We start from the raw sequence: 56,209 nt of genomic DNA on the forward strand, positions 1-56,209 counted from the left end.
CGTCGCGTTCCTCGGTTACGAATCACGGTTTCCCCATCCTTGTCGTTCAGACGCTTGCTGACAGCGTCGGTCTGCCGCACGGGCGCCCACGGCCTCCGTGGTCGCGGGTTGTTCGTCGCGGGTCACTCTATGGATCGATCCCCCGATGTGTACAGACTGTTCTGCACGTCGCATTCGTGATCCACGACCCAGCGGAGTCTATTCAAGCTGTGATGTAACTGCCATCGCCTGGTGACAATATCTGTGACGTATGCGGAAAATGTGAACCTTGATGCAACTGTTACTGATGAGCAAGGTATTTTCGGCGCATCGGGCCGGGGCGTTAGGCTGACGCCACACCTGGTCCTTCCCGCTCCCGCGCCACACTGGGTGCGTCCTGCCAGCACACACGATCACGGGAGAGCGCCGCCAGTGTCCCAGCTTTCACGTGCCGATCGACGGCCGCGTACGGCCGCGGCCGCGCGCGGACTTCTCCGGTGGGCGCCGCTGCTACTCGCCCTCTCGGTGATCCTCCGACTGCTGTGGACCTACCTGACGCCGAACGGTGCGAACTTCGTCGACCTCCACGTCTACGTCGACGGTTCGGCCGCGCTGCTGCGTGGCGATCTGTACGCCTTCACGTACTCCGAGGAGACGCCCGACTTCCCGCTCCCGTTCACGTATCCGCCGTTCGCGGCGCTCGTGTTCCTGCCGCTGCACTACCTGCCGTTCGGGCTGGTCGGGCTTCTCTGGCAGCTCGCCACGGTCGCGGCGCTGTTCTGGGTGATCCGCATCAGTCTGGAACTGCTGCTCGGTGAGGTCGCCCGCGAACGGCACTGGCAGTACGTGGCCGCAGTGTGGACCGCGGTGGGAATCTGGACGGAACCGGTCCGGACCACCCTGGACTACGGGCAGGTCAACGTGTTCCTGGTGCTCGGTGCGATGATCGCCGTCCGCAGCGCCCGGTGGTGGCTGTCCGGTGGCATCGTCGGTGTCCTGGCCGGCATCAAACTGACGCCCGCGGTCACCGGGCTGTACTTCCTGGCGCAGCGTCGTTGGCGGGCCGCGATCTTCTCCGCCGTCGCCTTCTTCGGCACGGTCGCGGTGAGCTACCTCGTGATCGGCGCGCAGGCTCGTGACTACTTCACCTCGAAGTTCGGCGACGCCGACCGGATCGGGCCCGTCGGATCGGCCTGGAACCAGTCGCTGCGTGGCGCGCTGAGCCGCCTGGCCGGTCACGACGTCGAATCCGGGGCGGTGTGGATCGCGGCCGTCGTCGTCTCCGCCGGGCTCGCGTTCTTCGCGTGGCGTGCTCTGGGGCGGGACGACCGACTCGGCACGCTGGTGCTTGTCCAGCTCTTCGGGCTGCTGGTGTCGCCGATCTCCTGGGTCCACCACTGGGTGTGGGTGCTGCCGATGTTGATCTGGCTCGTGCACGGCCCGTACGGGCGGCTGCTCGGATCCCGGATCATCGCGGCCGGCTGGCTCGCCGTGACCGTCGTCGGTGTGCCGTGGCTGCTCAAGCAGATCGAGGACGAGCCCATCTCGCGCCCAGGCGTGCTCGCGTGGGCCGCGACGGTCAACGTCGTCGGGGCGCTGGTGCTGTTCGCATGGGTGGCCTACGCGGGCCGGCGGCACCCCGTCACGCCGACGCCGCCAGATCGTCGATCTGCCGCGCCAACTCCAGATCCGATCCGGTGATCCCGCCCGCGGAGTGGGTGGAGAGCGAGTACGTGACCGTGCGCCATCGGATGTCGATGTCCGGGTGGTGGTTCATCGACTCCGCGGTTTCGGCGACGCGGTCCACCAACGTGATGGCGGCGGGAAAGCTCGCCGACTCGATGGTTCGGGTGAGCGCCGCGCCGTCGCGGCGCCAGTGCGGCAGATTCGTGAGGGCGGCATCGATCTCGTTGTCGGACAGCAGCTCGGCCATACCTCATGATGGTGCGATGGCGAGGGGACCGCAATGAGCGCTGGACGCGAGGTCGTCGCAGCCGCGCTGATCCGGGACGGACGCCTGCTGCTCGCACAGCGCACCCGACCGCCGGAGTTGGCCGGTCTGTGGGAACTGCCCGGAGGGAAGGTCGAACCCGGCGAGGCGCCGAGCGACGCGGTGCGCCGCGAACTGCGCGAGGAACTGGGCGTCGAGGCGACGGCAGGGGAGCGGATCGGCGCCGACGTCCAGCTCCGCGGAGGACTGGTGCTGCGCGCCTACCGGGCCGAACTGGTCAGCGGGACGCCGCAGGCCCTCGAGCATGCGGCACTGCGCTGGGTGGATGCACTCGAACTGCGCGAGATCGCCCTCGTCGGCAACGACCGTGGCTGGCTGCCCGAGTTGGTGGCACTGCTGGGCGAGTGACATCGCCACTCACGCGGCGCGCGCCTTCTTCAGGCCCTTCTTGAGTTCCTTCTTGGTCGCGCCCTCGTTCTCGAGCTTCTTCATCCGCATGATCACCACCGGACACTTGAGGCAGCGCGTCTTCTTCCGGCAGCACTTCTTCTTGGGCTTGAGGCCAGAGACCTTGCTGGCCTTCACCTTTCCCTTGCCCATGTGCGAACCCGGCCTTCCTCCCGAGTGCGGTGCCCGGAGCATTCCCGCACGAGAGTAAACCTACCCTTATCCGGGACCGCGGCAACGACGACCCGACGCCGGACGCAGCGCCGCGGGAGAGTTCGCAGGACCCCGGACCGTAGTGGTGCAGATCACTATCGCCTGGTCAGGGCCGTCGTAGGAGGGGCGCGGTGCGGAGGGCGGCCGCTCGGGCGGGTAGGGTATTCGCTGGCCGCAGTCCCCCGTCGGTGCACACGTCGCGATTCCTCGTGAGACGTCCGGTGCGTTCCGATACTCGGGGGATCGCGAATGGGAATCACGCATGCGCGTAGCGGCAGCCAGAAGCCGTACGACAGCAACTTCGTGTGGCCCCGTCAGCAGCCAGGAGAACGCCCCGCGTGAGCACCACCAATTTCCGTAACGTCGCCATCGTCGCGCACGTCGACCATGGCAAGACCACCCTCGTCGACGCCATGCTGCGCCAGTCCGGCGCCTTCGCCGAGCGCGCCGAGCTGGTCGACCGCGTCATGGACTCCGGTGACCTCGAACGCGAGAAGGGCATCACCATCCTCGCGAAGAACACCGCCGTCCACCGCCACAACCCGGACGGCACCGTCACCGTCATCAACGTCATCGACACCCCGGGCCACGCCGACTTCGGTGGCGAGGTCGAGCGCGGTCTGTCGATGGTCGACGGCGTCGTGCTGCTCGTCGACGCGTCCGAGGGTCCGCTGCCGCAGACCCGCTTCGTGCTGCGCAAGGCGCTCGCCGCGTCGCTGCCGGTCATCATCGTCGTGAACAAGACGGACCGACCCGACGCGCGCATCGAAGAGGTCGTCACCGAGGCCCAGGACCTGCTCCTGGACCTGGCGTCCGATCTCGACGACGAGGCCGCCGCCGCCGCGGAGGCGCTGCTGGACCTGCCGGTCCTGTACGCGTCGGGCCGCGAGGGCAAGGCGTCGATGAACCGTCCCGAGGACGGACAGGCGCCCGACACCGAGAACCTCGACGTGCTGTTCGACGTCCTCATGGAGCACGTGCCGGCGCCCAAGGGTGATTCCGCCGCGCCGCTGCAGGCCCACGTCACCAACCTCGACGCCTCCGACTTCCTCGGTCGCCTCGCGCTGGTCCGCATCCACAACGGCGAGCTCCGCAAGGGGCAGAACGTCGCGTGGATGCACGCCGACGGCGTCAAGAACGTCAAGATCACCGAGTTGCTGAAGACCGTCGGCGTCAACCGTGAGCCCGGCGAGGTCGCCGTGGCGGGTGACATCGTCGCCGTCGCGGGTATCCCCGAGATCATGATCGGCGACACCCTCGCCGACATCGAGAACCCGGTGGCTCTGCCGACGATCACCGTCGACGAGCCGGCCATCTCCGTGGTCATCGGTACCAACACGTCGCCGCTGGTGGGTCGCGTCAAGGGCCACAAGCTGACCGCCCGCATGGTCAAGTCCCGTCTGGACTCCGAGCTGATCGGCAACGTGTCGCTGCGCGTGCTCGACATCGGACGCCCCGACGCGTGGGAGGTCCAGGGCCGTGGCGAGCTGGCACTGGCCATCCTCGTCGAGCAGATGCGCCGCGAGGGCTTCGAGCTCACGGTCGGCAAGCCGCAGGTCGTCACCAAGCATGTCGACGGCAAGCTGCACGAGCCCTTCGAGGAGCTCACGATCGACACCCCCGAGGAGCACCTGGGCGCGATCACCCAGCTGCTGGCCAACCGCAAGGGCAAGATGGTCCAGATGACGAACCACGGCACCGGCTGGGTTCGGATGGAGTTCATCGTTCCGTCGCGTGGCCTCATCGGTTTCCGCACCGACTTCCTCACCGAGACCCGCGGCACCGGCATCGCCAACGCCGTCTCGCACGGCTACGCCCCGTGGGCCGGCGAGATCCGCGCCCGCCACACCGGCTCGCTGGTCTCGGACCGCACCGGCTCGGTGACCCCGTTCGCGATGATCCAGCTGGCCGACCGCGGCACCTTCTTCGTCGAGCCCGGCTCGGACACGTACGAGGGCATGGTCGTGGGTATCAACCCGCGCGCCGAGGACCTCGACATCAATGTCACCAAGGAGAAGAAGCTCACCAACATGCGCTCGGCGACGGCCGACGCGACGGAGACGCTCGCGAAGCCGATCGAGCTGACCCTCGAGGCGGCGATGGAGTTCTGTGCCGCCGACGAGTGTGTCGAGGTCACTCCCGAGGTCGTGCGCGTGCGCAAGCTGCATCTGTCGCAGACCGATCGCGCTCGCGAGCGTTCGCGCGCGAAGTCGCGTGACAAGGCCGCGCTGTAAGTGTGTGACGCGTTCCGTGCGCGTTGTGCGAGGCTGAGTGCTCGCGCAACGCGCACGGGCGGGTGTGCCGCTCGCGGACGGGAGGGCCGGTAGTGGCGCACGTACGGCACGGGATGTTCCGTGCATTGGTTCCGCGGACCCTGGCTGCGGTGTCGCTGCTGGCGCTGGCGGCCTGTACCGCCAACCCGCCGCCGCCGGTCGAGAGCACCGACAGCCCCAAGCCGACGACTGCGGTTCCCACCAAGAACACCGTTGCCGTCGCGATCGACGACGTGGGCATCGGATTCAATCCGCATCTCCTCGCGGACCAGTCACCCGTCAACTCGGCGGTGAGCGCGCTGGTGCTGCCCAGTCCGTTCCGTCCCGCGCTCGATCCGGCGCGTCCCGGCGTGACGCTGTGGGTGCCCGATCCGTCCGTGCTGGTGTCGGCGACCGCGGTGCCGCCGGAGGCTCCGACGACCATCACCTACCAGTTGCGGAACGAGGCCCAGTGGTCGGACGGTGCTCCGATCGCGGCCGAGGACTTCCGCTACCTGTGGCAGCAGATGATCACCCAGCCGGGCGTCGTGGATCCCGCGGGCTACGGTCTGATCGACGACGTCGAGTCGTCCGGGGGCGGCAAGACCGTCACCGTGACTCTCACCGCCCCGTATCCGGCGTGGCGCGAGCTCTTCACCGACCTGCTGCCGTCGCATCTGGTCAAGGACACGCCGGGCGGCTTCGCCCGCGGGCTCGGTGACAGCATTCCGGTCTCGGGGGCGCAGTTCCACATCAAGTCGGTCGATCGCGGCCGCGACGAGATCGTGCTCGAGCGTAACGACCGGTTCTGGGGCACCCCCGCCAAGGCGGATCAGATCCTGATGCGCCGCGGTGGCTCCCCGGCCCAGCTCGCGGACTCGATCCGGTCGGGCGACGCCCAGGTGGCCCGCGTGCACGGCGGTGCCGCCACACTGGGGCAGCTGTCGGTCATTCCCAGCGTGCGCACCGGCACCGAACTGCAGCCGCGGGTGCTGTCGGTGACTCTCAACGGCCGGGTGTCCACGCTGGCCGAGCCCACGGTCCGCAAGGGACTGTTCGGACTTCTCGATCCCAACCTGCTGGCCACGGTGGGGGCGGGCAGCGAATCGTCCGCCACCCCCGCGCGCGCACAGGTGCTGGCTCCGTCCGACCCGGGGTATGCGCCGACGGCGCCACCGCCGCCGACGCGGGAGCAGGCCTTCGGGGCGCTCGCCGGTGCCGGCTTCCAGGTCGTCCCGACGCTCGCCGAGGGCAACGACCCGGAGACCGTCACCGTCGGACGTCTGGTGCGGGACAACGAGCAGTTGACCCTCGTACTGGGTGCGCCGGAGAACGACGACATCGCGATCGCCGTCGCCAACACTGTCGCCGACCAGTGGCGGGGGGCGGGTATCGCGGCCTCGGTGCGTGCGCTCAAGGCCGAGGACCTGTACGGCGAGGCACTCACGTCGGGCACGGTCGACGCCGTCGTCGGTTGGGAACGCGCCGGGTCGGACCCGGCGACGTCGCTGGCGTCCCGCTTCGGCTGCCTGCCGCTGGACACGTCGGAGTCGGCACCGGACACGACGCCGCAGACGACGTCTCCGGCACCCACGTCCGCGGCCACGCCGGCGCCGTCGGTGCGCTCGCCCAGCAACCTGTCCGGTCTGTGCGATACCGGCTTGCAGCCCGGGATCGACGCGGCCCTGCGTGGCCTCGACGACCCGGCGCGCGTCATCGCCGACGCCGAGCCCCGGCTGTGGGAGTTGGCGGCCGTCCTGCCGGTCCTCCAGGACAACGCGATCGTGGTCGCCGGTCCGGGTGTGGAGGGCGTGTCGCTGGCGGGTCCGATCCCGGTGGGCATCTTCGGCGACGCCGGAGTGTGGACCCGCACGACGAAGTGAGTGAGATGAACGCCCGACGCATCCTGTTCGTGCACGCCCATCCCGACGACGAGACGCTCACGACGGGTGGCACCATCGCCCGGTACGCCTCCGACGGCGCCGACGTGACGGTGCTGACCTGCACTCTCGGCGAGGAGGGCGAGGTCATCGGGGACCGGTGGGCCGGCCTGGTCGCGGGCGCGGCGGATCAGCTGGGCGGCTACCGGATCATGGAGCTGACCGGCGCGCTGCAGGCGCTGGGCGTGTCCCGGCCGCGCTTCCTCGGCGGTGCGGGTCGCTGGCGGGATTCCGGGATGGTGGGCACGCCGTCGGCTCGTAATCCGCGCGCGTTCGTCAACGCCGACATCGACGAGGCGATCGCCGCGATCGTCGCGGTGATCCGGGAGCTACGCCCGCACGTGGTGGTCACCTACGATCCGGTCGGGGGCTACGGGCACCCCGATCACATTCAGGCGCACCGGCTCACGACGGCCGCCGTCGAGGCTGCCGGGACCGACGCCTTCCCGGACTGCGGGCAACCCTGGAATGTCGCGAAGTTCTACTGGACGGTCACCGAGCGGTCCACGCTCGAGGCGGGAGTGGCCGCGATCACCGACGTGCCGCACGGTTGGCGGATGCCGACGCCCGACGAACTCCCGACGGTGCCGGACGCGTCCGTGACCGCCGCCGTGGACGTCCGGCCAGTGCTGGACGCCAAACGCGCCGCGTTCCGGGCACACGCGACGCAGGTGACCGTCGCACCGTCGGGGACCGAGTTCGCGCTGTCGAACGACGTGATCCAGCCGATCCTCGCCGTCGAGCACTACACCCTGGTCCGGGGTGAGCCCGGGCCCGTCGAATCGGACGGACGGGAGAAGGATCTGTTCGGCGGGATCGGCTGACGATTCCCCGTAAGCTGTGACCCAGGCCACGTTCGTGGGGGTCCGTGCGTCGGCACCAGCCCCTGTCGAACGGGAGGTCGCTGCGGATGTACAACTGGGAACTCCAGAATGCGATCACGGCTTTCGTGGACAGCCTGCGGCCGATGGCGCCGTACTTCCACGACCTCTACATCGGCTCACTGCACGCGTTCGCACACCAGATGAGCGACCTACTGACGGCGATGGGCTATCCGCCGGTGCCGTGACCGGACCCCGCCGTCGCCGCGTCGGCGCCGATGACGGACCCTTGAAGTCATGACCGACCCGAGCATCGCCGTCGACCCGCCCGCGTCGCCCGCCGAGGCGCGCACGACACTCGCCCTGCTCACATTCGACGGCTTCCTCTGCGCGGTGCTGTCGGTGCTGTTCCTGCCGGCGTACATCGGGACGACGCCGTTCCCGATCACGGTGTTGATTTCCGCGGTGGTCAACCTGTTGCTGGTACTGGGCGCCCGCAAGTTCACCGATCGGGCTCTCGTGGCCGCGCTGCCGCTGTTCGGGTGGCTCTTCGGCTTCGGTCTGTGCGCGATCGGCGGTCCGGGCGGCGACGTGCTGGTCTTCGAGGACTGGCGCACCCTGCTGCTGTTCGTCGCGGCATTGCTTCCGGCGGGCCTGTACCTGTTCCAGGTCCGGCTCTCGTCGCTCGTGGCGGCGGCTCAGCGCTGAACGCGTAGCCAGATGCCGCCCGCGCCGGGCGTCACGGCGTCCACGAGCGCCCAGGCCTGCTCGGCCGGGAGGTCGTGCACGACGTAGCGGCCGGTGCCGGCCGGGGTCGCGGCGATCACGGTGGCGACTCCGGCGCGCCGCTGGAAGAACGTCTGCCGCACCGTCCAGCCGATGATGCCCTCTGCTGCCAGGCTGTCGCGTCGGCGGTCGAGAGAGCCGCTGCGGGTGACCAGCCAGCCGGGCAGGACGGCATGACCGAGCCCGCGGTAGCGGTCCCGGGCGAGGCCGGCACCGGCGACGGCGAGGACCACGACGCCGGCCCACACGGGCCACGGAACGTCGCGTCCGGCGACCGCGACGCCCGCCGCGGCGAGGGCGGCCACGACAGCGGGCCACAGCGCACGGGTGTAGCGCCGTCGCCGTGCGGCCGGGCCGTGCAATGCCAACGGTGTCTCGGCCTGGCGGTCGTCGCCGAGCACGGTCGCCATCACACGCATAGCCTCGGCGCGCGGACTCTGCGGCAGCAGCAGCGACGACTCGCGGTGCTCGGCGGAAACACCGGTCATGATCGCGTCGAGCGAGGCGCCGCCCGCCAGCCGCAGCAGCAGCGGCTCCTTGAGCGTCGTGCCGCGCAGGCGCTGCCGGTCGAGGGTGGTCTGCCGGGTCCGCAGCAGACCGTGGCTCACGTGCAGTGTGCGGCCGGTGTCGGTGACGGTCATGCGGCCGTAGACGACGAGGTAGCGGACGCACGCGAGAACGCTCGCGGCGAGGAACAGCCCGACGAAGGCGAGGAAGCCGAGGACTGCGAGGACGAGTGCGCCGGCCTGCTGCGCGGAGTCGACGCCCTCCTCGAATGCGGGCGACCGCGCGATGCTGTCCACCAGGCCGTACTGGAAGACGATGCCCACCAGCGCGCCGATCGCGACAAGTCCGGTGACGGAGAACGGGGCGTACCGCACCCAGGCCGGGGTCCAGTGGCCGATCTCGGCCCCCTCCCGGTCGGGGGCGCTGTCCGCGTCGGGTCGGCCGGGGTGCTGCCCGTGACCCGACAGCAACGCGGCTCGCAGATCCGGAACGAGTGAGACGTCGAGTGCGTCGAGTTCGAACTTCTCCTCGTCGCGTCCGCTGTGGCGTCCGGTGCCGATCCGCAGCACGGCCAGCCCGAGCAGTCGATGCAACACCCGGGCCTCGACGTCGACGGACCGGATCCGGTTGCGGGGGACCGACAGCACCTTCTTCTGGAAGACGCCGCGACGCAACTGCACGTGTACCGGGCCGATCCTGTAGGTGGTGGTGACCCAGCGCAGGACGCCGTACGCGACGAGCGCGGCGACCACGATCAGGCCCCAGTAGTGATTGCCGCTGCTGCTGCCGACGATCCACGAGACCGCGATCACCGGGAGCAGTTTCACGACCTCGTTGACGGGGTGGACGAGCAGCATCCGCTTGTCGAGGCGCAGCCACGGTTGCTCGTCCTCGGCGGCGAGGGCGGCCTCGCCGGTCCTCTCGGCCGGCACGCTCACGTCGCGTCCCCGGCATTGCGGGCGGTGATCGCGGTCAGTTGCTCGACGGTGCGGTCGGCGACGTCGAGGTCCAGAGCGGTGATCTTGACCGCCCCGGCGGACGACGCCGTGGTGACGGTGACGGTCGCGAGACCGAACAGACGGTCGAGTGGTCCCCGTTCGGTGTCGACGGTCTGGATGCGGGTGATCGGTGCGATGCGCCGTTCCTGATCGAACCAGCCGGTGCGGGTGTAGACCGCGTCGTCGCTGATCTCCCAGCGGTGTACCCGGTACCGCCACCGCGGCACGACCGCGATGTCCGCGACCGCGACTGCGAGCGTCACCGCGAACACCGTCACGTGCGGCCACGTCGTCCAGCGTCCGTCGAGCACCGCCCACACGACCTGCGCCGCGAAGACCGGGAGCCAGACGAGGGTCGCGGTGGTGGCCCACAGCGCGGGGGCCTTCGTGCTCGGCCGCCATGCCGGGTCGGCCATGGTCACCGTACGCGGGGAACGGGTCGGGTCGGAAGGAACGCTCACGACCTCATCCTGCCCGAGGCGGGACGAGGCGTCCTATGGTGGAGGTGGCCGCACAGGTCGTGCGGTGCCTGTCGAGACGGGAGGTGGTCGTGATGGTTCGGACCGACGCAGAGAACAACGACGCGGGGGCCGTGGACGTTCCGGAGGCCGATCTCGTCGAACAGTTGACTCCGGCCGAGTCGGACGACGAACACGAGGAGTCGACGCCGCCGCCGACACCCCTCGAAGTGAATCCGGCGGACGCCGCGGAACAGCGGCGGAGCGTTCCGTTGGACGAGGACTATCCCCGCGGTTAGACGGGTGGTGTGAGACCCACGGTGGCAGCGAGACCGGTCGGTGGCGCATGATCGTCGGGTGAGTCACTCGAGCGATGACACCGACCGGTCCACGATTCTGCCGATCCCGTCGGTTCCCACCGAGGGCCCGTCCGCGAGTGCGATGCGGCGAGTCCTGCGCCGGGCCCGGGACGGCGCGACGCTCAACGTCGACGAGGCCACCACGCTGCTGCACGCGCGTGGCGCCGACCTCGAGGATCTGTGCGCGTCTGCCGCGAAGGTGCGCGACGCGGGCCTGCACGCTGCGGGACGGCCGAATACGGTGTCGTACTCGCGCAAGGTGTTCGTCCCGATCACGCGCCTGTGCCGCGACAAGTGCCACTACTGCACGTTCGTGACGGTCCCCGGCAAGCTGCGGGCGGCCGGGCACGGCATGTACCTGGAGCCCGACGAGATTCTCGAGATCGCCCGCCAGGGCGCCGAATTGGGTTGCAAGGAGGCACTGTTCACCCTCGGCGACCGGCCGGAGGACCGCTGGCCGGAGGCGAAGCAGTGGCTCGACGAGCGTGGCTACGACTCCACTCTCGACTACGTGCGGGCCATGTCGATCCGGGTTCTCGAGGAAACCGGACTGCTGCCGCACCTCAACCCGGGCGTCATGAGCTGGGAGGAGATCTCGCGGCTCAAGCCGGTGGCGCCGTCGATGGGCATGATGCTCGAGACGACGTCGACCCGACTGTTCACGGACAAGGGCGAGTGCCATTACGGCAGCCCCGACAAGGATCCCGAGGTGCGGCTGCGCACGCTCACCGACGCGGGACGACTGTCGGTGCCGTTCACGACCGGCATCCTCGTCGGTATCGGCGAGACGCTCGCCGAGCGCGCCGAGTCGATCATGGCGATCCGCAAGCTGCACAAGGCCTTCGGGCACGTGCAGGAAGTGATCGTGCAGAACTTCCTGGCCAAGCCGGACACCGCTATGCGGGACGCCCCCGACGCGAACCTCGAGGAGTTCCTGGCCACCATCGCGGTCGCGCGCCTGCTGTTGGGGCCGGGGATGCGGATCCAGTCGCCCCCGAACCTGGTATCCGAGGCGGAATGCCTGGCGTTGATCGGCGCGGGTGTCGACGACTGGGGCGGGGTGTCGCCGCTCACCCCCGATCACGTGAATCCCGAACGGCCGTGGCCGAATCTGGACTCGCTCGCCGCGATCACCGCGCAGGCCGGGTACACGCTGGTCGAGCGGACCGCGGCGCAGCCGCAGTACGTGCTGGCCGGGCATCCGTGGATCGATCCACGGATCGGGGCGCACGTGCGCGCTGTGGCCGACCCGGTGACCGGCCTCGCCCGGGCCGACGTGAAGCCGGCGGGTTTGCCGTGGCAGGAACCGGACGAGGAGTGGGTGTCGTCCGGCCGCGTGGACCTCAACACCGAGATCGACACCGACGGCCGCAACACCGAGACCCGATCGGACCTCGGTAGCGCGTTCGGCGACTGGGAGACCGTGCGCGAGCAGGTTCTCGAACTGGGTCGCGCCGCGCCGGCCCGCGTGGACACCGACGTGCTGTCCGCGTTGCGCAGCGCCGAACGCGATCCGGCGACGCTGTCCGACGACGAGTACCTCGCGCTCGCGACGGCCGACGGGGACGGCCTCGAGGCCGTCGTCGCGCTCGCCGACGCGCTGCGCAAGGACGCCGTCGGCGACGACGTCACCTACGTCGTCAACCGGAACATCAACTTCACCAACATCTGCTACACCGGCTGCCGGTTCTGCGCGTTCGCGCAGCGCAAGGGGGACGCGGACGCGTTCACGTTGTCGGCCGAGGAAGTTGCGGACCGGGCGTGGGAGGCGCACGTCGCGGGCGCGACCGAGGTCTGCATGCAGGGCGGCATCGACCCCGAGCTGCCGGTCACCGGGTACGCGGACCTGGTGCGGGCGGTCAAGCGCCGGGTGCCGTCGATGCACGTGCACGCGTTCAGCCCGATGGAGATCGTCAACGGCGCCTCCCGCGGCGGTCAGAGCGTCCGCGACTGGCTCACCGAGCTGCGTGCGGCCGGCCTCGACACCATCCCGGGCACCGCCGCGGAGATCCTCGACGACGAGGTCCGCTGGGTCCTCACCAAGGGCAAGCTGCCCGCGTCGGCGTGGATCGACGTCGTCACCACCGCGCACGAGGTGGGACTGCGGTCGAGTTCGACGATGATGTACGGCCACGTGGACAGTCCCCGGCACTGGGTCGGGCATCTGAACGTCATCCGCGGAATCCAGGACCGCACGGGCGGATTCACCGAATTCGTGTTGCTGCCGTTCGTGCACCAGAGCGCACCGCTGTACCTGGCCGGCGCGTCCCGCCCGGGGCCGACGCAGCGCGACAACCGGGCGGCCCACGCGCTGGCGCGGATCATGCTGCACGGCCGGATCGCCAATATCCAGACCAGCTGGGTCAAGCTCGGCGTCGCGGGCACGCAGGCCATGCTCCAGGGCGGTGCCAACGACCTCGGCGGAACGTTGATGGAGGAGACCATCTCGCGGATGGCCGGATCGCAGCACGGTTCGGAGAAGACGGTCGAGGAGCTGCGGGCCATCGCCGAGGGCATCGGTCGTCCGGCGCACGAACGACTGACGAACTACAGCCGCCGGGAGGGTGCACCCATTCCGGTGCGGTGAGTTCGCTGTTTCGGAAGGTTCGCGCCGGGGCACCCGTGGTCGAGAGGCCGAAGGGAGCCCCAGGTGGACCTGACACTGACGTTCGTCGGCAACGCGACGGTGCTGCTGCGATACGGCGATCTGACGGTGCTGACCGATCCGAACTTCCTGCACCGCGGACAGCACGCGTATCTCGGGTACGGGCTCGTCTCGGCGCGCCGCCACGATCCGGCGATCGACGTGCGGGACCTGCCGCCGCTCGCCGCGATCGTGCTCTCTCACCTGCACGGTGACCACTGGGACCGGGTCGCGCAGCGGCACCTCGACCGGGATCTGCCGGTGCTGACGACGCCGCACGCCGCGAAGAGACTGCACCGCAGAGGATTCTCGCGGGCGACGGGGTTGCAGACCTGGCAGCGGCACACGCTCACGACGGGTGGCGCCCAGGTGGTGGTGACGGCGGCGCCGGGGGAGCACGCGCCGGTGGTGGCGCGCCGCCTACTGCCGCCGGTGATGGGCAGTATCCTCGAGTTCGGTCCGCTCGGCGGCCCGGTGGAGCGCCGGCTGTACATCTCGGGTGACACGCTGATCGTCGATGCGCTGCAGGAGATTCCGCGCCGGCACCCGGATCTGGATGTCGGCGTCGTGCATCTCGGTGGGACCCGGCTGCCGGCCGGTGACCGGCTGCCGTTCGGGCTGACCGTGACGATGGACGGCCGCCAGGGCGCCGACCTGGTGGAGTTGCTCTCCCTACCGAAGGCGGTGCCCGTGCACTTCGACGACTACACGGTCTTCGCCTCGCCGCTCTCGGACTTTCGCGACGAGTTGACGCGGCGCGGCCTCGGTGACCGCATCGTGTACGTCGATCGCGGGGAGACGGTGACGCTGTAGCGTCGGTGCCTCTCGACGTCGGCGCCTCCCGCCGCAGGAACGGTTCAGTCCTTGCGGTGTGGCAGGAACTCCTGGGCCTTCGTCTTGATGCCCGTCTTCACGAAGCCCCACGCGTTCTCGTCGCCGCCCAGGACGGCGGCGGTCGCGTCCTTGAACTGCTCCCACGTCGCGTGGGGCGGGATCGGCGGCATGTCAGGATCGGTGTGGACGTCGAGGACGGTGGGCCGGTCCGCGGACAGGGCGCGCTCCCACGCGCCGGCGAGGGCGTCGGGGTCGTCGACGGTGATGCCTTGCAGTCCCAGGCTGGCGGCGAAGGCGGCGTAGTCGACGTCCGGGAGGCTCTGCGACTCGGTGAACTTCGGTGCGCCACCCATGGCCCGCATCTCCCACGTCACCTGGTTGAGGTCGTTGTTGTGCAGGACGGCGACGATCAGGCGCGGGTCCGACCACTCCTGCCAGTACCGCTTGACCGTGATCAGCTCGGCCATACCGTTCATCTGCATGGCGCCGTCGCCGGCGAACACGATCGCCGGCCGGCCGGGGTGGGCGAATTTCGCGCCGATGCCGTACGGGACGCCGGGACCCATCGTCGCCAGCGTCCCCGACAGTGAACCCCGAATGTCGCCGCGGAAACGGAGTTGGCGCGCATACCAGTTGGCGGCCGATCCGGAATCGGCGGTGACGATCGCGTCGTCGGGCAGGATCGGGGAGAGCTCGGAGAACAAGCGCAGCGGATTGACCGGGTCGGCCGTTACCCGGGCCTGCATGTCCATCGTCTCCCACCAGCGGGCGACGTCGGCCTCGATGCCCTCGCGCCACGACCGGTCCTGTTTGCGCTCGAGGTGCGGGATCAGTGCTCGCAGCGCGGCCCGGGCGTCCGCCACCAGGTTGACCTCGTACGGGTACCGCATGCCGACGAACCGGGCGTCGATGTCGATCTGTACCCCGCGCGCCTGTCCGTAACCGGGCATGAACTGGCTGTACGGGAAGCTCGACCCCACGGTGAGCAGCGTGTCGCAGCCGGTCATCATCTCGTAGCTCGGCCGGGTGCCGAGCAGGCCGATGGATCCGGTGACCCAGGGCAGCTCGTCGGACAGCACGTCCTTGCCCAGCAGGGCCTTCGCGGCGCCCGCACCGAGCAGGTCGGCCACCTCGGCGAGTTCGGCGTGTGCCCCCCGGGCCCCGGTGCCGACCAGCATCGCGACCTTGGAGCCGGCGTTGAGGATGTCGGCGGCCCGCCGGACGGCGTCGTCGTCCGGGGCGATCTGCGGAAGGTCGAGACCGAGGCTGGACGGCACCATCTTGAAGGCGTGGGTAGGTGGCGAGTACGGCAACTCCTGCACGTCGGCGGGGATGATGAGGGCCGTCGGCGCACGCTGCGAGAGCGCGGTGCGGATCGCGCGGTCGAGGACGTTGGGCAGCTGCTCGGGCACGTTCACGGTCTGCACGTAGTCGGCGGCCACGTCCTTGTACAGGCTCGCCAGGTCCACCTCCTGCTGATAGGAGCCGCCCATCGCGCTCCGGTTGGTCTGCCCGACGATCGCTACCACGGGAACGTGGTCCAGCTTGGCGTCGTAGAGGCCGTTGAGCAGGTGGATCGCGCCCGGGCCGGACGTCGCCATGCACACCCCGACCCGGCCGGAGAACTTCGCGTATCCGACGGCCTCGAAGGCGCACATCTCCTCGTGCCTGGCCTGCACGAACCTGGGGTGGTTGTCGGCTCGACCCCACGCGGCGAGGATCCCGTTGATGCCGTCGCCCGCGTACGCGAACACGTGCTCGACGTTCCACGCCCGTAGGCGCTCGAGCAGATAGTCCGCGACGTTCCGGTCGGCCATGGCGCCTCCTCTGCAGTTGCATCCGGCTACCCGCGCCGCGGGGGAGGCAAACGAGCGGCGGGTTCGCAGCGGAGCCGCCGGGCTTCATAGGTCACCCTTACCTGACTGCGTCGGCGCGCGCGCTTCATACTGGACCTTCCGGAAGTTCGTCGGGCGCGAGCCCGGCATCCGGCTCACCGAGGCGCCCGAGCGCCCGTGTCAGAAAGGCAGGGAGAGCAGCAGTGACCTACACGATTGCCGAACCGTGCGTCGATGTGATGGACAAGGCATGTATCGAGGAGTGCCCGGTCGACTGCATCTACGAGGGTGGTCGCATGCTCTACATCCATCCGGACGAGTGCGTGGACTGCGGTGCGTGTGAGCCGGTCTGCCCCGTCGAGGCCATCTTCTACGAGGACGACGTTCCGGATCAGTGGAACGGCTACGTCGCCGCCAACGTCGACTTCTTCGACGATCTGGGTTCGCCGGGCGGTGCGGCGAAGCTCGGCAAGGTCGACTTCGACCCGCCGTTCATCAAGGCGCTGCCCCCCATGGGCGAAGAGTAGGTAGGGGTTCCGGCGTTGCCTCGCATTCCCGTGGCCCAGTCCCTGCCCGATTTTCCGTGGGACTCCCTCGCGTCCGCGAAGGAGAAGGCCCAGTCCCATCCCGACGGGATCGTCAACCTGTCGGTGGGAACTCCGGTCGATCCGGTTGCCCCGGGCATCCGGGACGCCTTGGCGTCGGCGTCGGCTGAGCCCGGCTATCCGACGACGCACGGGACCGACGCGCTGCGCGAGGCGACGTCGGCGTCCCTGGCCCGCCGCTACGGCATGACGGGCGTCGATCCCGCGGCGATCCTGCCGGTGATCGGCACCAAGGAGGTCATCGCGTGGCTGCCGAGCCTCCTCGGTCTCGGCGCAGACGACCTGGTCGTGATCCCCGAGGTTGCGTATCCCACGTACGAGGTGGGTGCGTTGCTCGCCGGTGCCCGGGTGCTGCGCGCCGACGGGACCGCGCAGTTGGGGCCGGAGAAGCCGGCATTGATCTTCGTGAACTCGCCGTCGAATCCCACCGGCAAGGTCCTCGGCGTGGAGCATTTGCGGAAGGTGGTCGACTTCGCGCGTGAGCGCGGCGCCATCGTCGCGTCCGACGAGTGCTACCTGGGGCTGACCTGGGAGGGTGAAGCCGTCTCGATCCTCGACCCGAGGGTGTGCGGCGGCGACCACACCGGGCTGATCGCGATCCATTCGCTGTCGAAGACGTCGAATCTGGCCAGCTACCGGGCCGGCTTCGTCGCGGGCGATCCGGCGCTCGTCGCCGAACTGCTCGAGGTGCGCAAGCACGCGGGCATGATGATGCCGACGCCGATCCAGGCGGCGATGGCGGCCGCGCTCACCGACGACGACCAGGAGAAGGAGCAGCGCGAGCGGTACCGCCGCCGCCGTGACGTCCTGCTGGCCGCCGTGCGCGGTGCCGGTTTCACCGTCGACGACTCGGAGGCCGGCCTGTACCTGTGGGCCACCCGCGGCGAGAACTGCCGCACCACGGTCGACTGGTTCGCCGAGCGCGGCATCCTGGTCGCGCCGGGCGACTTCTACGGACCGCGCGGCGCCGCGCACGTCCGGATCGCCCTGACGGCCACCGACGAGCGGATCGAGGCGGCCGCAGCGCGCCTGTCCTGATCTCATCTTCGGGTACCCGGGTTCCCGCGTTTTGCGCACTTGTCGCGCGCGTGGGGCCCGGGTTCTCGCGTTTTGCGCACTTATCGCGGGGAGAGGGCACTCGATCTGACGCTTCGCGCACTTGTTGCGGGGCGCGGGAGGCGGTGGCGGGCGTAGCCTGAGCTTGGTTGCAGTCACTTGGCTACTGGCTGAGGAGGGCAGCATGGATGCCGTCACGGACGTTCCGGCGCCGTACAACGAGCCGGTCCACTCCTACGCGCCGGGTAGTCCCGAGCGCGACCGACTGACGAGGGCGCTGGCGGAGCACACCTCGACCGTTGTCGAGATTCCGCACGTCATCGGCGGCGAGCACCGTCACGGCAGCGGTGAACCGAGGGAAGTGGTTCAACCGCATCGGCATTCCGCCGTCCTCGGCACCTACTCGAATGCGACGTACGACGACGCGTCCGCGGCCATCGAGGCGGCGACCGCGGCGGCGCCGGCGTGGCGCGAGCTCCCGTTCGACGAGCGGGCCGCGGTGCTGTTGCGGGCGGCGGATCTGCTGTCCGGGCCGTGGCGGGAGAAGATCGCGGCGGCGACGATGCTGGGGCAGTCCAAGTCCGTCCAGCAGGCCGAGATCGATGCGCCGTGCGAACTGGTCGACTTCTGGCGGTTCAACGTCCACTTCGCCCGTGGCATCCTGGCCGAGCAACCGACGTCCTCGCCCGGGGTGTGGAATCGGCTCGAGTACCGCCCGCTCGAGGGTTTCGTCTACGCCATCACGCCGTTCAATTTCACCGCGATCGCCGGGAACCTGCCGACCGCTCCCGCGCTGATGGGCAACACGGTGGTCTGGAAGCCGTCGCCCACCCAGACGCTCGCCGCGTACTGGACGTTGCGCCTGCTCGAGGCCGCCGGCCTGCCACCGGGCGTGATCAACCTGCTCACCGGCGACGGTCTCGCCGTTTCCGATGTGGCGCTGCGTGATCCACGGCTGGCCGGGATCCACTTCACCGGTTCCACCACGACGTTCCGCCACCTGTGGGGCGAGGTGGGCGCGAACATCGCGGACTATCGCAGCTATCCGCGTCTGGTGGGGGAGACGGGCGGCAAGGACTTCGTGGTGGCGCACCCGTCCGCCGATCCGGCGGTGTTGTCCACGGCACTGATCCGCGGGGCGTTCGAGTACCAGGGCCAGAAGTGCTCGGCGGCGTCGCGCGCCTACATTCCGCGATCGGTGTGGTCGCGGATGCAGGACCAGTTCCTCGCCGAGGTCGACGCACTCTCCTACGGCGACGTCACCGATCTGGAGAACTTCGGCGGTGCGCTGATCGACCGGCGCGCCTACGACAAGAGCGTCGCGGCGATCGAGCGGGCGCGCGGCGCCGACGGAGTGCGGATCGCCGTGGGCGGCAAGTACGACGACAGTGTGGGGTACTTCGTCCGGCCGACGGTCCTCACGGTGGACGATCCGCGCGACGAGGCGCTCGTGAAGGAGTACTTCGGTCCGATTCTGTCGATCCACGTCTACGACGACTCCGCCCCGCAGGCGTTCGACGACGTGCTCACCGCGGTGGACACGACAGCGGCGTACGCGTTGACCGGCGCCGTGGTGGCCACGGACCGCGCGGCGATCGAACGAGCCTCGGCGGCATTGCGGTACGCGGCGGGGAACTTCTACGTCAACGACAAACCGACCGGCGCGGTAGTGGGTCAGCAACCGTTCGGCGGGGCGCGGGCGTCGGGTACCAACGACAAGGCCGGCTCGCCGCTCAACCTGCTGCGGTGGGTATCGCCGCGCACGATCAAGGAGACCTTCGTCCCGCCCACCGATCATCGCTACCCGCACATGGGGTCGGGGCACGGCCGATGACGCCCGGCGTCCTGTCGAATCCGCTGCGGCCGGCGATCCTGGCCGCAGCGCGCTCGTCGAGGGTGAAGAGTGCGGTCACCCGGGCGCCGGTCACCAAGTCGATCGTGCGCCGTTTCGTGGCGGGGGAGTCGCTCGCCGACGCGATGGCCGCGACGTCGACGCTGCTGGTTGCGGGCCGATCGGTGAGCATCGACCACCTCGGTGAGGACACCCTCGACGTCGAGCAGGCCCGGAACACCGTCGTCGCGTATCTCGAACTGCTCGCCGAGCTCGCGCGCCTGCCCCAGGCCGCGGCGACCGGAGTGCGGACGCTCGAGGTGTCGATGAAGCTGTCCGCACTGGGCCAGGGGCTGCCGGGCGACGGCGACAAGATCGCGCTCGACCACGCGCGGACCATCTGCGCGGCCGCCCACGAGCACGGGGTGTGGGTGACCGTCGACGCCGAGGACCACACCCGCACCGACTCCACGCTGGCGATCGTGCGGGAACTGCGGGCCGACTTCCCGTGGCTCGGGACGGTGCTGCAGGCATATCTGCGGCGGACCGAGGGCGACTGCCGCGACCTTGCGGGCGCCGGATCGCGGATCCGGCTGTGCAAGGGCGCCTACCGCGAACCGGAGTCGGTGGCGTACCGGTCGCGGGCCGACGTCGACGCGTCGTACCGGCGGTGCCTTCGGGTCCTCATGGCAGGTGACGGCTACCCGATGGTGGCCACCCACGACCCGGCGATGATCGCCTCGGTGGATCGCCTGATCACCGAAACCGGGCGGGGAACAGACGATTTCGAACATCAGATGCTGTTCGGGATCCGCGACCTCGAGCAGGCCCGATTGGTGGACGCGGGGCGTCGGGTCCGGGTCTACGTGCCGTACGGCGCGCAGTGGTACGGGTACTTCATGCGGCGGTTGGCGGAGCGGCCGTCGAACCTTCGGTTCTTCCTGCGTTCGACGCTCTCCCGGGGCTGACGCGCGATGTGAGACAGTGAGCGTCGTGCTGCTCAGTTCGCTCAATCCCCTCGCCGTCGCGCGCGGCGACGACATGTCCGACGCCGTCCGAATCGGCGACACCGCACTCTCGCGCACCGACATCCTCGGGGCGGCCGGCGCGTTGGCCAAGCGCATCGCCGGCGCCCGGGTGGTGGCGGTGCTGGCCGAGCCCACGCCTGCGACGGTGATCGCCGTCGTCGGCTGCCTGCTCGCAGGGGTCACGGTGGTTCCGGTTCCGCCGGATTCGGGTCCGGCCGAGCTCGAACACATCCTTTCCGACTCCGGGGCGCAGGGGTGGCTGGGCCGGGCTCCGGAGGGATCCACGCTGCCGGTGGTGCCGGTGCGCGTGCACGCCCGCGACTGGCACAGCCATCCCGAACCGCACCCGTCGTCCACCGCGTTCGTGCTGTACACGTCGGGCACGACGGGTCCGCCGAAGGGCGTGCTGCTCAGCCGGCGCGCGATCGCCGCCGGGATCGACGCACTCGCCGAGGCGTGGGACTGGACGTCGAAGGATGTTCTGGTGCACGGCCTTCCGCTGTTCCACGTGCACGGGCTGATCCTCGGTGTCCTCGGCCCGCTGCGGGTGGGAAGCCGGCTGGTCCACACCGTCAAACCGACGCCGCAGGCGTATGCGGACGCCGCGCGGGCCAATGGATCGCTGTTCTTCGGGGTGCCCACCGTGTGGTCCCGAATCGTGGAGGACGAGGCGTCGGCCCGTGCCCTGAGCGGTGCGCGGCTGCTGGTGTCGGGCAGTGCGCCGCTGCCGGTCCCGGTGTTCGAGCGGTTGCGCGCGCTCACCGGGCTCACCCCGATCGAGCGCTACGGCATGAGCGAGACCATGCTGACGATCAGCACCCGCGTCGACGGTGAACGCCGACCCGGCTGGGTGGGCGTGCCGGTACGCGGCGTCGAGACCCGGCTGCGCGACGAGCACGGGGACCCGGTGCCGCACGACGGCGAGACCATCGGCGGCCTGCAGGTCCGCGGGGCGACGCTGTTCGACGGCTACCTGAACCGGCCGGACGCCACCGCCGAGTCGTGGACGGAGGACGGCTGGTTCAAGACCGGCGACGTCGCGGTCATCGACGCCGGCGGCTTCCACCGCATCGTCGGCCGTGAGTCCACCGACCTCATCAAGTCCGGCGGCTACCGCATCGGTGCCGGGGAGGTGGAGACTGCGCTGCTCGGGCACCCGGGCGTCAAGGAGGCCGCCGTCGTCGGACTGCCCGACGCCGACCTGGGCCAGCGCATCGTCGCGTTCGTCGTCGGCGACGGACTCGACGAGCAGGCGCTGATCGACCACGTCGCGTCGCAGCTCTCGGTGCACAAGCGCCCGCGCGAGGTCCGCCTGGTCGAGTCGCTGCCGCGCAATGCGATGGGCAAGGTGCAGAAGAAGCTGCTGTAGGCGCTGCGCGCCCGTGCGCCTTTTTGGTAGTTGGGGGCACCGGAAAGGCGCACGGGTGGCGAAGCCGCCGGTTCCGGAATCGGGGCGAGGTCGAGTCGGCATGGGGCCGGTCCCGGCCTGAGGGGAGGCCGGGGGACAGGTGCCGCTACGCATCGGCGCCTGCCCCTCGCCCCGCTTGCCGGCGATCCGGCAGTCAGGCGTCGTATTTGTAGAAGCCCTCACCCGACGCGACGCCGAGCTTGCCCTTGTCGATGTAGTTCTCCTTGAGCCACACCGCCAGCTTCTGCGCGTCCTCGTCACCGTGCGACATGATGTTGTACGGCGTCGTGAGGCCGATGATGTCGAATATCTGGAACGGACCGAGGGGCGCGCCGGTCGCGATCTTCCAGGTCTTGTCGACGTCCTCCGGTTGCGCGTAGCCGCCGGCGGCGAGGGCGGCGGCCGAGTTGAGGAACGGCACCAGCAGCGAGTTCAGGACGTAGCCCGACTTCTCCTTGTGCAGTTCGATCGGGACCATGCCGATCTCGGTGGCGAACTCGACGACGGTGCGGAACACCTCGGGATCGGTCCGCTCCGTGCCCATCACTTCCGCGGTGTTGAACCGCCACACCCGGTTCGCGAAGTGCAGCGCGAGGAAGCGGTCGGGACGGCCGGTGGCCTCGGCGAGGTCGCTCGGCAACAGCGTCGACGAGTTCGTCGCGAAGATGGTCCGCTCCGGCGCGGCGGCACCGATTCTGCGGTACGTGTCCTGCTTGAGGGACAGGATCTCCGGGATCGCCTCGATGACCAGATCGGCGTCCGCCACGGCCGCGTCCAGATCGGACGTCAGCGTCAGCCGGTCCAGGGTGGCGGCGGCGCTGCCGTCGTCGGCGCCGGGAACCTCCTGCCGATAGGTGTCGACCAGGCCGGCGAAGCGACCGCGCGCGGCGTCGAGTGCCTTGTCGTCGATGTCGTACGAGGTGACGTCGAATCCCTTGAAAGCCGTCTGGAAGGCGATCTGGGAACCCAGAACTCCCGCGCCCAGTACGGTGACCTTCCGAATGTCCGTCATGAAACCTCCAGGCTCTCGTGCGGCCGAATCGGGCGCCGGCCGGTTCCCTTCGACCCTATCCCCGCCGACCGGGGGCGGGCGTACCGTCGGGGTATGAGCGCTGTCACGAGCACCAGAATCGTCCTCGCGTCACGACCGCACGGAGAGCCGACTGCGGACAACTTCCGCACGGAGACAGTCGAATTGCCCGACCTGTCCGATGGCCAGGTGCTCTTGCGCACCGTCTATCTGTCGCTGGACCCGTACATGCGGGGCCGGATGAGCGCTGCCGAGTCCTACGCCGATCCCGTAGAGGTGGGCGACGTCATGGTCGGTGGGACGGTCTCCCGGGTTCTCGAGTCACGGAACCCGCGCATCGCCGCCGGCACCTACGTCCTCGGATACACCGGGTGGCAGACGCACGCCGTGGTCGACGGTGACACCGTCCGGCCCCTCGACCCGGACCGTGCCCCGCTGTCCACCGCGCTCGGCGTGCTCGGAATGCCCGGATTCACGGCGTATTCGGGGCTGCTGAAGATCGGCCGCCCGCAGGCCGGGGAGACCGTCGTGGTGGCGGCCGCGGCCGGGCCGGTGGGCTCTGCGGTCGGGCAGATCGCGCAGATCCACGGCGCCCGTGCCGTCGGCATCGCCGGCGGCCCCGACAAGTGCGCGTACGTGCGCGACGAACTCGGGTTCGACGCCGCCGTCGACCACCGGGCAACGGATTTCGCCGACCGGTTGCGTGCCGCGGTTCCGGACGGCGTGGACGTCTACTTCGAGAACGTCGGCGGGCAGGTCACCGCGGCAGTCCTGCCGCTGCTCAACCTCTACGCCCGGATCCCGGTGTGCGGGTTGGTCTCCCAGTACAACGCCGCGACCACTCCGGAGGGGCCGGACCGGTTGCCGGCGTTCATGGGGCTCGTGCTCACGAAGAGTCTGACGGTGCGCGGGTTCATCCAGTCCGAGTTCGTCGCGGAGATGTACGCGGATTTCGAACGCGACGCCTCCCGGTGGATCGCCGAAGGCCGGCTGAAGTACCGGGAGGACGTCGTGCATGGACTGGACAATGCGCCGTCGGCGTTCCTGGGGATGTTGCACGGCAAGAACTTCGGCAAACTGGTGGTTCGCGTCGGGCCGGAGGAGTGAGCGTCAGGCTGTGACACCCACCGGCTTGTCGCCCACGATCGAGATCCGGTCCATCACCCGACGTGCGGGGAAGTAGTCACTCGACGCGTAGTGCTGGCAGGTGCGGTTGTCCCAGAACGCGATCGTGTCGGGGCTCCAGTGCAGCCGCACTTGGAACTCCGGACGCTGGACGTGCCGGTAGAGCGCGCGCAGGATCTCGTTCGACTCCTCCTCGGACACGCCGACGATGCGTTGTGTGAACACGGAATTGACGAACAGCACGCGGCGTCCGGTCTCGGGGATGACGCGGACCACGGGGTGGACCACGGGCGGGAAGACCGGACGGAGCATCTCGACGGTCTCGGCCGGCATCCCGCGGCCGAACGAGTTGATCCAATCGTGCTCGGCCTCGAGATGGTCGATGCGCGCGCGGAGATCCTCCGGGAGCAGATCGTATGCGGCGCCCGTGTCGGCCCACAGCGTGTCTCCACCCACGTCCGGTACCTCGACGCCGCGCAGGACCGCTGCGAACGAAGGAAATTCGTGCCACGTCACGTCGTTGTGCCACATGTTCTCGACACCGGCGGCCATCGCGTCCTTCGCCAGGGTCGCGACGTCCGCATCGCTCTGGCCGGGCTGGGTGTACTTGAAGAAGGGGTGCTGCTCGAGTTCACCCCAGCGGGCGGCGAATGCACGATGATCGGCACGGTCGATGTCCTGGTCACGGAAGAACAGGACCTTCCACTCGAGCAGTGCGCGTCGCAGTTCCGCGAGCACGTCGTCGGACAGGTCGCCGGTCAGCCGGATCCCGGACACCTCGGCGCCGATGGTCGGGGTCTTCGGTGTGAGCGAGAACAATTCGTAGGGTCGGTCGTCGGCGCTCTCGGTGGTGCGTCGTGCGACGAGCGGGCCGACTGCGTAGAGGGGGTCCGTCGGACGCGGTTCGATGAAGGTCCGGAAGATGTCGGGATTTGCGGAAGCGGTCATAGCGAAACTCCTTGGGGATCGGTGTGTTCCGTCGAATCTGGAGTGCTGTGTGGAACGGATGTGGGGGCCTCGAGCACCGCGACGCACGTGTCGACCAGATCCGCGACGATCGCGGCGGTCTGCTGCTGCGTGCGGTCGCGGCCCTCGTGTGCTGCAAGAGTGGTCATTCCGAGCGTGACGACGGTGTCCGCGCGCCACTTCGCGATGTCACCGCGTGTCGGGCAGAGATCGATCAGCAGGTGGTGCACTCGCCGGTAGGTCTCGGCCCGCAGGTGCTTCTGGATCATGTCCGCGAGCGCGGGGTCGAACAGGGCCTGGACGAGGAAGCGCGCGTACCGGCTCCCGGGTCGGCCGAGCGTCTCCGCTGCCAGCGGGCGGACGAGTGCCTCGACGGCCTGCCGAACCGTCGGCGGGCCCCCGAACCGCCCGATCTCGTCCAGCAGTTCCTGCCGTCGTGCGTTGACCGGCGTCATGCGGAGTTCGACGAGCGCCTCGATGAGGCCGTCGCGAGAACCGAAGTGGTACTTGGCGGCCGACTTGTTGGCCTGATTGGCCGCGAGCTGGACGTCCTTGAGTGTGAGTGCGGGCATACCGCGTTCGGCGACGATCCGTTCGGCAGCCACGAGCATCGCCCTGCGGGACGTGTTCTGGGTCACATCGCAGACTTTAAGGCCGAAACCTTAACGGGTCAAGCGGGCAGGGCCTCCATGGTCCCCGAAGTCCCCGAGGGCGACGCGTGGGTCTGGAACGATGGCGTCATGACCTCCGAATCCGCCGAGCGGGCGTTCTCGTCCGTGGTCGGCACCGGTATCGCTCCGCTGCTGAAGGCACACGGGTTCAGGAAGCAGAAGCTGACCTTCACCCGCGATCGCGGCGGGTTGACCGACGTCGTCAACCTCCAACGGTCGGCCGGGAACAGTCACGAGTCGATCCGCTTCTACGTCAACTGCGGCGTCTACTCGGCGGAGTTCGCCCGGGTCGTCGGACGGGTTCCGCAGGAACGCCCGAAGGAGGTCGACTGCCAGTTCCGGCGCAGGATCGAACACCTCGCACCCGGGATCGGACCACACGTCACGGTGACCGCCGACACCGACGTCTCGGCCGTCGCCGAGCAACTGCGCGCCGCGCTCGTCGCCGCGCTGGACGTGCTGGGTGAGCTCGACGGCCCGGACGCCGTCGCCCGAGCCGCGGACTCCGACATCGACTTCGACGTGTTCCGGTACCGGCTGGCGTCGGGCGACGTGATCGGTGCGCGAGAGCAGTTCGCGCGGGCGCGCATCGAGTTCGGGTCGGAGGAGCGTTGGCCTCGCCTCGAGGCGCAGTTCCGGAAGGCGGAGGCCGCGTACGAGATCTCCGCGATCTAGCGGCTGTCGCGGAAGACCGGGTCCCGCTTCTCCTTGCGGGCGAGGGTGGCTTCCTCGAAGTTGTCGGTCATCAGTCGGATCATCAACTGGCCGAGTCCTTCCTGGTTCATGTGCTGCGCCATCGACGACGCGTCGAGGCTCGACCACAGGGTGCGCTTGGTGAGTTCGACGCCGGGCCGCGAGAACATGGCGATCCGCTGCGCCATGTCGAACGCCTCCTCGAGAAGATCCTCCTGCGCCACGACGCGGGACACGAGCCCGATGCGTGCGGCCTCGTCGGCGTCGACGTCGCGGCCGGTCAGCATGATCTCGAACGCCCGCGACGATCCGATCGCCCGCGGCAGCAGGTAGCTCAGTCCGAGTTCGCTCGCCGTGAGGCCGTTGTTGATCCCGGCCGCGCGGAAGTAGGCCTCGGGAGCGGCGAGCCGGATGTCCGCGGCCAGCGACAGGCACAGTCCGCCGCCGATCGCCGCGCCGTTGACCGCCGCGATCACCGGCTGGTGCATGCGGCGCAGCGTCAGGATGACGTCGTCGAGCAACTCCATCGAGCGGAGCGCGATCGTCGGTCGGGTCAGCCCCTCGATGTGGGGGATGGGGCCGGCCGATCGCTGGTCGGCGCCCGAACAGAAACCCCGGCCCGCACCGGTGATCACGACGGCCCGGACCGAGGTGTCGTTGCTGATGGCGTCGAGTGCCTCGCGGAACGGCAGCATCACGTCGAACGCCATCGCGTTCATCCGCTCCGGACGGTTGAGGGTCACCAGCGCGACGTGCTCACGCGGCCGTTCGACGAGGATGAAGCTCAAGGGAACTCCTACTGGCAGAGGGGTCGGTGTGCGCCGACCCTACGCCGCGGGAGCGCCCGATGTGCCCGTTCTTGCGGGACACCACGCCGCAACGGCACACACCTTCTGCCGGCATCACACACCTGTTCCCTGCAGAACGCGGGTGTGATGCCGACAAGGAGTGTGTGAACTCGCCCGAGGATTGCGCATGCTACAGATGCCGCGGGCTACAGCTGGGCGTCCGACTCCGCGAGAGCCGAGGACTTGCGCGCCCGGTGCCGCTGCGTGAGCAACCCGAGCGCGAGGATCACGAGGAACAGCACCGCGGTGGAGATCAGCTGTTTCCGGGCGTCCTCGTCGAACGCCATCAGCACCACGAACCCGGCCAGCAGGACCAGCGTGAGGTAGCTCAGGTAGGGGAACAGCCACATCCGGACCGTCAGCTTGCCCTCCCGCTCGAGCTTCGGGCGCAGTCGCAGGTGCGCGATGACGATGAACACCCAGATCACCAGCAGCGCCGCGCCGACGGCGTTGAGCAGGATGCCGAGCAGATCGTCCGGCAGCAGCCAGTTCAGCAGCACGCTCACGAAACCGAAGAACACCGACAGCAGCACCGCGTTGGTGGGGACGCCCGTCTTGGACAGCTTCGCGAGGGCCGCGGGCCCGTCGTTGCGCCGGGCGAGGGAGAACGCCATCCGCGAGGTGCCGTAGACGTTCGCGTTGAACGCCGACAGCAGCGCGATCACCACGACCAGTTCCATCAACCCGGAGACGTAAGGCATGTTCGCCCGCTCGAGCACGGCGACGAAGGGACCGTCCTGCAGTTCGGGATCGTTCCACGGCAGGACCAGAACCATGATGCCGATGGCGCCGATGTAGAAGACGCTGATCCGCCACATGACGGTGCGGACGGCGGTCGCGATCGATCGTTCGGGGTTCTCGGACTCGGCGGCCGCGATGGTGACGATCTCGATGCCACCGAACGCGAAGGCGACCACCAGCAGGCCCGCCGCGATACCGCTGAACCCGTTCGGCATGAACCCACCCTCACCGAGCAGGTTCGTGAATCCGACGGGATCGGTGTCCGGCAGCAGACCGAAGACCAGCAGGACGCCCACCACGAGGAAGCCGATGATGGCGGCGACCTTGAGGGCCGCGAACCAGAACTCGAACTCGCCGAAGTTGCTGACCTTCGCCAGATTGACGACGGCGAAGAAGGTGACGAACACCAGCGCGATCACCCACTGTGGTACGCCGGGCAGCCAGTCGTTGACGATCGCGGAGGCGCCGGTGATCTCGGCGCCCAGCACCATGATCAGCATGAACCAGTACAGCCAGCCCATGACGAAGCCGGCCCATTCGCCGATCCCGATGCGCGCGTAGTGCGAGAACGATCCGCTGGCGGGCAGAGCGGCGCCCATCTCGCCGAGCATGCGCATCACACACACGACGACGAAGCCGGCGATCAGATAGGAGACGAGGACCGCGGGGCCCGCTTTCGCGATCCCGACACCGGTGCCGAGGAACAGGCCGGCGCCGATGGCCGACCCCAGGCCCATCATCGTGAGATGACGGACCTTGAGGCCGTGCCCTAGTCGAACGGGAGTGTCGGTGGAGCTCACAGAATCCGAATCAGTCGTTTGCGTGCAGGGCAGCGTTCAGTTCGACGCCCGTGCCCTTCCACGGCACCACCTCGACGGCGCCGGAGACGGAATTGCGGCGGAACAGGATGTTGGACCGGCCACTGAGATCGGCCGCCTTGACGACGGTGCCGTCCGGGCCGGTGACCTTGGTGCCCGCGGTGATGTACAGACCGGCCTCGACGACGCAGTCGTTGCCGAGCGAGATGCCCAGGCCGGCGTTGGCGCCGAGCAGGCAACGCTCGCCGACGGCGATGACCTGCTTGCCGCCACCTGACAGGGTGCCCATGATCGACGCGCCGCCACCGACGTCGGAGCCGTCACCGACGACGACACCCGCCGAGATGCGGCCCTCGACCATCGAGCTGCCGAGCGTGCCGGCGTTGAAGTTCACGAAGCCCTCGTGCATGACGGTGGTGCCGCTCGCGAGGTGGGCGCCGAGGCGGACCCGGTCGGCGTCGGCGATGCGCACGCCCGACGGGACGACGTAGTCGACCATCCGGGGGAACTTGTCCACGCCGAAGACGGTGACCGCGCCGCGGATGCGCAGGCGGGAGCGGACCAGCTCGAAACCGTCGACCGCGCAGGGGCCGAAGTTGGTCCACACGACGTTGGCCAGCAGGCCGAAGAGGCCGTCGAGGTTCACGCCGTGCGGCTGCACCAGACGGTGCGACAGCAGATGCAGACGCAGGTAGGCGTCGTGCGCGTCGACCGGCGGGGCCGACAGGTCGGTGATCGTGGTGCGGACCACGACCTGCTTGACCTCACGGGCCTCGTCGTGACCGGCCAGCAGCGCGAGGTCCGACGGAATGTCGGTGCCCTCGAGCGCGACGGTTCCGTTGTCCTCGTACTCGCCCAGTTCGGGGGCGGGGTACCAGGTGTCGAGGACCGTGCCCGACTCGGTCACGTTGGCGACGCCTACTGCAGATGCTCCCTGTGCACTCACGGGTGCACAGGTTACGCGAGTCGGCGGCAGGCTTCCTGCCCGGTGAGTCCGATTGTGATCATGCGCGCGTTCCGACCGGTCGGGGGCGCGGAGGTGGCAGCGCCTAACCTGGAGACGTGAGTCTCCTCGATCTGCATGCCGACCCCATCGATCTCACCGCGGCGCTCGTGGACATTCCGAGCGTGTCGCACGACGAACGCGCAATCGCCGACGCGGTCGAGGAGGCGCTGCGGGAGCAGACCACGGGCTTCGAGGTGATCCGCAACGGCGACGCCGTGCTGGCCCGCACCGACCGGGGCCTGCCCAGTCGGGTGATGCTGGCCGGCCACCTCGACACCGTGCCGATCGCCGACAACGTCCCGAGCCGGCGCACGGTGGACGAGCGCGGCGATCTGCTGCACGGTTGCGGCACCGTCGACATGAAGTCCGGTGACGCGGTGTTCCTGCACCTCGCGGCGACCGTCGCCGACCTGGCGCACGACCTCACGCTGGTGTTCTACGACTGCGAGGAGATCGCCGCACAGTACAACGGTCTCGGCCGGATCGAACGCGAGTTGCCGGACTGGCTGCGCGCCGACGTCGCGATCCTCGGCGAGCCCACCGGCGGACTCATCGAAGCGGGCTGCCAGGGCACCCTCCGGGTGCGGCTGAGCACGTCGGGCGTGCGGGCGCATTCGGCCCGATCCTGGCTGGGCGACAACGCCATTCACAAGTTCGCCCCCGTGCTCGAGCGGCTGTCGGCGTACGAGGCCCGGTCCGTGGACATCGACGGGTGTGTCTACCGCGAGGGCCTGTCCGCGGTGCGGATCTCGGGTGGGGTGGCCGGCAACGTCGTGCCGGACGCCGCGGAAATGGACGTCAACTTCCGGTTCGCGCCCGACCGCAGTGTCGATCAGGCGATCGACCACGTGCGCGAGGTGTTCGACGCGTCGGCGCTGGCCGGCCTGGAACTCGGGTTCGAGGTGACCGACAGTTCGCCCGGCGCGCTGCCGGGACTCGCCAACCCCGCCGCGGCCGCACTGATCGCCGCCGCGGGCGGGCAGTTCCGCGCCAAGTACGGCTGGACCGACGTCTCCCGGTTCTCGGCGCTGGGGATCCCGGCGGTCAACTACGGCCCGGGCGACCCGAACCTCGCGCACAAGCGGGACGAGCACGTGCCGGTCCAGCAGATCACCGACGTGGCGCATGTGCTGCGTGGATACCTGAGTGCGTGAACGCCTAGCCTGGGCCGCATGGCACCTGACAGGAAGACCGGCGCCGCCCGACCCGACAGTTCGACGGTGAAACACCGCGGTCCGGTCATGCTGCGGCGCGATCGCAAGGCCGAGTCGACGAACGCCGACCGCAGACTGCTCGATCAGCGTGGACCGACCGACTGGGTGCACACCGACCCGTGGCGGGTCCTGCGGATCCAGAGCGAGTTCATCGAGGGCTTCGGGGCGCTCGCGGAGGTGCCTCGTGCGGTCACGATGTTCGGCTCGGCCCGCACACCCGAGGATTCCGCCGAGTACGCGACGGCGCACGACCTCGCTGCCTCACTGGTGGACGCCGGCTTCGCGGTCATCACCGGCGGCGGCCCGGGGGTGATGGAGGCAGCCAACCGCGGGGCCAGCGAGAACGGGGGCTACTCGATCGGGCTCGGCATCGAGCTCCCCTTCGAGCAGCGCCTGAACGACTGGGTCGACCTGGGCATCAACTTCCGGTACTTCTTCGCGCGCAAGACGATGTTCGTCAAGTACTCGCAGGCGTTCATCTGTCTGCCGGGCGGGTTCGGGACGCTGGACGAGCTGTTCGAGGCGCTCACCCTGGTCCAGACGCGCAAGATCACGAGATTCCCGATCGTCCTGGTCGGGACGGAGTTCTGGTCCGGGCTGATGGACTGGCTGCGCAGTGCCCTCGAACGGTCCGGCAAGATCTCGCCCGGCGACATCGACCTCATCCACGTCACCGACAGCATCGACGAGGTGGTCCGCATCGTCGTGGAGTCGCAGCAGGGCGTGGACGAGGCCGCACTTCTGGGAGACGAGGACGAATGGTGAACGAGGACAGGACTGCCGGGAAGTTCGCCGTGTGCGTGTACTGCGCGTCCGGGCCCGTCGACGAGAAGTTCCTGCGGCTGGCGTCCGAGGTGGGCGCGGCGATCGGGCGCCGCGGGTGGCAGCTGGTCTCCGGCGGCGGCAACGTGTCGATGATGGGCGCTGTCGCCACTGCGGCGCGTGAGGCCGGCGCGTGGACCGTCGGCGTGATCCCGAAGGCGCTCGTGCACAAGGAGGTTGCGGACGTCGACGCCGACGAGCTGATCGTCACGGACACGATGCGTGAGCGCAAGAAGATCATGGAGGACCGGGCGGACGCCTTCGTCACGTTGCCCGGCGGTATCGGCACGCTCGAGGAACTGTTCGAGACGTGGACCGCCGGATACCTCGGGATGCACGAGAAGCCGGTGGTGATGCTCGACCCCGTCGATCACTTCCGGGGCCTGCTCGAGTGGCTCGAAAGCCTGAAGCCGCAAGGGTTCGTGGCGCAACGTGCGCTGGACGGTCTGATCGTGACGGGAGACGTCGAGACGGCACTGGACGCGTGCGCGGGGTGAAAGCGGTGCCGCTCCAGGGGTTCCGGGGACGGGTCACAAAGGTTACTGTGAAGTAAGAAACGACCCGTCCCCTCCCGACAAGGATGCCGATGAGTTCAGACGCCGCCGCTTCGACGATCGGTCTGGTGCAGTTGGCGCTGCAACTGCCACGCATGGCGACGGAGATTCCGAGCCTGGCTCGCGGCGCACTCGGCCTCACCCGCAAGCCGGATGCGCGCGAATCCATCGGCCGTGTCTTCCAGGACCTGGCGCGACGCCAGCCGGATCGGCCGTTCATCCGGTTCGACGGGGCCTCGATCAGCTATCGGCAGGCGAACGAGCGGGTGAACCGCTACGCCGACGTGCTCGTCCAGCAGGGCGTCGAGCGCGGCGACGTGGTCGGGATCCTGATGAAGAACCGTCCCGAGACGTTGCTGCTCACCCTCGCGGCCGTCAAACTCGGTGCCGTCGCCGGCATGCTGAACCACAATCAGCGGGGCGAGGTCCTCGCACACAGCCTGTCGTTGCTCGACAGTCGGGTCCTCGTCGTGGGGGAGGAGTGCGACGAGGCGATCTCGTCGCTGTCGGGGGCGCCGCACGGGGACACGGTGCTGTCCGCGGGCAAGCTGGACGAGCTCGCCGAAAGTGCCGACCCGTCGAATCCTGCTGTGTGCGAGCAGATCCAGGCCAAGGAGCGCGCGTTTTACATCTTCACGTCCGGCACGACGGGGATGCCCAAGGCCAGTCTGATGAGCCATTTCCGGTGGCTCAAGAGCATGTCCGGGCTCGGGGCGATGGGAGTCCGGCTGCGCCGCAACGACACCCTGTACTGCGCGCTTCCGCTCTATCACAACAACGCCCTCACGGTCTCGCTCTCGTCGGTCCTGTCGTCGGGTGCCACGTTCGCCATCGCCCGTGCCTTCTCCGCGTCGCGATTCTGGGACGACGCGAAGCTCAACGGTGCCACCGCGTTCGTCTACATCGGCGAGGTGTGCCGCTACCTGCTCAACCAACCCGAGCGACCGTCGGACCGCGACAACGGGATTCGGCTCATGGTGGGTAACGGGCTCCGGCCGGAGATCTGGACCGAGTTCACCGAGCGCTTCGGGATCGACCGCGTCGCCGAGTTCTACGGCGCCAGCGAATGCAACATCGCGTTCGTCAACGCGCTCGGCGTCGAGCGCACCGCCGGCGTCTGCCCTCTGCCGCACGCGGTGGTCGAGTACGACCAGGACACCGGGCGGGCACGACGTGCGCAGGACGGGCGGCTGCGCCGCGTCCGCGTCGGCGAGGTGGGCCTGCTGCTGTCCAAGGTCACCGACCGGGCGCCCTTCGACGGCTACACCGACCCCGAGGCCACCGAAAGCAAGCTCGTCCGAGACGCTTTCAAGGACGGCGACTGCTGGTTCGACACCGGTGACCTCGTCCGCGACCAGGGTTTCATGCACGTCGCCTTCGTCGACCGGCTGGGCGACACCTTCCGCTGGAAGGGGGAGAACGTCGCGACGACCGAGGTCGAGGGCGCGATGTCGGCGCACCCGGCGATCGAGCAGTCGGTGGTGTACGGCGTCGCGGTCCCGGGCGCGGACGGCAAGGCCGGCATGGCCGCGGTGACGCTCCGGGACGGACACGAACTCGACGGTGCCCGGCTGGCCGCGCACCTGTTCGACCGGCTGCCGTCGTATGCGGTCCCCCTCTTCGTGCGCGTCGTCGACTCCCTCGAGACGACCTCGACGTTCAAGAGCCGCAAGGTGGAACTGCGGGAGGAGGCGTACTCGTCGGATGTCGAGCGGCTCTACGTGCTGGCGGGTCGTAGGGACGGATACCGGCCCGCGTACGACGGGTACGTGCGTGAGGTGGCCGACGGGACCGCTCCCGGGGCGTAGTGAGACGTCGGTCATGCGAACATGGGGGCATGGCACCGCGCCCCGCCTCCGACAACGATTCGGTGACCTCGGCCCCCTGGGCACCCGGTCACGTCCTGCCCACGTTGTGCGGCAGGCCGGTCGCGACCGATCGTGCCCTCGTCATGGCGATCGTCAACCGCACCCCCGACTCGTTCTACGACCGCGGCGCGACCTTCTCCGACGAAGCGGCGATGGCAGCCGTCGACCGCGCGGTGGACGAGGGGGCGGACCTCGTCGACATCGGAGGGGTGAAGGCCGGACCGGGCACGCTGGTGGACGCCGCCGAGGAGACCCGTCGGGTGGTCCCGTTCGTCGAGGCGATCCGCGCGCGCTATCCGGACGTCATCATCAGTGTCGACACGTGGCGCAGCGAGGTCGCGCGCCTTGCGTGCGCCGAGGGCGCCGACCTCATCAACGACACGTGGGCGGGCGCGGACCCGGGTCTGGTGGAGGTCGCCGCGGAACTGGGCGCCGGCATAGTCTGCTCGCACACCGGGGGCGCGGTCCCGCGTACGCGGCCGCATCGCGTGCGGTACGCCGATGTGGTCGCCGACGTCGTCGACGAGGTGGTGCGAGCGGCAGAGCACGCCACCGCGCTGGGGGTGAAATCCGACTCGATCCTCGTCGACCCGACTCACGATTTCGGGAAGAACACCTTCCACGGACTCGAATTGTTGCGCCGCGTGGAAGATCTCGTTAACACCGGATGGCCTGTCCTGATGGCCCTGAGCAACAAGGATTTCGTCGGGGAGACTCTAGGAGTGGAACTGGCGGACAGGTTGGAGGGCACTCTGGCGGCCACCGCTCTCGCGGCGGCCGGCGGCGCCCGCGTGTTCCGCGTCCACGAGGTTGCCTCGACCCGTCGGGTGGTCGACATGGTCGCCGCGATCATGGGAACACGGCAGCCCGTCCGCACCGTACGGGGGTTGGCATGAGCATCACCGAGGCGTCACGCACGTGGACGGACGCGAACAGCTGGGATCACCCGGAGTGGAGCATCGCCGAGCTCGAGCGCGCCAAGGCCGGACGGACCGTGTCCGTGGTTCTGCCCGCGCTCGACGAGGAGAAGACCGTCGCCGGAGTCGTCGACACCATCCACCCGCTGTTGGGAGGCCTGGTCGACGAACTGATCGTGCTCGACTCCGGCTCGAGCGACGCCACGGCCGAGCGGGCCGCGGCCGCCGGTGCGACGGTGATCAGCCGGGAGGACGCCGTGCCGGGCCTGCCTCCGGTCGCGGGCAAGGGGGAGGTGCTGTGGCGGTCGATTGCCGCGAGCACCGGAGACCTGATCGCCTTCGTCGACTCCGACCTCGTGGAACCGGACCCCGCGTTCGTCCCGAAGTTGCTGGGTCCGCTGCTCACGGTCGACGGCATCCACCTGGTCAAGGGCTATTACCGCCGGCCGCTGCGAGTCAGCGGCACCGAGGACGCCAACGGCGGTGGACGCGTCACCGAACTGGTCGCCCGACCCATGCTGGCGGCGCTGCGCCCCGAACTCACGTGCGTTCTGCAGCCTCTGGGCGGTGAGTACGCCGGTACTCGCGAGCTGCTGTCGTCGGTACCGTTCGCGCCCGGCTACGGGGTCGAGATCGGACTGCTGCTCGACACCTACGACCGCCTCGGCCTCGGCGCCATCGGCCAGGTCAACCTGGGGGTGCGCAAGCACCGCAACCGGCCGCTGTCCGAACTCGGGGTGATGAGCCGGCAGATCATCGGCACGATGCTGCGGCGCTGCGGCGTCGACGACACGGGTGCCGGACTGACCCAGTTCCTGGTGGACGGCGACTCGTTCGTGCCGGCGTACACGGACGTTTCGCTGGCCGATCGGCCGCCGATGAGCACGGTCCGGCCGTGACCGCTCACTCCTGACGGCCGGTGTCGGGGGTTCGTGACAGGATCGGGGCATGCTGACGGTCCTGATCTACCTGTTGGTCATGGTGCTCGTCGGTGGCCTGCTCTTCCTCGGCGCGAGCGCCGTGTTCGGTCGTTCCGAGGAATTGCCGCCGCTGCCGCCGGGGACCACCGCGACGGTGCTGCCTGCGGAGGACGTCACCGCGGCGGACGTGAAGGCGTTGCGGTTCCAGCAGACGTTGCGCGGCTACAAGGCGAGCGAGGTCGACTGGGCGCTGGACCGCCTGGGTCGGGAAATCGACTCGCTGCGAGCACAATTGGCGGCCCGTGACGCGGGTGCCGGTGCCGCCGGCCAAGCGGGGGACCCGGAGGTGCCACGATGACGCTCGACGAGCGGTCGCGCTGCCCGTGGGCGGTCGACTCCGCAGGCTCCCGGCTCTACACCGACTACCACGACCTCGAGTGGGGGCAGCCGCTGCACGGCCGCGACGAGCTGTTCGAGCGCCTGTGCCTGGAGGCGTTCCAGTCGGGACTGTCGTGGATCACGATCCTGCGCAAGCGCGAAGCGTTCCGGAAGGCCTTCGACGGGTTCGACCCCGAAAGAGTGGCCGTCTACCGCGAGGCAGACGTCGAACGTCTGCTGGGCGATGCCGGGATCGTCCGCAACCGCGCGAAGATCGAGGCCGTCATCGGGAACGCGCGCGCCGTCCTCGACCTGTCCGGCACGGACCTCGACACGCTGCTGTGGTCGTTCGCACCGCCGCGGCGCGCCAGGCGCCTGGACCGAGTCGAGGACGTTCCGGCCGTCACCCCCGAGTCCACGGCGATGGCGAAGGAGCTGAAGCGTCGCGGCTTCCGTTTCGTGGGCCCTACCACTGCGTATGCGCTCATGCAGGCCACCGGGATGGTGGACGATCACCTCGCGTCGTGCTGGGTCGAACCGGGCTCGTGAGGGCGCCGGATTCGAGGGGTTTTGTGCCTCAGCTACCCGGCAACCCACTCGATAGGGAAGAATGGACCAGGAGCCTCGCTAATTGCTGGCGGGGCAAACGGTAACCCGAGGCGCTAGCGGAGTCCGGCGCAGATTTGGAGGGAGCAGAGGATGGCGGCCATGAAGCCCCGGACCGGGGACGGTCCCCTCGAGGCAACCAAAGAGGGACGAGGAATCGTCATGAGGGTTCCACTCGAGGGCGGTGGACGTCTGGTCGTCGAACTGACCCCGGAAGAGGCTGCGGCGCTGGGGGACGAACTCAAGGGTGTCACCAGCTGATCGGTGCATCCCTCCGCGGTGTCTCGGCCGGGTCGGCTCACGATTGTCAGTGAGACAACCCGGCCGATGCCTGTGTGGCGATCGTCGCGCGGTGGCTCGAACGACGGATCTGGCGGAAAGGGCACGGCGGTACCGGTGCTGGCGGATGTGAGTGCGCTCCTCGCGTGCCCTCAGTGTGGTGACGGGCTCGACCCGGTGGATCGGACCCTGGTCTGCCCGCGTGGCCACAGCTTCGACGTGGCCCGGCAGGGCTACGTCACGCTGCTGACCGGCGCCCCCAGCAAGTTCACCGGCGACAGCCCCGAGATGGTTGCGGACCGCTGCGAATTCCTCGACGCCGGTCACTTCGACCCGCTGATGGCGGCGGTGGCCGACGCTGTCGTGCAGTCCACCCCGGACGACGTCGAACCGCGGATTCTGGAAGTGGGCGCGGGAACCGGTCACTATCTCGCCCGCGTGCTCGATGCGGCGCCGACCGCTCGAGGTATCGGACTGGACGTCTCCAAACCGGCGGCGCGCCGGCTGGCGCGATCGCACCCGCGGGCCGCGGCGGTCGTCGCCGACGTGTGGCGGCAACTGCCGGTGCTGGACGGGGTCCTCACCCACGTGCTGTCGATCTTCGCGCCGCGCAACGCTGCCGAGATCGACCGCGTCCTCGGCGACGGCGGAGTCCTCGTCGTGCTCACCCCCACCGACCGCCACCTGCGCGAACTGGTCGACCTGCTCGGCATGGTGCGCGTCGACGACCGCAAGGTCGAGCGCCTCGGCGAGACGCTGGCGGGACGTTTCGAGCGGGTCCACCGCACGCCCGTCGAGGTCACCATGCCGCTGTCGCATCGCGACGTCGACCACCTCGTCGGAATGGGGCCCTCCGCTCGCCATCTGCCCCCCGAGCGGCGCGCCGGGGCGATCGCCGCTCTGCCCGAACAGTTCCCGGTGACCGCGTCGGTCGTGGTCTCGAGCTATCGGCGAGCGAGTACGTCCCGGTAGACCTCCAGCGTCTGCTGCGCCACCCGGGCCCACGAGAACTCGGCCGTTGCACGGGCGCGTCCCGCACGGCCCATTCGTGCTGCCGCGCCGGCATCGGCGGCCACCGCGTTGACCGCGTCGGCGAGCGCGTGTTCGAAGGCCTCCACCTCGTACGAGTTGTAGTGCACGAGGCGTCCGGTGACACCGTCCTGCACCACCTCCGGGATTCCGCCGACGTCCGAGGCGACCACCGCCGTGGCGCACGCCATCGCCTCCAGGTTCACGATCCCCAGCGGCTCGTAGACCGACGGGCACACGAAAACCGTCGCGGCGGAAAGTATTTCGCGTACCTGGGCGGTGGGTAGCATGTCGCGGATCCAGAACACTCCGTCTCGCGCCGCGGCGAGGCGGGCGACCTCCCGCTCCGTCTCCTCCGCCAGTTCCGCCGTGTCGGGCGCGCCCGCGCACAGCACCAACTGGATCGAGGGATCGAACCGGTGCGCGGCGGCGACGAGGTGGGCAAGTCCCTTCTGTCGTGTGATGCGTCCGACGAAGACCGCGATCGGCCGCTCGAGCGAGATGCCGTGCGCGGCGAGTACCGAGGTGGCGCCGGCGTCTGCCGGGCCGGGGTACCAGACGTCCGTGTCGATCCCGTTGTGCACCACGTGCACTCGGGCGGGATCGATCGCCGGGTAGGTGTCGAGCACGTCGGCCCGCATTCCGGCGCTGACCGCGATGATCGCGTCGGCGTGTTCCATCGCGTTGCGTTCGGACCACGACGAGATCCGGTATCCGCCACCCAGCTGCTCGGCCTTCCAGGGCCGACGCGGCTCGAGCGAGTGCGCCGTGACGACGTGCGGGATGTCGTAGAGAGCGCCCGCGAGGTGCCCGGCGAGACCGGTGTACCAGGTGTGCGAGTGTGCGACGTCGGCGCCACCCGCGCCGTTCGCCATCCGCAGCTCCGCCGACAGTGTGCGCAGGGCGGGATTGGCGGCGGACAGGTCCGCGTCCGGGTCGTGGACGACGGCGCCGTCGCGCGGCCTGCCCATGCAGTGGACGTCCACCTCGCACAGCGCGCGCAGGTGGCAGACCAGCTCGGTCACGTGGACACCCGCGCCGCCGTAGATCTCCGGGGGATATTCCTTCGTCATCATCGCGACCCGCACCGGCTAAACGTAACCGCCGGAACCCGTTTCCGGCCAGCGGCGCCGGGCGTTTGCCTGCAACGCTGGCGGCGGCCGGTGGACGCCGGATAGGTTGACTGGTGTGAGGAGTCAGCCACATGTGCTCGGGATCGTGCTCGCCGGTGGCGAGGGTAAACGCCTGTACCCGCTCACCGCTGACCGCGCCAAGCCCGCCGTCCCTTTCGGCGGCGCGTACCGGCTCATCGATTTCGTGCTGAGCAACCTCGTGAACGCCGGTTACCTGCGGATCTGCGTGCTCACCCAGTACAAGTCGCACTCCCTGGACCGGCACATCTCCCAGACCTGGCGGTTATCCGGGTTCGCCGGCGAGTACATCACCCCGGTCCCGGCGCAGCAGCGGCTCGGGCCACGGTGGTACACGGGCAGTGCCGATGCGATCTTCCAGTCGCTCAACCTCGTGTACGACGAGGACCCCGAGTACATCGTCGTCTTCGGTGCCGACCACGTGTACCGGATGGACCCCGAGCAGATGGTCCAGCATCACATCGACTCCGGCGCCGGCGTCACCGTCGCCGGCATCCGGGTGCCCCGCAGCGAGGCGTACGCCTTCGGCTGCATCGACAGCGACGAATCCGGCCGGATCACTCAGTTCCTGGAGAAGCCGGCGCATCCGCCCGGGACCCCCGACGATCCCAACGTCACCTTCGCGTCGATGGGTAACTACGTGTTCACCACGAAGGTTCTCGTCGACGCCATCCGGGCCGACTCCGAGAACTCGGACTCCGACCACGACATGGGCGGGGACATCATTCCCGCGCTCGTCGACGCCGGGGTCGCCTCGGTGTACGACTTCAAGAACAACGTGGTGCCGGGTGCCACGGACCGGGACCGCGGGTACTGGCGCGATGTGGGGACGATCGACGCGTTCTACGACGCGCACATGGACCTGGTGTCGGTGCACCCGGTGTTCAACCTCTACAACCGGCGCTGGCCCATCCGCGGTGGCGCCGAGAACCTCGCGCCGGCCAAGTTCGTCAAGGGCGGTCTGGCACAGGAATCGGTGGTCGGTGCCGGATCCATCCTGTCCGCGGCGACGGTTCGCAATTCGGTACTGAGCTCCAACGTGATGGTCGAGGACGGCGCCACCGTCGAGGGCAGCGTCCTGATGCCGGGCGTGCGCGTCGGCAAGGGCGCCGTGGTGCGTCGCGCCATCCTCGACAAGAACGTCGTCGTGGGTGAGGGCGAGATCATCGGCGTCGACCTCGAACGTGACCGTCAGCGTTTCGCGGTCAGCAACGGCGGCGTCGTCACGATCGGCAAGGGCGTCTGGATCTAGCGATCAGAGCCGGGCGGCGCACAGCAGGCCGTCGCCGATGGGGAACAGCACGCGGGTGAGGCGCTCGTCGTCCGCGATCGCGCGCGCGGCCTCGCGCACCGCGACCGTCGCCGCGTCGCGCTGGCCGGGATCGGCGACCCGACCGCCGAGCAGCGCGTTGTGGAGCACGATGACGCCGCCCGGGCGCAGCAGACGCACACCCTCGCGGACGAAGTGCGGGTGATCCGCCGGGGCGTTGTCCACGAACACCAGGTCGTACGCGGAATCGGCGAGCCGCGGCAGCACGTCGAGGGCGCGGCCGTTGATCAGCCGGGTGCGGGACGGGGCCACGCCTGCGACCCGGAACGTCTGCTTGGCGGCGCGCTGGTGCTCGGGCTCGCTGTCGATGGTGGTGAGCACGCCGTCCTCGCGCATGCCCCGCAGCAGCCACAGACCACTCACTCCTGCGCCCGTCCCGACCTCGACGACCGTCTTCGCGTCGAGCATCTTGGTGAAGAGCGCGAGGGCCGCCCCCACGGGCGGGGGCACGGGCGCTGCGCCGAGTTCCACGGCGCGATCGCGCGCGGTGGCGAGCATCTCGTCCTCGAGGATGGTGTCCTCGGTGTGAGTGAGAATTCGTTCGGCGTTGGTGAGCACGCAATAGAGGCTAGCCGGGCCGTTCCTGCGCGGTGCCGAGGCTCGCTCGCGTCCGCGCCCGGCAAGATTCTCAGGCGCCGCTCAGGTTGCTCATATTCGCCACATATCGAGGTGCGAGAGGGTGATCTCATCGCCGGACGACTAGACCGCACGGCGTGAAGATCGCGCAACCGCGGATCGTCGGGAACAATTTCTCGTTCTCGGGAGTTGAACCGGCAGAATTCCGTGTCTCGTGATCAGCGGTCCTGAGTAGGAGGATCCACCCATCCACATGATCAATGCCGAACGCATCGACACCGACACCGCCGACCGTACGCTCGCGGCGGGCACAGATTCAGGTGTGTCCGCGCTCGGCATCGACGCGGACGTGACCGAACCGACGGGCACCGCCGCGTTCGACGCAACGGGAGACAAGTCCGCGATGCCGTCGTGGGACGAGCTCGTTCGCGAGCACGGCGACCGGGTCTACCGGCTGGCCTACCGGCTCTCCGGCAACGCACAGGACGCCGAGGATCTCACCCAGGACACCTTCATCCGCGTGTTCCGATCGCTGCAGAACTATCAGCCCGGCACGTTCGAGGGCTGGCTGCACCGCATCACCACCAACCTCTTCCTGGACATGGTCCGCCGCCGCAACCGCATCCGCATGGAGGCGCTGCCGGAGGACTACGACCGCGTCCCCTCCGACTCGCCCAACCCCGAGCAGATCTACCACGACGCCCGGCTGGCCCCCGACCTGCAGTCCGCGCTGGACTCGCTCGCGCCGGAGTTCCGCGCCGCCGTGGTCCTGTGTGACATCGAGGGCCTGTCGTACGAGGAGATCGGTGCGACACTGGGCGTCAAGCTGGGTACTGTTCGCAGCAGGATCCATCGTGGACGACAGGCGCTGCGTGAGCACCTCGCCGCGAATGGAAAGGTTGATGCCGACCAGATCGGTGTCGGGTAGGCAATGCAGGAGGGTTTGATGACGCAGGCGCGCAGACCTCGTCAGTTCGGCTCTACCGAGCACCTTGCGAGCGAAGCGATCGCGTCGTACGTGGACGGCGAGCTGCGGATGAACGCCTATCTGCGCGCGTCGCAGCACTTGGCGCTGTGTCCGGACTGCGCGGCCGAGGTGGAGGCGCAGCAGCAGGCCCGCATCGCGTTGCGCCGCGCCGCCTCCGAGGTGTCGATGCCGAGTTCCCTTCTCGGCCTCCTCAGCCAGATTCCCCGGTGTCATCCGGCCGAGCCCGATCCCGCGCCCCGGCAGGACTCCGTGCCCGGGATCATCTCCTTCGAACGCGACAGCGACATCGCCCGGCGTTGGCCCTTCCGCCGTCGGCGCTGACGTGCCGCGACCCGCGCGGTCGCCCGAATCGGCGATACTGGCATCCGTGATCGACGCACACGAGGGGGATACACGCGCGTGACGGCTGACTCGAGGACGCCCGGAGCGGCGGACGCCGGATCGGATCGACCCGAGGGGCCGCGTCTGGCCCCGCGCCCGGTGTACCGCCCCGAGGTGGATCCGGCCGCCACGCACGCCTTCGGTCGTCCCGCGGACGTCACCGGCTCGTTCGTCCGCGCCGCCGATCCACGGGCCGGTGGACCGTCCCCGATCCGAGTCGGACGACCCGACCCGGTGCTGGCCGAGGCTTTCGGCCGCCCCGACGGCGAGTCCGACTCGATCCAGCGCGCACCCGAACCCGTGGTCGAGATCCCGGCCGCCGACGACACTCCCGCCGATCCGTGGCGCGATCCCGATGCACCCGTGCGCCTCGGCGCGCCCGCCGAGGCGGGCGACGGTCCGGCCCGGATGCCCGACGCACCCAAACTGGGTGTGCGGGACGTCCTGCTCGGCGGCCACGTCGAGGGCAAGGCGCTGGCCGGGCTGGCGGCGCTCGCGCTCGCGATCGGGCTCGTCGGTGGGCTCATCGGAATCGCGGCGACGTCGGATCGGGACAGCCTCACCAGTCGCAGCGTGACGCTGTCGCAGTCGGGCGACGACGGCGAGGAACCGGTGGGACAGATCGCGGCGGTCGCCGACGCGGTCCTGCCGTCGGTCGTCTCCATCCAGGTCGCCCAGGGCGAGCAGTCGGGCACCGGCTCGGGCGTCGTCGTCGACGGCGCCGGATACATCGTCACCAACAACCACGTCATCTCGATGGCCGCCACCGCCCCGGAGGGCGCGACGATCCGGGTGACGTTCTCCGACGGAACCAAGGTGCCGGCGCAGATCGTCGGCCGCGACATCAAGACCGACCTCGCGGTCCTCAAGACCGACGCGCGCAACCTCACGGTTGCCGATCTCGGCAAGTCCTCGGAGGTGCAGGTCGGCCAGGACGTCGTGGCCGTCGGGTCACCGCTCGGGCTGAACAAAACCGTGACCCGGGGAATCGTCAGCGCCCTCAACCGGCCCGTCCGGCTCAACGGTGCGGGCACCGACACCGATGCGGTGATCGACGCCGTGCAGACGGACGCCGCCATCAACCCCGGCAATTCGGGTGGCCCGCTGATCGACATGGACGGCCGGGTCATCGGCATCAACTCGGCGATCCGTTCGGAGAGCGGTGGGTCGGTGGGTCTCGGCTTCGCGATTCCGATCGACGACGTCACGGCGGTCGCGCAGGAGTTGATCCGCAACGGAGTCGTCCACCACCCCGAGATCGGCGTCAATGCGCGGACCGTCATCAACGACGCGACCAGCGGCGCCGAGGTGGCGAACGTGCAGGCGGACAGCCCCGCGCAGAAGGCCGGCATCGTCGAGGGCGACGTGATCGTCAAGGTCGGGGATCGGTCGGTGTCCAGCGCCGACGAACTGATCGTCGCGGTGCACGACCAAGAGGTCGGCAAGCCGGTGACCGTGCAGTTGTTCCGGTCCGGACGGTCCGTCGACGTGGAAGTGACCCCGACATCGGACTGACGGAACGCGTCGCGTATGTGAAATTTACGTATCGCACGAGCGGGTCCGCGTGCGGACACGTACTCTGAACCCGTGTTTGGCAACATCGGCTGGGGCGAGTTCATGGTGCTCCTCATCGCAGCGCTCGTCATCCTCGGTCCCGAGCGGCTACCCGGCGCCGTCAGCTGGGTCACCAAATCGATCCGGCAGGTCCGCGACTACGCCAGCGGTGCCAGCCAACAGCTCAAGGACGAACTGGGCCCGGAGTTCGACGATCTCCGCAAGCCGCTCGCCGACCTCAACGAACTGCGCGGCATGACCCCGCGCGCCGTCATCACCAAGCATCTGCTGGACGGCGACGACTCGGTGCTCAAGGGAACCTTCGACGGCAAGCCGTTCGGGAACGGGACCGGCGCCCCGGGGTCCGCGGCCGCCGCACCCGAGTCGAAGCCGCTCGCGGCCGGTGAGAGGCCGCCGGTCGACCCCGACGCCACCTGACCTCCGCCGGGAGAGCAGCGCAAAGAGCCGGATCGCGTACGCGATCCGGCTCTTGTGCTACGAGCGGTCCCGGGTCAGAGGTGGCGGACGGTGTCGATCCCGAGCGACATACCGGCGAGGCCACGCGAACGCACCGACAGCTTGTCCGCGATGTCGCGCAGCGCGGTACCGGCGGGGGAGTCCGGGGCACCGAGGACGATCGGGAGCCCGGCGTCGCCGCCCTCGCGGACCGCCTGCTCGAGCGGGATCTGACCCAGCAGCGGCACCGTGGCGCCCACGGCCTTCGTGAGACGGTCGGCGACAGCCTGGCCGCCGCCCGAGCCGAACACCTCCATCCGGGTGCCGTCCGGCAGCTCCATCCACGACATGTTCTCGACCACACCCGCGATGCGCTGACGCGTCTGCAGCGCGATCGCTCCGGCCCGCTCGGCCACCTCGGCGGCCGCCTGCTGCGGAGTCGTGACGACGAGGATCTCAGCGCCCGGGATGAGCTGGGCCACCGAGATGGCGACGTCGCCGGTGCCGGGCGGCAGGTCGAGCAGCAGCACGTCGAGATCGCCCCAGAACACGTCGGCCAGGAACTGCTGCAGGGCGCGGTGCAGCATCGGTCCGCGCCACACGACCGGGGTGTTGCCCTGCGTGAACTGGGCGATGGAGATCAGCTTCACATCGTGCGACTGCGGCGGCATGATCATCCGCTCCACCTGCGTGGGCTTGGCGTCGGTGCCGAGCATGCGGGGGACGGAGTGACCGTAGATGTCGGCGTCGAGCACACCCACCGACAGCCCCTTGGCCGCCATCGCGGCCGCGAGGTTGACTGTGACGCTGGACTTTCCGACGCCACCCTTGCCGGACGCGACGGCGTACACGCGGGTGAGCGATCCGGGCTGGGCGAACGGGATCACGGGTTCGGTGGAGTCGCCCCGCAGCGAGCGCCGCAGTTCGGTGCGCTGCTCGTCGTTCATCACATCGAGTTCGACGCGGACCGCGCCGGCACCCTCGACGTCCGCGATGGCCTTGGTGACTCGCTCGGTGATCTCGGTGCGCAGGGGGCATCCTGCCGTGGTCAGGTAGATGCCGACGTCGACGCTGCCGTCGTCGCCGATGTCGATGCTCTTGACCATGCCGAGTTCCGTGATGGGTTTACGGATCTCGGGGTCCTGCACCTTCGACAATGCGGTGCGGACGGCGGTCTCGGTCAGGGCTGCCATGCCCCCATGTTAAGCGGCACCCACTATGCGGCGGGCCCCGGCGTCGGCGCGGGTGCCGGCGGTGGGCAGAAGACGAGGCAGGGCAGCTGCGGCAGACCCGGAACGGTCGGCAGTGGCATGGGGGCGGGGACGGTCGCCCCCGGCTGCTCGGCGGGTGGTGCGGCCGGGGTCGTCGTGGGCTCGGTCGGCGACGGAGCCGGCGTCGGCGCGGCCTCGGCCACCGCCTCCGTGTCGGGGGAACGCTCGGGTGGTGCCGGGGCGACCGGAACGGCGGGGGCCGGCGTGCCACCGGTCCGGTAGGCGGCCGACCACGACAGCACGTTCGCCATGTACGTCGACGAGTTGTTGTAGCGGAGCACCGCGCGCGTCAGCTGGGACGGGTCGTTCAGATTCAATCCGCCCGCACACAGGTACCGCGCGGCCGACAGCGTCGCGTCGAAGACGTTGTTCGGGTCGGCGACGCCGTCGCCGTTGCCGTCGGACGCGTAGCGCACCCAGGTACTCGGGATGAACTGCATCGGGCCCACCGCCCGATCGTGCACCGGGTCGCCGTCGAGTGCGCCGCGGTCGGTGTCGGTGATGATCTCGTTGCCGGCCAGGTGGCCGTTGAGGGTGGGACCGAGGATCGGCGTCACCGTGGTGCCCGCGGCGTCGGTCTGGCCGCCGCCGGCGTGTCCGGATTCGATCTTGCCGATTCCCGCCAGGAGGTTCCACTGCAGGCCGCATCCGGGTTGCGCGCCCGCCATCGCCAACTCTGCCGAGCGGTACGCGTTGAGGACGATCTCGGGGATGCCGAGCGGCCCGACGACCACGGGGACCGGCACCGACCGCGGCGCGGCTCCCGCGAGCAGCGCGGTCGGGTCCGGGAGCGTGGGGGCCGGCGCCGGTTTGGCGGTGCGCAGCTGCCGTTCGGGCCGGGGCGCGGCGGGAACGAGTCCGACGGTGGGGACCATCGCGGCCTGCGCCGCCGGCGCCTCGGTCGTGGTCGAAGACGAAGACGAAGACACAGCCGCGGCCGCGGCCGGCGACGCCGGTTCCGGAGACGAGGTGTCGAAAACGCCTCCGATCGATGCCGCTGCGGTCACGACTCCGGCGAGGACGAGGGACGACGTTCCGAGAATTCCACGCACACGCACTCTTCAGACCCCTCCTTGCGGCAAACCCGCATCCACTCGTGTTGCACGACCGAGCGTCGCCGTCCGCTACATCTCGATCGATGTGACACACGTTACATATTGGTGACGGGTCGTGTCGGAGAACGGGCCGAGCGTTCGCCACGGCTTGCCGACGGAGGTCGGGGCACCGGTCCGCTACTTGCGGCTGCGTGGCTTGGGAGTGGTCGGCCTGGGCTCGTCGTCGTCGCGTCCGGATTCCCGCTCACCGAGGTCGGTCAGCATCTGGCGGATGTCGTCGAGCTCGCGGCGCAGGTAGTCGCGGGTCGCGACCTCGCCGACCGCGAGCCGCAGGGCCGCGAGCTCGCGGGCCAGGAACTCGGTGTCGGCCTTCGTCTGGGCGGCGCGTGCCCGGTCCTCCTCGAGTGACACCCGGTCGCGGTTCTCCTGCCGGTTCTGGGCCAGCAGGATCAACGGTGCGGCGTACGCGGCCTGCGTCGAGAACGCCAGGTTGAGGAGGATGAACGGGTACGGATCCCACTGCAACCGGACCGCGAACACGTTGAGGGCCACCCACACGATCACGATCACCGTCTGGATCAGCAGGTAGCGGCCCGTGCCGAGGAAGCGGGCGATGTTCTCGCTCACCCGCCCCACGGCCTCGACGTCGATGTGGAATCGCAGACCCCGGGTACCGCGAGGGGTCTCGAGCCGCTGACGTCCGCTCAGCTCACTCATGGTTGTGGTCCTCCTCGCGCCAGTCGGTGGGCAGGAGGTGGTCGAGGACGTCGTCGACGGTCACCGCGCCGAGCAGGTGGTGCTCGTCGTCGACGACGGGTGCGCACACGAGGTTGTAGGTCGCGAAGAACCGGGTGACGGTCGCGAGCGAGTCCTCCGGATCGAGGCGGGGCAGGTCGTCGTCCAGGACGCCCCCCACCAGGTTGGCGGGCGGTTCTCGGAGCAACCGTTGCAGGTGGACACAGCCCAGATAGCGACCGGTGGGCGTCGCGGTGGGCGGGCGCACCACGAACACCATGCTCGCGAGGGCCGGGGTGAGATCGGCGTTGCGGGCACGGGCGAGGGCCTCGGCGACCGTCGTCGACGGCGTCAGCACCACCGGCTCGGGAGTCATCAGACCGCCGGCCGTGTCGGGGGAGTGTTCGAGTAGCCGCCGGACCGGCTCGGAGTCCTCGGGATCCATCAACTGCAGCAACGACTCGGCGTCGGTCTCGGGCAACTCACCGAGCAGATCGGCGGCGTCGTCGGGGTCCATCGCCTCGAGCACGTCGGCCGCGCGTTCCACCTCGAGGTGCAGCAGCAGGTCGGTCTGGTCGTCCGCCGGCAATTCCTGGACGACGTCCGCCAGTCGTTCGTCGTCGAGCGCGAGAGCCACCTCGTGCCGTCGCTTCTCGGGCAGTTCCCGCATCGCGTGCGCGACGTCGGCGGCGCGCATGCCCTCGAACTGCATCAGCAACTGGGAGACGCCCTGACCCGGCATCGACAGCGCGGTGGGGGTCAATCCGTGAACGTGCTGCCAGTCGACGACGTGGATCGCCGAGCGCCGGCCGAGCCGGCCCCGCTGGGCACGCACCGCCACCCGGGACACCACCCAGTCGCGGGTGCGGGTGAGTTCGATGCCGAGGTCGACGATGACGGCCTCGGTGCCGATGGCCTCGGTGACCTCCGGATCGTCGATGCGGACCCGCGAATCGAGTACCTGGGCGAGCGCGAGGATCTCGGTGGGACGCTGGTCGAACCGGCGCAGACTGACGTTGCCGGTCTTGAGGGTCACCGACGCCGGCTCGATCGCGGTGACGCGGAGCATGGGAACGAAAATGCGCTTGCGCGTGAACATCTCGATGACGAGACCCAGCACTCGCGGCGGCTGTCTGCCTATTCGGATGGTGAGCACGACGTCGCGCACACGACCGATCGACTCGCCGTCGGGTCCGAGAACCACCAGGCCGGCGAGCCTGGCTGCGAATACCTTGTTCACAGCTGCCATGATGAAAAGGCTAAATCCTCATTGGGATATCCACTGAATTCGGAGGCCGCCGGTCATGACTTCTTGCTTCAGGCCGCGTCGGTCGGTTCTCGCTGTCCCGGGATCCAGCCGCAAGATGATCGACAAGGCGAAGGGTCTTCCGGCGGACGCGATCTTCCTCGACCTCGAGGACGCGGTGGCGCCGATCGCCAAGGCCGAGGCGCGGGCCCGGATCGTGGACGCCCTGGGCGAGGACGGGTGGGGCGACCAGCTCAAGGTGGTGCGGGTCAACGACTGGACCACCGAGTGGACGCACGCCGACATCGCAACCGTCGTGGGCGGGGCTGGTGCCTATCTCGACGCCGTGCTGCTGCCGAAGGTGCCGGACGCGAGTCACGTTCAGGCACTGGATCTCCTGCTCACCCAGATCGAGAAGGCCAACGGCCTCGAGGTCGGCCGGATCGGGATCGAGCCGCAGATCGAGAACGCGATCGGGCTCACGAACATCAACGCGATCGCGGCGGCGAGCCCGCGCGTGCAGACCCTCGTCTTCGGCCCGGCGGACTTCATGGCCAGCATCAACATGCGCACCCTGGTCGTCGGCGAACAGCCCGACGGCTACGACCGCGGCGACGCCTACCACCACATCCTGATGAGCATCCTGATGGCGGCCCGGGCGCACGATCTGCAGGCGATCGACGGCCCGTACCTCGCCATCCGAGACGTCGAGGCGTTCCGGCGGTCGGCGCAGCGCACCGCTGCGCTCGGGTTCGACGGCAAGTGGGTGCTGCACCCCTCCCAGATCGATGCGGCCAACGAGGTGTTCAGCCCGCGTCAGGAGGACTTCGACCAGGCCGAGTTGATCCTCGACGCGTACGAGTTCCACACCTCCGCCGCCGGTGGCGCCCGCGGGGCGGTGATGCTCGGCGACGAGATGATCGACGAGGCGAGTCGCAAGATGGCCTTGGTCATCTCGGCCAAGGGGCGCGCCGCGGGTATGACCCGGACGTCGTCGTTCACGCCCCCGTCCGACTAGGGGGCGTCCGACCGGCGGTGCGGGCACAATTGATATCAAGGACCGGCCACCGGTAGAAATCGGACATACCGCACGCCCGAGCAGGAGAGACGAAGACGATGACGAATCCACTCTCGCAGCCGAACCGACAGGGGCGCGGATTGCCGACCCCGCCCACCGGCTGGCCCATCGGCTCGTACCCCACCTACGCCGAGGCGCAGCGTGCGGTGGACTACCTGTCGGATCAACAGTTCTCGGTCGAGGACGTCACGATCGTCGGCGTCGACCTCATGCAGGTCGAGCGCGTGCTCGGACGCCTCACCTGGGCCAAAGTCATTGGCGGTGGCATCGTTTCGGGTGCCTGGCTGGGCGTGTTCTTCGGTCTGCTGCTCGGGATCTTCACCGGTGGATTCCTCGGACCGCTATTGGTGGGCATCTTCGGCGGCATCGTCTTCGGCCTGATCTCGACCACGATTCCGTATGCGGCAGCCCGTGGCACACGCGACTTCTCGTCGACGATGCAACTGGTGGCCGGCCGCTACGACGTGCTCTGCGATCCCAAGACGGCGGAGTCGGCCCGCGACATGCTGGCCAAGCTTGCACTCTGATCGGGCACGGGGATCTCGTCCCGCAGGCCCGTGGGGCGTCGGCCTCCGCCGCCGACGTGGACCAGCACGGTCGACACGACCGCGCACACCACACCGAACCCGAACGCGATCAGGTAGGCGTCCACCCGGGCGAACGTGGTGTCGCCGATCGTGAGGCTCGCGAGCAGCGTTGCCAGCAGAGCGCTCGCGACGGAACTACCGGCGGTGCGGGCGATCGAGTTGACGCTGTTCGCGACTCCGGTGTTCTCGCTGCTCACCTCGGCCACGAGAAGTGCCGGCATCGCGGCGTACGCGAGGCTCGTGAAGGCCGACGCCACCATCGATCCCACGATCACCTGCCACGAAGCGTCGTGCGCGACGGCGAGAGATCCGAAGCCGATCACGCCCAGGACTCCCGAGGCCGTCATCACGGTGCGTGCGCCGAAGCGAGTGATGAGGGCGCCCGAGCAGATCGACGCGACGACGCCCACCGTCGCGCCCGGGAGGATGTAGACCAGCCCCGACTCCATGGGGTTCGCGCCGAACCCGTAGCCGGTGTTCTCGCGCGACGTCTGGACGAAATACGTGAGCGTCGTGATGTTCACGAACATGCCGGCGCCCACCAGCAGCCCCGCGAGGTGGGTGAACAGCACCGGGCGGTGCGTCAGCATCTCGGTCGGCACCAGCGGATGGGCGATGCGGCGCTCGAGGACGAACCAGCACCCGAGCACCACGATGCCCGCGCTCGCGCAGCCGAGCGTGCGGGCCGACGCCCAACCCCAAGCGTTGGCCTCCGAGAGCGGCAGCAGAATCAGCACGAGTCCGATGCCGAGGAGTACCGCGCCGGGCCAGTCCACGCGACCGCTCGCCGGATTCGCGCGTGCGGGGACGACGGCGATCACCAGGACGATCGCGACGACCGTCAGGGCGGTCGCGAGCCAGAAGGCGTGGCGGTAGTCCGCGCCGTCGGGAACGACGAGTCCGGTGAGGACCATGCCGACGGCGCCGCCGAAACCGAGTGTGCCGGACAGCAGGCCCATCGCCGACGCAAGCTTGCCGGGCGCCAGTTCCTCGCGCACGATCGCGAGGCTCACCGGGAACGCCGCGAACGACACGCCCTGCAGGACCCGGGCGACGATCAGCAGTGGCAGTGACTCGGTCACAGCCGCGACCACCGATCCGGCGAGGACTATGCCGAGCACTGCGAGGAGCACCGTCCTCTTGCTGCGCAGATCGGCCATGCGCCCGGCGACGGGAGTCATGACGGCGGCGGCGAGGAATCCGGCGGTGAGGGTCCATCCCACGGCGGTGGTGCCGATGTCCAGCTGACGGCTGATGACCCCGGACAGCGGGAGCACGACCGTCTGCTGGACGGACACGACGAGGATGACGAAGCAGAGCGCCGCGGTGAGCAGCGTTCCGGACGTGCCCGTGCGGGGCACGCGCCTATCGGGGCGAGACAAGGTAACTCCTGCAAAATTGTTTACCTCATTTAACTAGTGGCTCCGCGTCCCGAAGTACAGTCGCGTTCCCTGTGGCCGGGAGACGGGGCCGAAAGACCTCGCGCGCAAGCGCGTTCGAGGCGTCGGTGAGACGGCTGCGCCGCCGGTGTTAGATGGGTGTGTGACTGACAGCGTTGTCTCGGCCGTGCGTTCCCATCTCGACCAGCACATCGGCGGTCCCGAGCCCACGGCGGCGTCGGTGACCTTCCTGGGTCTGGAACCCGTCGACGTCCTGCGCTATCCGGGCACCGGCGACGCGCCCGTCCGGTACGTCAGCCTGGGGTGCTCCCGGCACCCGATGGGCGATCCTAGCGACATGATCGCGGACCCCACCCGCGGTCCACGGGCAGAAATCGTCCTGAGCCTGGTCGGGGGCGCGGGCGTCGCCTCAGGCGTGCATCGGACGCTGGCGGTGCTCGCGGCCGCGCCTGCCGTCGAGGGAGTGGTACTGCGCCCGGACGGGCTGATCGACCTCGGGGAACCGCTGTGGAAGGGCGTGCCCTTCACCGCTGTGTTGCTCGGCGAGAGCGACATCCCGGACCTCGAGTTGCCCGAACCGCTGGACCCCGTGCAGTTCCTCGAGGTGGTGCCCCTCACCGGCACCGAGGCGGCGTGGGTCCGTCTGAAGGGAGCCGCAGCGCTGCGCGAGGCGTGGACGGAGGCGGGCATCGACGTCCGCGACCCCGGTCGTGGGGCCGCCGCGCTCTGACGCCGTCCCGGTCGGTGCGGTGATGTCAGATTCGGTTGGGGGCCAACCGAATGCGTCGGGGGTCGATCACTGCTACCGCGGGCGCGCGGCGTCGCCGGAGCGAACCTGACACACTGGTTCGGTGCGTATCGATCTCCACACACACTCGACCGCTTCGGACGGCACCGACTCCCCGGCGGAGTTGGTGCGGAAGGCTGCCGCCTCGGGCGTGGACGTGCTCGCGATCACCGATCACGACACCACGGCCGGATGGAAGGAAGCCGCGGCCGCGCTGCCGTCCGGGCTGCGACTGGTGCGCGGAATGGAGATGTCGTGCGAGGGGCGCGGCGAGGACGGCCGGCCCGTCGCGGTGCACCTGCTCGCGTACCTGTTCGATCCCGAGTCGCAGGAGTTCGCCGTCGAGCGTGAACGTCTGCGCGACGAGCGGGTGACCCGGCTGCGGGCGATGGCGGTCCGGATGGCCGCCGCGGGCCTGCCGATCGATCCGGAGGCGATTCTCGCGGATGCCGGGCCCGCGGTGGGCCGTCCGCACCTGGCGCGGGCGCTGGTCCGGGCCGGCGTCGTGGACAGTGTCGGAGACGCCTTCACCGATCTGCTCTCCACCCGCAGCCCGTACTACGTGGAGAAGTCCGACACCCCGCTCGAGCGGGCCGTCGAGATGGTCGCCGACGCGGGCGGTGTCAGTGTGATCGCCCACGCCCGCGCGCGTGCCCGCGGCCGACTCCTCGATCTCGAACACATCCGGGAACTCGCCGAGCACGGGCTCGGCGGACTCGAAGTCGATCATCCCGATCACGGGGCGGCCGACACGGCCCTGCTGCGCTCCCTGGCCGCCGAACTCGACCTCGTCGCCACCGGGTCCTCGGACTACCACGGAAAGAACAAGACGATCGCCCTGGGGCAGCACACGACCGCACCGGAGGCGCTCGAGGAGATCGTCGCCCGCGCGACCGGCGTCCCGGTGCTGACCGGCGACGCGGTCACGGACGTCCCCGCGACCGACGGAGCGCGTCGATGACCTACGAGAACCTCGGTTCCGTCCGTCGCCGCCCGCGTGATCCGTGGGTCGCGAGGATGCTGCGCGGACTGTCCGGTGTCGTCTCCGGCGGTGTCGTCGTGCTGACCGTCGTCGTGATCGTCGCGGCATACCTCGCCACGAACCGGGATTTTCCGGGTCCCGGCGCGGAGTCGATCGCGGCGCATGTGGTGGTGAGCGTGCTCGCCGTCGGCCTGCAGATCTTCGCCGACCGGCGCCGGGGCGCCGCCTCCGTCCTGGCCTCGGGAGTGATCCTCGCGCTCACCGGCCTGCTGCTGTGGACCCAGTGGTGGTCCTGACCGCTCGTCGTGGGCCGACGCATCCTCACAGGTAGAGAGCTGTTTCCGTGAGATCGTGACCGTTCTGGCAGATTTGATTCCCGCCTTCCGATGGTGCAGAATCATTGCACTCCGCGTGGGTGCTACCGCCCTTCTCGGAGTTCTTCAGGTGGCAAGAACTTGTGCCAGGGCCCACCCCGCCCGGCGCCATCACGCTCCGGCTAGCAGTGCAACGATCGCGCGTTCCGGTAGCTGCAACCGATCAATCCTGCGTTCGTCAAGTGCCGCGTCGTTTTCACCTCCACGACTCGGTTACTTCTCAGTAACCAGGACCCGAGTGAGTCTGGTCTCAAGAGGAGTGTCATCGTGTCCCCTGTGTCTGAAGCTTCCGTTACGCCAAAGGTCGAAATAACCGACGAGGAAATTTTCGCGGGCCACATCGGTGGCAAGCTCTCGGTCGAGACCACCGCCCCGCTCGATTCCCAGCGTGCGCTGTCGATCGCGTACACGCCCGGCGTTGCGCAGGTCAGCCGCGCAATTCACGCCGACGAGACGCTGGCCGATCGCTACACGTGGACCAACCGTCTCGTCGTGGTCGTGAGTGACGGCACCGCGGTCCTCGGCCTCGGGGACATCGGCCCCCGCGCGTCGCTGCCGGTGATGGAGGGCAAGTCGGCCCTGTTCAAGAACTTCGCGGGCCTCAACTCGATCCCGCTGGTTCTGGACACCAAGGACCCCGACGAGATCGTCGAGACCCTCGTGCGACTGCGCCCGAGTTTCGGCGCAGTGAACCTCGAGGACATCTCGGCTCCGCGCTGCTTCGAAATCGAGCGCCGCGTCATCGAGGCCCTCGACTGCCCGGTCATGCACGACGACCAGCACGGCACCGCGATCGTCGCGCTCGCCGCGCTGCGCGGTGCGGCCAAGGTCCAGAACCGTGACATCACCGCGCTGCGCGTCGTGATCTCCGGGGCCGGCGCGGCCGGTGTCGCGTGCGCCAACATCCTGCTCGCTGCGGGCATCGCCGACGTCACCGTTCTCGACTCGAAGGGCATCGTGTCCTCCGATCGCCAGGACCTGGGCGAGATCAAGGCCGACCTCGCGGCCCGCACCAACCCGGCCGGCCGCAGCGGCGGCCTGGTCGAGGCGCTCGACGGCGCCGACGTGTTCCTCGGGGTCTCTGCCGGAACCGTGCCCGAGGAGATCATCGCGACGATGGCGCCCGAGTCGATCATCTTCGCGATGTCGAACCCGGACCCGGAGATCCACCCCGACATCGCCGCCAAGTACGCGGCGATCGTCGCGACGGGTCGCAGCGACTTCCCGAACCAGATCAACAACGTGCTCGCGTTCCCGGGCGTCTTCAAGGGCGCCCTGGACGCCGGTGCCCGCCGGATCACCGAGGGCATGAAGCTCGCCGCCGCCGAGGCGATCCTGTCGGTGCTCGGGGACGAGCTCGCGGTCGACAAGATCGTGCCGAGCCCGCTGGACCCGCGGGTCGCGCCGGCCGTGGCTGCTGCAGTCGCGCAGGCGGCCAAGGACGAGGGCGTCGCCTGACGACGCACCGCTCGACGCGTGAACAGGGCCCCGCCGCGACTGCGGCGGGGCCCTGACGCGTGATGTCGCCGGATCGGGTGCGCACGCGGGCCGCCTCGTCCAGGATGGTCGGCATGCGTGAGATCACCCTCGAGCTCGACGCGGTCCGGCTGCGGGCACTGACGTGGGGCCCTGCGACGGGCCGGCTCGCGGTCCTGCTGCACGGTTTCCCGGACACGGCCCACACTTGGCGGCACCTGGGACCGGTCCTGGCCGACGCCGGCTGGCGGGTGGTCGCCCCCTTCACACGCGGGTACGCACCGTCCGAGATCCCCGCGGACCGCAGCGGGCACGTCGCCGCCCTGATGGACGACGCGGTGGCCG

The 56,209-nt window shown here is 69.4% G+C and carries 58 protein-coding genes (2 of these 58 only partly in view); 39 read left to right on the top strand and 19 right to left on the bottom strand.

Annotated features, from left to right (window positions below):
- Positions 1–26, bottom strand: partial view of an Rv1157c family protein gene (locus C7H75_RS07925; protein ID WP_106851996.1) — the 5' portion only. 730 nt of this gene lie to the left of the window's left edge; 26 of the gene's 756 nt are visible here — the first part of the coding sequence; its start codon is at positions 24–26; its stop codon lies off the left edge, out of view.
- 385 nt (positions 27–411) lie between these two features.
- Between C7H75_RS07925 and C7H75_RS07930 the strand changes: the two genes are divergently transcribed.
- On the top strand, positions 412–1,680 hold the full coding sequence (locus tag C7H75_RS07930; protein ID WP_013415368.1) for a mannosyltransferase: 1,269 nt from the start codon (positions 412–414) through the stop codon (positions 1,678–1,680).
- Here the strand turns inward: C7H75_RS07930 and C7H75_RS07935 are convergent.
- Positions 1,622–1,912 (bottom strand): 4a-hydroxytetrahydrobiopterin dehydratase, encoded by a 291-nt coding sequence (locus C7H75_RS07935; protein WP_106851186.1) that lies wholly within the window; start codon positions 1,910–1,912, stop codon positions 1,622–1,624. The two genes, C7H75_RS07930 and C7H75_RS07935, sit on opposite strands and share 59 nt — an antisense overlap.
- A gap of 33 nt (positions 1,913–1,945) precedes the next feature.
- Between C7H75_RS07935 and C7H75_RS07940 the strand changes: the two genes are divergently transcribed.
- Positions 1,946–2,338 carry a (deoxy)nucleoside triphosphate pyrophosphohydrolase gene (locus C7H75_RS07940; protein WP_084922549.1) on the top strand — a complete coding sequence of 131 codons (393 nt, stop codon included), beginning with the start codon at positions 1,946–1,948 and terminating at the stop codon, positions 2,336–2,338.
- Between the two features lie 9 nt (positions 2,339–2,347).
- On the opposite strand, the gene C7H75_RS07945 is transcribed toward C7H75_RS07940, so the two are convergent.
- On the bottom strand, positions 2,348–2,530 hold the full coding sequence (locus C7H75_RS07945; RefSeq protein ID WP_005514508.1) for a hypothetical protein: 183 nt from the start codon (positions 2,528–2,530) through the stop codon (positions 2,348–2,350).
- A gap of 398 nt (positions 2,531–2,928) precedes the next feature.
- Between C7H75_RS07945 and typA the strand changes: the two genes are divergently transcribed.
- From typA to C7H75_RS07965, 5 genes are all read left to right on the top strand, one after another.
- Positions 2,929–4,824: a translational GTPase TypA gene (typA, locus tag C7H75_RS07950; protein ID WP_005514506.1), complete on the top strand. Its 1,896-nt coding sequence runs from the start codon at positions 2,929–2,931 to the stop codon at positions 4,822–4,824.
- A 113-nt stretch (positions 4,825–4,937) separates the two neighbouring features.
- Positions 4,938–6,725: an ABC transporter family substrate-binding protein gene (locus C7H75_RS07955; RefSeq protein WP_175280062.1), complete on the top strand. Its 1,788-nt coding sequence runs from the start codon at positions 4,938–4,940 to the stop codon at positions 6,723–6,725.
- Between the two features lie 5 nt (positions 6,726–6,730).
- On the top strand, positions 6,731–7,606 hold the full coding sequence (gene mshB, locus C7H75_RS07960; RefSeq protein ID WP_106851997.1) for an N-acetyl-1-D-myo-inositol-2-amino-2-deoxy-alpha-D-glucopyranoside deacetylase: 876 nt from the start codon (positions 6,731–6,733) through the stop codon (positions 7,604–7,606).
- A gap of 86 nt (positions 7,607–7,692) precedes the next feature.
- Positions 7,693–7,851 (top strand): hypothetical protein, encoded by a 159-nt coding sequence (locus C7H75_RS25950; protein ID WP_005514503.1) that lies wholly within the window; start codon positions 7,693–7,695, stop codon positions 7,849–7,851.
- 49 nt (positions 7,852–7,900) lie between these two features.
- Entirely contained in the window at positions 7,901–8,311 is a 411-nt protein-coding gene (locus tag C7H75_RS07965; protein ID WP_013415372.1) for a hypothetical protein, read from the top strand.
- Here C7H75_RS07965 and C7H75_RS07970 read toward each other — a convergent pair.
- The gene (locus tag C7H75_RS07970; protein WP_106851188.1) at positions 8,302–9,834 is read right to left on the bottom strand and encodes a PH domain-containing protein; all 1,533 of its coding nucleotides are present in this window, start codon (positions 9,832–9,834) and stop codon (positions 8,302–8,304) included. The genes C7H75_RS07965 and C7H75_RS07970 overlap by 10 nt on opposite strands.
- A complete protein-coding gene (locus C7H75_RS07975; RefSeq protein ID WP_044990702.1) occupies positions 9,831–10,310 on the bottom strand; it encodes a PH domain-containing protein in 480 nt (159 codons plus the stop codon). The genes C7H75_RS07970 and C7H75_RS07975 overlap by 4 nt, the downstream gene beginning before the upstream one ends.
- A 137-nt stretch (positions 10,311–10,447) precedes the next feature.
- Between C7H75_RS07975 and C7H75_RS07980 the strand changes: the two genes are divergently transcribed.
- From C7H75_RS07980 to C7H75_RS07990, 3 genes are all read left to right on the top strand, one after another.
- Positions 10,448–10,651 (top strand): Rv3202a family protein, encoded by a 204-nt coding sequence (locus tag C7H75_RS07980; RefSeq protein ID WP_037085488.1) that lies wholly within the window; start codon positions 10,448–10,450, stop codon positions 10,649–10,651.
- Positions 10,652–10,691: 40 nt separating this feature from the next.
- The gene (locus C7H75_RS07985; RefSeq protein ID WP_106851189.1) at positions 10,692–13,298 is read left to right on the top strand and encodes a bifunctional FO biosynthesis protein CofGH; all 2,607 of its coding nucleotides are present in this window, start codon (positions 10,692–10,694) and stop codon (positions 13,296–13,298) included.
- Positions 13,299–13,361: 63 nt separating this feature from the next.
- Positions 13,362–14,168 (top strand): MBL fold metallo-hydrolase, encoded by an 807-nt coding sequence (locus tag C7H75_RS07990; RefSeq protein ID WP_106851190.1) that lies wholly within the window; start codon positions 13,362–13,364, stop codon positions 14,166–14,168.
- A 44-nt stretch (positions 14,169–14,212) separates the two neighbouring features.
- Here C7H75_RS07990 and C7H75_RS07995 read toward each other — a convergent pair whose 3' ends face one another.
- Positions 14,213–16,006: a thiamine pyrophosphate-requiring protein gene (locus C7H75_RS07995; RefSeq protein WP_106851191.1), complete on the bottom strand. Its 1,794-nt coding sequence runs from the start codon at positions 16,004–16,006 to the stop codon at positions 14,213–14,215.
- 221 nt (positions 16,007–16,227) lie between these two features.
- Between C7H75_RS07995 and fdxA the strand changes: the two genes are divergently transcribed.
- The 5 genes from fdxA (at position 16,228) to C7H75_RS08020 (ending at position 21,913) form a co-directional block, all read left to right on the top strand.
- Positions 16,228–16,551, top strand: coding sequence for a ferredoxin (gene fdxA / locus C7H75_RS08000; protein WP_005514494.1), 324 nt, complete (start codon positions 16,228–16,230; stop codon positions 16,549–16,551).
- A gap of 15 nt (positions 16,552–16,566) precedes the next feature.
- Positions 16,567–17,667 carry a succinyldiaminopimelate transaminase gene (gene dapC, locus C7H75_RS08005; protein WP_044990706.1) on the top strand — a complete coding sequence of 367 codons (1,101 nt, stop codon included), beginning with the start codon at positions 16,567–16,569 and terminating at the stop codon, positions 17,665–17,667.
- Positions 17,668–17,869: 202 nt separating this feature from the next.
- Positions 17,870–19,519: an L-glutamate gamma-semialdehyde dehydrogenase gene (gene pruA / locus C7H75_RS08010; RefSeq protein WP_005514486.1), complete on the top strand. Its 1,650-nt coding sequence runs from the start codon at positions 17,870–17,872 to the stop codon at positions 19,517–19,519.
- On the top strand, positions 19,516–20,484 hold the full coding sequence (locus tag C7H75_RS08015; RefSeq protein WP_069856076.1) for a proline dehydrogenase family protein: 969 nt from the start codon (positions 19,516–19,518) through the stop codon (positions 20,482–20,484). The genes pruA and C7H75_RS08015 overlap by 4 nt, the downstream gene beginning before the upstream one ends.
- A 25-nt stretch (positions 20,485–20,509) precedes the next feature.
- Positions 20,510–21,913 (top strand): acyl-CoA synthetase, encoded by a 1,404-nt coding sequence (locus C7H75_RS08020; RefSeq protein ID WP_106851998.1) that lies wholly within the window; start codon positions 20,510–20,512, stop codon positions 21,911–21,913.
- Positions 21,914–22,106: 193 nt separating this feature from the next.
- Here the strand turns inward: C7H75_RS08020 and C7H75_RS08025 are convergent, their stop codons facing one another.
- Positions 22,107–22,964, bottom strand: a complete 858-nt coding sequence (locus C7H75_RS08025; RefSeq protein WP_069856075.1) for a 3-hydroxyacyl-CoA dehydrogenase — start codon at positions 22,962–22,964, stop codon at positions 22,107–22,109.
- A 93-nt stretch (positions 22,965–23,057) separates the two neighbouring features.
- Here C7H75_RS08025 and curA point away from each other — a divergent pair, with 93 nt between their 5' ends.
- Positions 23,058–24,089 carry an NADPH-dependent curcumin/dihydrocurcumin reductase gene (curA, locus tag C7H75_RS08030; RefSeq protein ID WP_106851192.1) on the top strand — a complete coding sequence of 344 codons (1,032 nt, stop codon included), beginning with the start codon at positions 23,058–23,060 and terminating at the stop codon, positions 24,087–24,089.
- A gap of 3 nt (positions 24,090–24,092) precedes the next feature.
- Here the strand turns inward: curA and C7H75_RS08035 are convergent, their stop codons facing one another.
- Positions 24,093–25,055 (bottom strand): TauD/TfdA dioxygenase family protein, encoded by a 963-nt coding sequence (locus C7H75_RS08035; protein ID WP_013415383.1) that lies wholly within the window; start codon positions 25,053–25,055, stop codon positions 24,093–24,095.
- Complete coding sequence (locus C7H75_RS08040; RefSeq protein WP_013415384.1) at positions 25,052–25,684, bottom strand: TetR/AcrR family transcriptional regulator; 633 nt, start codon at positions 25,682–25,684, stop codon at positions 25,052–25,054. The genes C7H75_RS08035 and C7H75_RS08040 overlap by 4 nt, the downstream gene beginning before the upstream one ends.
- Positions 25,685–25,813: 129 nt before the next feature.
- Here C7H75_RS08040 and C7H75_RS08045 point away from each other — a divergent pair, with 129 nt between their 5' ends.
- Positions 25,814–26,419, top strand: a complete 606-nt coding sequence (locus C7H75_RS08045; protein WP_233281877.1) for a DUF4304 domain-containing protein — start codon at positions 25,814–25,816, stop codon at positions 26,417–26,419.
- On the opposite strand, the gene C7H75_RS08050 is transcribed toward C7H75_RS08045, so the two are convergent.
- From C7H75_RS08050 to dapD, 3 genes are all read right to left on the bottom strand, one after another.
- Positions 26,416–27,225, bottom strand: coding sequence for an enoyl-CoA hydratase (locus C7H75_RS08050; protein ID WP_022594846.1), 810 nt, complete (start codon positions 27,223–27,225; stop codon positions 26,416–26,418). The genes C7H75_RS08045 and C7H75_RS08050 overlap by 4 nt on opposite strands.
- Positions 27,226–27,431: 206 nt before the next feature.
- The gene (locus C7H75_RS08055) at positions 27,432–28,826 is read right to left on the bottom strand and encodes an amino acid permease (protein ID WP_064076038.1); all 1,395 of its coding nucleotides are present in this window, start codon (positions 28,824–28,826) and stop codon (positions 27,432–27,434) included.
- A 10-nt stretch (positions 28,827–28,836) separates the two neighbouring features.
- Positions 28,837–29,790 carry a 2,3,4,5-tetrahydropyridine-2,6-dicarboxylate N-succinyltransferase gene (gene dapD, locus C7H75_RS08060; protein ID WP_041674042.1) on the bottom strand — a complete coding sequence of 318 codons (954 nt, stop codon included), beginning with the start codon at positions 29,788–29,790 and terminating at the stop codon, positions 28,837–28,839.
- 116 nt (positions 29,791–29,906) lie between these two features.
- On the opposite strand from dapD, the gene dapE reads away from it, so the two are divergent.
- From dapE to C7H75_RS08110, 10 genes are all read left to right on the top strand, one after another.
- The gene (dapE, locus tag C7H75_RS08065) at positions 29,907–31,004 is read left to right on the top strand and encodes a succinyl-diaminopimelate desuccinylase (protein ID WP_005514470.1); all 1,098 of its coding nucleotides are present in this window, start codon (positions 29,907–29,909) and stop codon (positions 31,002–31,004) included.
- An 18-nt stretch (positions 31,005–31,022) separates the two neighbouring features.
- Positions 31,023–31,829, top strand: coding sequence for an LOG family protein (locus tag C7H75_RS08070; RefSeq protein ID WP_084922570.1), 807 nt, complete (start codon positions 31,023–31,025; stop codon positions 31,827–31,829).
- On the top strand, positions 31,823–32,383 hold the full coding sequence (gene log / locus C7H75_RS08075; RefSeq protein WP_005514468.1) for a cytokinin riboside 5'-monophosphate phosphoribohydrolase: 561 nt from the start codon (positions 31,823–31,825) through the stop codon (positions 32,381–32,383). The genes C7H75_RS08070 and log overlap by 7 nt, the downstream gene beginning before the upstream one ends.
- A gap of 83 nt (positions 32,384–32,466) precedes the next feature.
- Positions 32,467–34,248 carry a long-chain-acyl-CoA synthetase gene (locus tag C7H75_RS08080; protein ID WP_106851194.1) on the top strand — a complete coding sequence of 594 codons (1,782 nt, stop codon included), beginning with the start codon at positions 32,467–32,469 and terminating at the stop codon, positions 34,246–34,248.
- 29 nt (positions 34,249–34,277) lie between these two features.
- Positions 34,278–35,204 (top strand): dihydropteroate synthase, encoded by a 927-nt coding sequence (folP, locus tag C7H75_RS08085; protein WP_005514466.1) that lies wholly within the window; start codon positions 34,278–34,280, stop codon positions 35,202–35,204.
- Complete coding sequence (locus C7H75_RS08090) at positions 35,201–36,124, top strand: glucosyl-3-phosphoglycerate synthase (protein WP_005514465.1); 924 nt, start codon at positions 35,201–35,203, stop codon at positions 36,122–36,124. The genes folP and C7H75_RS08090 overlap by 4 nt, the downstream gene beginning before the upstream one ends.
- Positions 36,125–36,173: 49 nt before the next feature.
- Positions 36,174–36,503: a DivIVA domain-containing protein gene (locus C7H75_RS08095; RefSeq protein ID WP_005514464.1), complete on the top strand. Its 330-nt coding sequence runs from the start codon at positions 36,174–36,176 to the stop codon at positions 36,501–36,503.
- Positions 36,500–37,072 carry a DNA-3-methyladenine glycosylase I gene (locus C7H75_RS08100; protein WP_005514462.1) on the top strand — a complete coding sequence of 191 codons (573 nt, stop codon included), beginning with the start codon at positions 36,500–36,502 and terminating at the stop codon, positions 37,070–37,072. Before C7H75_RS08095 ends, C7H75_RS08100 begins: the two co-directional genes overlap by 4 nt.
- A gap of 150 nt (positions 37,073–37,222) precedes the next feature.
- Positions 37,223–37,390: a DUF3117 domain-containing protein gene (locus tag C7H75_RS08105; protein ID WP_003931055.1), complete on the top strand. Its 168-nt coding sequence runs from the start codon at positions 37,223–37,225 to the stop codon at positions 37,388–37,390.
- A 135-nt stretch (positions 37,391–37,525) separates the two neighbouring features.
- On the top strand, positions 37,526–38,380 hold the full coding sequence (locus tag C7H75_RS08110) for a putative RNA methyltransferase (RefSeq protein WP_069856072.1): 855 nt from the start codon (positions 37,526–37,528) through the stop codon (positions 38,378–38,380).
- On the opposite strand, the gene glgA is transcribed toward C7H75_RS08110, so the two are convergent.
- A complete protein-coding gene (gene glgA, locus C7H75_RS08115; protein ID WP_069856071.1) occupies positions 38,353–39,525 on the bottom strand; it encodes a glycogen synthase in 1,173 nt (390 codons plus the stop codon). The genes C7H75_RS08110 and glgA overlap by 28 nt on opposite strands.
- Positions 39,526–39,625: 100 nt before the next feature.
- Between glgA and glgC the strand changes: the two genes are divergently transcribed.
- Positions 39,626–40,840: a glucose-1-phosphate adenylyltransferase gene (glgC, locus tag C7H75_RS08120; RefSeq protein ID WP_022594859.1), complete on the top strand. Its 1,215-nt coding sequence runs from the start codon at positions 39,626–39,628 to the stop codon at positions 40,838–40,840.
- 3 nt (positions 40,841–40,843) lie between these two features.
- On the opposite strand, the gene C7H75_RS08125 is transcribed toward glgC, so the two are convergent.
- Positions 40,844–41,476 (bottom strand): O-methyltransferase, encoded by a 633-nt coding sequence (locus tag C7H75_RS08125; RefSeq protein WP_005514457.1) that lies wholly within the window; start codon positions 41,474–41,476, stop codon positions 40,844–40,846.
- Positions 41,477–41,747: 271 nt separating this feature from the next.
- On the opposite strand from C7H75_RS08125, the gene sigE reads away from it, so the two are divergent.
- From sigE to tatB, 4 genes are all read left to right on the top strand, one after another.
- Positions 41,748–42,422: an RNA polymerase sigma factor SigE gene (sigE, locus tag C7H75_RS08130; RefSeq protein WP_005514455.1), complete on the top strand. Its 675-nt coding sequence runs from the start codon at positions 41,748–41,750 to the stop codon at positions 42,420–42,422.
- Between the two features lie 18 nt (positions 42,423–42,440).
- A complete protein-coding gene (locus C7H75_RS08135; protein WP_022594862.1) occupies positions 42,441–42,803 on the top strand; it encodes a cupin domain-containing protein in 363 nt (120 codons plus the stop codon).
- 78 nt (positions 42,804–42,881) lie between these two features.
- Complete coding sequence (locus C7H75_RS08140; protein WP_013415393.1) at positions 42,882–44,378, top strand: S1C family serine protease; 1,497 nt, start codon at positions 42,882–42,884, stop codon at positions 44,376–44,378.
- A 72-nt stretch (positions 44,379–44,450) separates the two neighbouring features.
- Positions 44,451–44,855, top strand: coding sequence for a Sec-independent protein translocase protein TatB (gene tatB / locus C7H75_RS08145; protein WP_013415394.1), 405 nt, complete (start codon positions 44,451–44,453; stop codon positions 44,853–44,855).
- A gap of 74 nt (positions 44,856–44,929) precedes the next feature.
- Here the strand turns inward: tatB and C7H75_RS08150 are convergent, their stop codons facing one another.
- The 4 genes from C7H75_RS08150 to C7H75_RS08165 all read right to left on the bottom strand — a co-directional run bounded on the left by C7H75_RS08150 (position 44,930) and on the right by C7H75_RS08165 (position 49,183).
- Positions 44,930–46,066 carry an Mrp/NBP35 family ATP-binding protein gene (locus C7H75_RS08150; RefSeq protein WP_013415395.1) on the bottom strand — a complete coding sequence of 379 codons (1,137 nt, stop codon included), beginning with the start codon at positions 46,064–46,066 and terminating at the stop codon, positions 44,930–44,932.
- A 23-nt stretch (positions 46,067–46,089) separates the two neighbouring features.
- A complete protein-coding gene (locus C7H75_RS26320; protein WP_013415396.1) occupies positions 46,090–47,202 on the bottom strand; it encodes a lytic transglycosylase domain-containing protein in 1,113 nt (370 codons plus the stop codon).
- Between the two features lie 174 nt (positions 47,203–47,376).
- Positions 47,377–47,916, bottom strand: a complete 540-nt coding sequence (locus C7H75_RS08160; protein ID WP_013415397.1) for a DUF1003 domain-containing protein — start codon at positions 47,914–47,916, stop codon at positions 47,377–47,379.
- On the bottom strand, positions 47,909–49,183 hold the full coding sequence (locus C7H75_RS08165; RefSeq protein WP_005514447.1) for a magnesium transporter MgtE N-terminal domain-containing protein: 1,275 nt from the start codon (positions 49,181–49,183) through the stop codon (positions 47,909–47,911). Before C7H75_RS08165 ends, C7H75_RS08160 begins: the two co-directional genes overlap by 8 nt.
- Before the next feature lie 55 nt (positions 49,184–49,238).
- Between C7H75_RS08165 and C7H75_RS08170 the strand changes: the two genes are divergently transcribed.
- Positions 49,239–50,198, top strand: coding sequence for an HpcH/HpaI aldolase/citrate lyase family protein (locus C7H75_RS08170; RefSeq protein WP_013415399.1), 960 nt, complete (start codon positions 49,239–49,241; stop codon positions 50,196–50,198).
- A 98-nt stretch (positions 50,199–50,296) separates the two neighbouring features.
- The gene (locus tag C7H75_RS08175) at positions 50,297–50,785 is read left to right on the top strand and encodes a YflT domain-containing protein (protein WP_005514445.1); all 489 of its coding nucleotides are present in this window, start codon (positions 50,297–50,299) and stop codon (positions 50,783–50,785) included.
- Here the strand turns inward: C7H75_RS08175 and C7H75_RS08180 are convergent.
- Positions 50,716–52,206: an MFS transporter gene (locus C7H75_RS08180; RefSeq protein WP_233281878.1), complete on the bottom strand. Its 1,491-nt coding sequence runs from the start codon at positions 52,204–52,206 to the stop codon at positions 50,716–50,718. The two genes, C7H75_RS08175 and C7H75_RS08180, sit on opposite strands and share 70 nt — an antisense overlap.
- Before the next feature lie 181 nt (positions 52,207–52,387).
- Between C7H75_RS08180 and C7H75_RS08185 the strand changes: the two genes are divergently transcribed.
- From C7H75_RS08185 to C7H75_RS08205, 5 genes are all read left to right on the top strand, one after another.
- Positions 52,388–52,975 (top strand): suppressor of fused domain protein, encoded by a 588-nt coding sequence (locus tag C7H75_RS08185; protein WP_022594871.1) that lies wholly within the window; start codon positions 52,388–52,390, stop codon positions 52,973–52,975.
- 121 nt (positions 52,976–53,096) lie between these two features.
- Positions 53,097–53,993: a PHP domain-containing protein gene (locus C7H75_RS08190; RefSeq protein WP_022594872.1), complete on the top strand. Its 897-nt coding sequence runs from the start codon at positions 53,097–53,099 to the stop codon at positions 53,991–53,993.
- Positions 53,990–54,310 carry a hypothetical protein gene (locus tag C7H75_RS08195; protein WP_005514439.1) on the top strand — a complete coding sequence of 107 codons (321 nt, stop codon included), beginning with the start codon at positions 53,990–53,992 and terminating at the stop codon, positions 54,308–54,310. Before C7H75_RS08190 ends, C7H75_RS08195 begins: the two co-directional genes overlap by 4 nt.
- Before the next feature lie 345 nt (positions 54,311–54,655).
- Complete coding sequence (locus C7H75_RS08200; protein ID WP_064076045.1) at positions 54,656–55,846, top strand: NAD(P)-dependent malic enzyme; 1,191 nt, start codon at positions 54,656–54,658, stop codon at positions 55,844–55,846.
- A 113-nt stretch (positions 55,847–55,959) separates the two neighbouring features.
- Positions 55,960–56,209, top strand: partial view of an alpha/beta fold hydrolase gene (locus tag C7H75_RS08205; protein ID WP_233281879.1) — the 5' portion only. Its footprint extends 626 nt past the window's final position; the window shows 250 of its 876 coding nt (coding positions 1–250); its start codon is at positions 55,960–55,962; the stop codon falls past the right edge of the window.

It is taken from the genome of Rhodococcus (subgen. Prescottella) equi (genome assembly GCF_003013675.1).
GTDB classification, from domain to species: Bacteria; Actinomycetota; Actinomycetes; order Mycobacteriales; family Mycobacteriaceae; genus Prescottella; species Prescottella equi.

Excerpts from the sequence above, each read along its gene's own strand:
- C7H75_RS07935 (WP_106851186.1), bottom strand. The coding sequence starts at position 1,912 with ATGGCCGAGCTGCTGTCCGACAACGAGATCGATGCCGCCCTCACGAAT.
- C7H75_RS07940 (WP_084922549.1), top strand. The coding sequence starts at position 1,946 with ATGAGCGCTGGACGCGAGGTCGTCGCAGCCGCGCTGATCCGGGACGGA.
- C7H75_RS07945 (WP_005514508.1), bottom strand. The coding sequence starts at position 2,530 with ATGGGCAAGGGAAAGGTGAAGGCCAGCAAGGTCTCTGGCCTCAAGCCC.
- C7H75_RS07955 (WP_175280062.1), top strand. The coding sequence starts at position 4,938 with ATGTTCCGTGCATTGGTTCCGCGGACCCTGGCTGCGGTGTCGCTGCTG.
- mshB (WP_106851997.1), top strand. The coding sequence starts at position 6,731 with ATGAACGCCCGACGCATCCTGTTCGTGCACGCCCATCCCGACGACGAG.
- C7H75_RS25950 (WP_005514503.1), top strand. The coding sequence starts at position 7,693 with ATGTACAACTGGGAACTCCAGAATGCGATCACGGCTTTCGTGGACAGC.
- C7H75_RS07965 (WP_013415372.1), top strand. The coding sequence starts at position 7,901 with ATGACCGACCCGAGCATCGCCGTCGACCCGCCCGCGTCGCCCGCCGAG.
- C7H75_RS07975 (WP_044990702.1), bottom strand. The coding sequence starts at position 10,310 with ATGGCCGACCCGGCATGGCGGCCGAGCACGAAGGCCCCCGCGCTGTGG.
- C7H75_RS07980 (WP_037085488.1), top strand. The coding sequence starts at position 10,448 with ATGGTTCGGACCGACGCAGAGAACAACGACGCGGGGGCCGTGGACGTT.
- C7H75_RS07995 (WP_106851191.1), bottom strand. The coding sequence starts at position 16,006 with ATGGCCGACCGGAACGTCGCGGACTATCTGCTCGAGCGCCTACGGGCG.
- pruA (WP_005514486.1), top strand. The coding sequence starts at position 17,870 with ATGGATGCCGTCACGGACGTTCCGGCGCCGTACAACGAGCCGGTCCAC.
- C7H75_RS08015 (WP_069856076.1), top strand. The coding sequence starts at position 19,516 with ATGACGCCCGGCGTCCTGTCGAATCCGCTGCGGCCGGCGATCCTGGCC.
- C7H75_RS08025 (WP_069856075.1), bottom strand. The coding sequence starts at position 22,964 with ATGACGGACATTCGGAAGGTCACCGTACTGGGCGCGGGAGTTCTGGGT.
- curA (WP_106851192.1), top strand. The coding sequence starts at position 23,058 with ATGAGCGCTGTCACGAGCACCAGAATCGTCCTCGCGTCACGACCGCAC.
- C7H75_RS08035 (WP_013415383.1), bottom strand. The coding sequence starts at position 25,055 with ATGACCGCTTCCGCAAATCCCGACATCTTCCGGACCTTCATCGAACCG.
- C7H75_RS08040 (WP_013415384.1), bottom strand. The coding sequence starts at position 25,684 with ATGCTCGTGGCTGCCGAACGGATCGTCGCCGAACGCGGTATGCCCGCA.
- C7H75_RS08045 (WP_233281877.1), top strand. The coding sequence starts at position 25,814 with ATGACCTCCGAATCCGCCGAGCGGGCGTTCTCGTCCGTGGTCGGCACC.
- C7H75_RS08070 (WP_084922570.1), top strand. The coding sequence starts at position 31,023 with ATGGCACCTGACAGGAAGACCGGCGCCGCCCGACCCGACAGTTCGACG.
- log (WP_005514468.1), top strand. The coding sequence starts at position 31,823 with ATGGTGAACGAGGACAGGACTGCCGGGAAGTTCGCCGTGTGCGTGTAC.
- C7H75_RS08080 (WP_106851194.1), top strand. The coding sequence starts at position 32,467 with ATGCCGATGAGTTCAGACGCCGCCGCTTCGACGATCGGTCTGGTGCAG.
- folP (WP_005514466.1), top strand. The coding sequence starts at position 34,278 with ATGGCACCGCGCCCCGCCTCCGACAACGATTCGGTGACCTCGGCCCCC.
- C7H75_RS08090 (WP_005514465.1), top strand. The coding sequence starts at position 35,201 with ATGAGCATCACCGAGGCGTCACGCACGTGGACGGACGCGAACAGCTGG.
- C7H75_RS08095 (WP_005514464.1), top strand. The coding sequence starts at position 36,174 with ATGCTGACGGTCCTGATCTACCTGTTGGTCATGGTGCTCGTCGGTGGC.
- C7H75_RS08100 (WP_005514462.1), top strand. The coding sequence starts at position 36,500 with ATGACGCTCGACGAGCGGTCGCGCTGCCCGTGGGCGGTCGACTCCGCA.
- C7H75_RS08105 (WP_003931055.1), top strand. The coding sequence starts at position 37,223 with ATGGCGGCCATGAAGCCCCGGACCGGGGACGGTCCCCTCGAGGCAACC.
- sigE (WP_005514455.1), top strand. The coding sequence starts at position 41,748 with ATGATCAATGCCGAACGCATCGACACCGACACCGCCGACCGTACGCTC.
- C7H75_RS08135 (WP_022594862.1), top strand. The coding sequence starts at position 42,441 with ATGACGCAGGCGCGCAGACCTCGTCAGTTCGGCTCTACCGAGCACCTT.
- C7H75_RS08150 (WP_013415395.1), bottom strand. The coding sequence starts at position 46,066 with ATGGCAGCCCTGACCGAGACCGCCGTCCGCACCGCATTGTCGAAGGTG.
- C7H75_RS08160 (WP_013415397.1), bottom strand. The coding sequence starts at position 47,916 with ATGAGTGAGCTGAGCGGACGTCAGCGGCTCGAGACCCCTCGCGGTACC.
- C7H75_RS08165 (WP_005514447.1), bottom strand. The coding sequence starts at position 49,183 with ATGGCAGCTGTGAACAAGGTATTCGCAGCCAGGCTCGCCGGCCTGGTG.
- C7H75_RS08170 (WP_013415399.1), top strand. The coding sequence starts at position 49,239 with ATGACTTCTTGCTTCAGGCCGCGTCGGTCGGTTCTCGCTGTCCCGGGA.
- C7H75_RS08175 (WP_005514445.1), top strand. The coding sequence starts at position 50,297 with ATGACGAATCCACTCTCGCAGCCGAACCGACAGGGGCGCGGATTGCCG.
- C7H75_RS08195 (WP_005514439.1), top strand. The coding sequence starts at position 53,990 with ATGACCTACGAGAACCTCGGTTCCGTCCGTCGCCGCCCGCGTGATCCG.